This window comes from Rhizobium sp. FG96 (assembly GCF_057808655.1).
The window spans coordinates 1-55,903 of the sequence record NZ_JBMDIL010000023.1 but is presented as its reverse complement, the minus strand read 5'-3'; the positions used below and the strand labels follow the sequence as shown (position 1 = coordinate 55,903).

Below are 55,903 nucleotides of genomic sequence, written 5' to 3'. Positions count from 1 at the left end.
ACCGGTTCTGTTCGTCATCGGCGGAGACCTGAAGAAGATGGAGCTGCAGGTCGATGTCGATGAGGCCGATGTCGGCCAGATCGCCGTCGGCCAGAAGGCGACCTTCACCGTCGACGCCTATCCGGACCGCACGTTCCCCGCCGAGATCGAGCAGATCCGCTTTGCCTCGGAGACGACCAACAACGTCGTTACCTACAAGGCCGTCCTTTCTGTCGATAACGCGGACCTGCTGCTGCGCCCGGGCATGACGGCGACAGCCGACGTCACCGTCGAGGCCGTCAAGGACACGCTGATGGTGCCGAATGCGGCGCTGCGCTATGCGCCGCCAGAAACGGGCGCCGGCCGCAACCGCGGTATTTTCGGTCTCTTCCGTCCGCCCCGCATGGGACCGCGATCGGGCGCCGGTGGCGAAGCACTGACCGGCAACAAGCGCCGTGTCTGGGTACTGCGCGGCGAACGCCAGGTTCCGCTCGTCATCCAGGTGGGCTCGTCGGATGGCCAGTTCACGCAGGTGACGTTGGGTGAGATCAAGGACGGCGATGCGCTCGTGACCGACGCCACCGCCAGGACACGATAGGCGGGCGGATGATGAGCACTCCGCCGCTTCTGGAATTCCGGCAGGTGTCGAAGATCTACGGCGAGGGCGAGGCGGCGATCCGTGCCCTCGATCACGTCGATATGGCGATCGCCACGCATGAATTCGTCGCGATCATGGGTCCCTCGGGTTCCGGCAAGTCGACGGCGATGAACATTCTCGGCTGCCTCGATGTGCCGACTTCGGGCGACTATGTCTTCCAGGGCATCTCGACGCACGGGTTCGATCGCAGCCAGCTGACGCTGCTGCGCCGCCACATGCTGGGCTTCGTCTTCCAGGGCTTCAATCTTCTGTCGCGCACCTCGGCGCTCGAAAATGTCGAGCTGCCGCTGATCTATCGCGGCATGCATGCCGCAGAGCGCCACAAGCGCGCCCGCGAAGCGTTGAAGCTCGTCGGCCTGTCGGGCCGCGAACATCACAAGACGCAGGAGCTCTCCGGTGGCCAGCAGCAGCGCGTCGCAATCGCCCGCGCCATCGTCACCGAACCGGCACTGCTGCTCGCCGACGAGCCGACGGGCAATCTCGATACCAGGACCAGCATCGAGATCATGGATCTGATGACGCGTCTGAACCGGGAGCAGGGGATCACCATCGTCATGGTCACCCACGAGCCCGATATTGCCGGGTATGCCCAGCGCCTGCTGCGCTTCGTCGATGGCAAGCTGGAAGCCGAAGTGGCGCATAGGCAGGAGGCGAGCCATGTTTCTTGAGACGCTGAAGCTCGCGCTGCGCGCCATCACCCGCAACATGCTGCGCTCGTTTCTGACCGTGCTCGGCGTCGTCATCGGCGTTGCAGCCGTCATCGCGTTGGTGACGATCGGCAATGGCACGACGGCGCAGGTATCGGCCGAGCTCTCCCGGCTCGGCACCAACATGCTCTTTGCCCGGCCAGGCCAGTTCGGCCCCGGCCGCGCCAGCACCGAGGCCCGGCGCTTCACCGTCAAGGATGTCGATGCCATCAGAGATCAGGTGAGTGGCCTGCGCGCTGTCGCGCCGCTCAACCAGACGACGGCGACGGTCATCTATGGCGGCCAGAGCCATTCGACGAGCGTGATGGGCACGACCAACGACTATTTCATCGCCCAGGATTGGGACATGGCGCTCGGCCGTACTTTCGATGCCGCCGAGGAACGGGGCAGGGCGCGCTGTATCCTCGGCGAGACCGTGCGCTCGCAGCTTTTCGGCGGCGCCGACCCGACCGGCCAGCAGATCCGCGTCGGCAAGGTTTCCTGCAGCGTCATCGGCGTTCTCGCCAAGCGCGGTCAGTCGGGCATGGGTAATGACCAGGACGACGTGGTGATCATGCCGGTGAAGGTCTATCAGCGCCGTATCGGCGGCAAGGCCAATGCGAATGTGCAGATGATCGTCATCTCGGCGCGCGATGGTGTCGAGACCTCCAAGATCCAGGACGAGACCGAAAACCTGCTGCGCGAGCGCCGCAAGATCATTCCAGGCCGCGAGGACGATTTCAACGTCAACGACATGACACAGATCGCCGAAGCGATGACCGGAACGACGACGCTGCTGACCGGCCTGCTCGGCGCCGTCGCCGCCATCAGTCTGCTCGTCGGCGGCATCGGCATCATGAACATCATGCTGGTATCGGTGACCGAGCGAACCCGCGAGATCGGTATCCGCCTGGCGATCGGCGCGCTGGAGACGCAGGTCCTCATGCAGTTCCTCGTCGAGGCGGTGGCGCTGTCCTTGTTCGGCGGCATTACCGGTATCATGCTCGGCATGGGGATCGGTTTCGTTTCGGTGACGCTGCTGAAGGTGCCCTTCGTCGTCAGCCCGCTGATGATCGGCGTCGCCTTCGCCTTCTCGGCTGCGATCGGCATGATCTTCGGCTATTTTCCGGCCCGGCGTGCTGCCCAGCTGAACCCGATCGAGGCACTGCGTCACGAGTGACCTGAAGTCACCGCTCTTTGATATGTCATCCCTACACCCAACCTTGCCATTGCGCCGGATGCGTGTAAGGGATGATATATCAGTAAGTTGCGGCGGATCACCGAATGCAGAACTCGCAAAGTCACCAATCCTACCTGGCGCTTGAGCACGCGATCGTCACGCTCGCTGTGAAGCCCGGTGCCATGGTGACGGAGCGCCAGCTGATCGACATGACCGGGCACGGCCGCACGCCGGTGCGCGAGGCGATCCAGAAGCTCGCCTGGCAGGGCCTGATCATCGTGCGCCCACGCGTCGGCCTGCAGATTGCCGAGATCGGCCCTGACGACCACGCCAGCGTCATGCAGGTGCGCCGCGAGCTGGAGCCGATTGCCGCGGCCCTCGTTGCCGAGCACGCGAACGAGGATCAGCGCGAGGCGCTGGCCGGCTGCGAGAACGCCATGCGGGCCTGCGCCGATAGCGGCGATCTTGCTGCCTTCTTCGCTGCCGACAAGGCGTTCGACGAAGTGCTGGAGGAGGCCTGTCCCAACCAGTTCATCACCGCGGCGCTCGGCCCGGTGCAGACCCATTCGCGCCGCATCTGGTACTCGACCGCCAACCCGTCCCGCATGGAGCGCTCGATCGCGCTGCATGTCGCAACGATCGAGGCGATCCGCGAGGGACGCACCGACGCCGCCCGTGACACGATGACCGTACTCATCGACTATCTCAGCCAGAAATGAAAACGGCCCCGTTTCCGGAGCCGTTTGCAATCAGATTGTCTGGAACGATCAGCCTACAAAGGCGCGTTCGATGACGAACTCGGCCGGCTTGCTGTTGGCGCCTTCTTCCAGGCCCGCCTTTTCGAGCAGTTCCTTGGTGTCCTTCAGCATGGCCGAGGAGCCGCAGATCATGCCGCGGTCGATCGCCGGATCGATCGGCGGGATGCCGAGATCGGTGAACAGCTTCCCGGACTCGATGAGGTCGGTAATACGGCCGGTGCGCTCGAAATCCTCGCGGGTCACGGTCGCATAGTGGCGCAGCTTGTCGCCGACGATTTCGGCGAGCAGCTCGTCGTTGCGGATTTCGTCAACGAGGTCGAAGCCGTATTTCAGTTCGGCAACGTCACGCGTCGTATGGGTGAGGATGACTTCCTCGAACTTCTCATAGGTCTCGGGATCGCGGATCAGGCTGGCGAAGGGTGCTATGCCGGTGCCGGTCGAGAACATGTAGAGGCGCTTGCCGGGGGTCAGCGCGTCGAGGACCAGCGTGCCGGTCGGCTTTTTGCGCATCAGCACCTGGTCGCCAGGCTTGATGCCCTGCAGATGTGAGGTCAGCGGGCCATCCGGAACCTTGATCGAGAAGAATTCGAGCTCTTCGGCCCAGGCCGGGCTGGCGATCGAATAGGCGCGGAATACCGGCTTGCCCTCGACCATCAGGCCGATCATCGCGAACTCGCCCGAGCGGAAACGGAAGCCCTGCGGCCGGGTCATCGTGAAGCGGAAGAGCCGGTCGGTATAATGGGTCACGCTCAGCACCGTTTCGGCATAGACGTTTGCCGGAATGGAGGAGGCGAAATCTTCGGTCTTTGCAGGGGCGTTCATTTCGGTATGGGATCCCGTATTCATCGCACGAAAGTTCTATTGCGAGGCTGATATTACAAAACCACCGCAAATTAAAGGCAATCCATTCTCTGCCGCGTGTCAGCTGCGAAATATGCATGTCATTCTCATGATTCAATGCTCTGTGGGCTCTTTTCGCTTTTGATCTGGCGGAGCGGGGCAAAGGATGCATATTAGGGCCAAAACGCGCCCGGGAGTATCAGGGGGCGGCAGGCGCTACGGGGAAACATGAAGATTTTCAATTACAAGCGCGTACCCTACGCGGAGATGCGCGCCTTTTCCGTCCATATTCTGACGGCTTCCGGCTCCTTTCTGGCCTTCCTCGGCGTTGTGGCCGCCGCAGAGCATCGTTTCATCGACATGTTCTGGTGGCTGGGCCTGGCACTCCTCGTCGACGGCATCGACGGCCCGATCGCCCGTAAGGTGCGGGTCAAGGAAGTGCTGCCGAACTGGTCGGGCGACACGCTCGACAACATCATCGACTATGTCACCTACGTGCTGCTTCCGGCCTTCGCGCTCTATCAGAGCGGCATGATCGGCGAGCCCTGGTCCTTTGCCGCGGCCGGCATGATCGTCGTCTCGAGCGCCATCTATTATGCCGATATGGGCATGAAGACCGAGGAATACTTCTTCTCGGGCTTCCCCGTCGTTTGGAACATGATCGTCTTCACGCTCTTCGTCATGGATGCGAGCGCCATGACCGCGATGATCGTCGTCACGGTCTCGGTATTCCTGACGTTCCTGCCGATCAATTTCCTGCATCCGGTCCGCGTCAAGCGCCTGCGGCCGCTCAATCTCGGCGTCTTCTTCCTCTGGTCGGCGCTCGGCATCTATTCGCTGCTGATGCATTTCGACATGCCGCATTGGGCGGTTGTCCTCTTCATCATCAGCGGTATCTATCTCTACTGCATCGGCGCCGTGCTGCAGTTCTTCCCGGCGCTTGGAAAGAGCGAATAGGACAGGCGCAATGGCAAAGACGCAGGCAGTCGCATTCACCCGCAATGGCGGCCCGGAGGTTCTTGACTATGTGGATGTCGATCTGCCGCCGCCCGGCGCCGGCGAGGTGCAGCTGAAACATGCTGCGATCGGCCTGAACTTCATCGACGTCTATTTCCGCGACGGCACCTACAAGGCGCCGCATCTGCCCTTCGTCACCGGCAAGGAAGCCTCCGGCACCATCACCGCTGTCGGCCCGGGCGTGACCGGCTTTGCCGTCGGCGACCGGGTTGCCTATGCCAGCGCCGATGGCGCCTATAGCGTCGAGCGCAACATCGACACCAAGCATCTGGTCAAGGTGCCTGACGGCATCAGTCTCGAAACCGCGGCCGCGATGATGCTGAAGGGCATGACGGCCGAGTATCTGCTGAACCGCACCTTGAAGGTCGGGCCGGAAACGGTTCTGCTGTTCCACGCCGCTGCCGGCGGCGTCGGCCTGATCGCCGGTCAGTGGGCGAGGGCGCTCGGCGCTACCGTCATCGGTACGGCGGGATCGGACGACAAGGTCAAGCTGGCGCTCGAGCACGGTTACGATCACGTCATCAACTACAGGACCGAAAACTTCGTCGAAAGGGTGAAGGAAATCACCGGCGGCAAGGGCGTCGATGTCGTCTATGACTCCATCGGCCGCGACACCTTCCCGCACTCGCTCGACTGCCTGAAACCGCGCGGTCTCTTCGCCTCCTTCGGTCAATCCTCTGGCGGCATTGAGAATTTCACGCTTGCCGCACTCGCCCAGCGCGGCTCGCTCTTCGCCACCCGGCCGACGCTCTTCAGCTATATTGCGACACCGCAAGAGCTTAAGGATTGTGCAAACGCGCTATTTGCTGTTGTGCTGAGCAACAAAGTGCGTATCAATATCAATCAAACATATCCGCTACGTGAGGTGGGACGGGCTCACACGGATCTGGAAGCAAGAAAAACGACTGGAACTACGCTGCTGATCCCATAGAGATTCCGTGAAAAAGGACGGATCGGCAGAGAGAAATGAGGGGAACGTGTCGTCATCCAATGCGCCGTCGTCGGGTGCGTTACTGTCGGTCCAGAAGCTGACCAAGCATTTCGGCAGCTTTGCTGCCTGCAATGAAATCGACCTCGATATAGCCCCCGGCGAAATCCACGCTCTGCTTGGAGAAAACGGTGCGGGAAAATCGACCCTGGTGAAAATGCTGTTCGGCGTGCTGGAGCCGACGGCTGGTCACATCCTCTGGGAAGGCAAGCCCGTCACCATCGGCTCCCCCGGCGAGGCCCGCAATCTCGGCGTCGGCATGGTCTTCCAGCACTTTTCGCTGTTCGAAGCGCTGACCGTCGCCGAAAACATCGCTCTCTCGCTCGCTGACACCATTCCGATCGGCAAGATCGCCGAAGAGGCACGCACGCTGTCGCGCGCCTACGGCCTGCCGCTCGATCCGCATGCGCATGTGGCTGACCTCTCGGTCGGCGAACGCCAGCGTATCGAGATCGTCCGCGCGCTGCTGCAGAACCCGAAGCTGATCATCCTCGACGAGCCGACCTCGGTGCTGACGCCGCAGGAAGCCGACAAGCTGTTCGAGACGTTGTTCAAGCTGAAGGCCGAGGGCCGCTCCGTTCTCTATATCAGCCACCGTCTCGAGGAAGTGCAGCGCATCTGCGATCGTGCCACCGTTCTTCGCCACGGCAAGGTGACCGGCGCCTGCGATCCGAAGCAGGAAACGCCGGCGTCGCTGGCTCGCATGATGGTCGGCAGCGATGTCGCGGCCGTCACCCATCCAGATCGCGGCAACAAGGGCGAAGTCCAGCTTGCCGTGACCGGCCTTTCCGTCTCCGCGCGCACGCCCTTCGCCATGCCGCTGAAGGACGTTTCGCTTGCTGTCCGCTCCGGCGAAATCCTGGCGATCGCCGGTGTGGCCGGTAATGGTCAGAGCGAACTTTTCGATGCGCTCTCCGGCGAATATCCGGTTACCGAGCCGAACGCGGTGATGATCCGCGCCAAGCCGGTCGGTACGCTCGGCATCACCGCTCGCCGTCTTCTCGGCGCCGGCTTCGTCCCGGAAGAACGCCACGGCCACGCCGCTGTCTCGGCCATGAAGCTGTCGGACAATCTCGTCCTGGCGCGCAGCCAGTCGGATCGCAAGTCCTTCCTCGGCGGCGGCTTCCTCGGAGTGATCAAGCACGGTGCCGTCAAGACCGCTGCGCGTCGCATCTCCGAAGCCATGGATGTCCGCAAGAGCGGCGACGATCCGGCAGCCGGATCGCTCTCGGGCGGCAACCTGCAGAAATTCATCGTCGGCCGCGAGCTCGACCGCCAGCCGGCCGTCCTCGTCGTCAACCAGCCGACCTGGGGTGTCGATGCCGGTGCGGCAAGCCGCATCCGTCAGGCGCTCGTCGATCTGGCCCGCGCCGGTTCTGCCGTCGTCGTCATCAGCCAGGATCTCGATGAGATCTTCGAAGTCGCGACCGAGATCGCCGTCATCTCCGAAGGGCGTCTGTCGCCGCCATTCCCGTCGGGCGAACTGACCCGCGAAAAGATCGGCCTGCTCATGGGCGGCCTGCATGAAAGCAAGCCCGCTGCGGAGGCCGGACATGCGCATTGAACTCGAAAAGCGTCCGCAGGTCTCGAAGCTCTACGCCTTCGTCTCGCCGCTGCTCGCACTGGCCCTGACGCTGATTGCCGGCGCCATCATGTTCGCCATTCTCGGCAAGGACCCGATCGAGGCGCTCGACGCCTTCTTCATCGAGCCGCTGCTCGAAGTCTGGTCGCTGCATGAGCTGGCGATCAAGGCCGCACCGCTGATCCTGATCGCTGTCGGCCTGTCGGTCTGTTACCGTTCCAACAACTGGAACATCGGCGCCGAAGGCCAGTTCACGGTCGGGGCCATCACAGGCTCGATCCTGCCGATCGTCTTCACCGAATGGCATTCGCCGATGGTGCTGCCGCTGATGCTGATCATGGGCGCGATCGGCGGGGCGCTGTTTGCGGCGATCCCGGCACTGCTGAAAGCGCATTTCAACACCAACGAGATCCTGACCTCGCTGATGCTGGTCTATATCGCCCAGCTCTTTCTCGACTGGCTGATCCGTGGTCGCTGGCGCAATCCGCAGGGCTTCAACTTCCCTGAAAGCGTCGGCTTTCCGCCGGAAGCGACCTTGCCCGCGATCTGGGAGGAGTCCGGCCGCGCGCATTGGGCCTTCATCTTCGCGATCGTTGCCGCGATCCTCGTCTGGTTCATGATGAAATACACGCTGAAGGGCTTCGAGATCGTCGTCCTCGGGCAGTCGGAGCGGGCAGGGCGTTTTGCAGGCTTTTCCTCGAAGCGGATGATCTGGTTCGGCTTCCTGTTCTCAGGCGCTCTGGCCGGTCTCGCAGGCATTTCCGAAGTCTCCGGTTCGATCGGCCACCTGCAGCCGGCAATCTCGCCGGGTTACGGCTTTACCGCGATCATCGTCGCCTTCCTCGGCCGCCTCAATCCGCTCGGCATCATTCTGTCGGGTCTGGTGCTGGCGCTGACCTATCTCGGCGGCGAGGCAGCGCAGCTGTCGATCGGCGTCTCCGACAAGGTCACGCGCGTCTTCCAGGGCCTGCTGCTGTTCTTCGTGCTCTCCTGCGACACGCTCATCTACTACAAGATTCGCATCATCTGGTCGCGGGTCCGGGGAGGCGCGGCATGAGCATCTTCGAAGCAATCCTGCTGACGGTCATCACCGCCTCCACGCCGCTCGTCATCGCCGCACTTGGCGAACTCGTGGCCGAGCGGTCGGGCGTGCTCAACCTCGGCGTCGAGGGCATGATGATCATGGGTGCCGTCGCCGCCTTCGCTGGCGCGCAGATGAGTGGCTCGCCCTATATCGGCCTGATCTGCGGTATCGCCGCGGGCGCGCTGTTTTCGCTGCTCTTCGGCTTCCTGACGCTGACGCTGGTCGCAAACCAGGTGGCGACGGGTCTGGCGCTGACCATTCTCGGCCTCGGCGTGTCAGGCATGCTCGGCGAATCCTTCGTCAGCGTCCCCGGCATCCGGCTGAGCCCGATCGTCTTCCCGTTCCTGTCGGATATCCCGGTGATCGGCTCGGTGCTGTTCCGCCAGGACCTGACCTTCTACCTGTCGATCGCGCTCTTGGTCGGCGTCAGCTGGTTCCTGTTCCGCAGCCGTGCCGGGCTAAAGCTGCGCGCCATCGGCGACAATCACGCTTCGGCCCATGCGCTCGGCATCAATGTCATCCGCACCCGCTATCTGGCCGTCATCTTCGGCGGCGCCTGCGCCGGTCTTGCCGGCGCGCAGCTGTCGCTCGTCTATACGCCGCAATGGGTGGAGAACATGTCGTCGGGCCGCGGCTGGATCACGCTGGCACTCGTCGTCTTTGCCTCCTGGCGTCCGCTGCGTGTCTTCGCCGGCGGCTATCTGTTCGGCGCCGTCACCATTCTGCAGCTGCATGCCCAGGCCTTCGGCATCGGCATTCCGGCACAGTTCCTGTCGATGCTGCCCTATGCGGCCACTATTGTGGTTCTCATCATCATTTCTCATAATCGGCGCACGACGTTGATCAACACGCCCGCGTCGCTTGGAAAAGCCTTCGTACCGGAGCGATAGAAGAAAAAATCAGACGGGTTTCCGGAAATCTCTTCAAAACCAACAGGGGTCACCATGAAGAAAATAGCACTCGCACTCGCCGCATCGGCTGCCGCGCTGATCAGCGTCGGTTCCGCTCAGGCGGCGGACAAGACCAAGATCTGCTTCGTCTATGTCGGTTCGCACACCGACGGCGGCTACTCGCAGGCACACGATCTCGGCCGCCAGCAGATCCAGAAGGAATTCGGCGACAAGATCGAAACGCCTTACCTCGAAAACGTTCCGGAAGGCCCGGACGCCGAGCGCGCCATTGAGCGTCTCGCCCGTTCCGGCTGCAAGCTGATCTTCACGACCTCTTTCGGTTTCATGGACGCGACCGTCAAGGTTGCCGCCAAGTTCCCGAACGTGAAGTTCGAGCATGGCACCGGCTACAAGACCGGCCCGAATCTCGCGACCTACAACTCGCGCTTCTATGAAGGCCGCTACATCCTCGGCCAGATCGCTGCCAAGACCTCGAAGAACCACGGCGCTGCCTACATCGCCTCCTTCCCGATTCCTGAAGTCGTGATGGGCATCAACTCCTTCGAGCAGGGCGCCAAGTCCGTCGACCCGAGCTTCAAGCTGAAGGTCATCTGGGTCAATACCTGGTTCGACCCGGGCAAGGAAGCCGATGCCGCCAAGGCGATGATCGACCAGGGCGTCGACGTCCTGACGCAGCACACCGACACGACCGCGCCGATGCAGGTTGCCGAAGAGCGCGGCATTCACGCTTTCGGTCAGGCCTCCGACATGATCGCGGCCGGCCCGAAGGCACAGCTGACGGCGATCGTCGACACCTGGGGCAACTACTACTCCAAGCGCGTTCACGCGCTGCTCGACGGCACCTGGAAGTCCGAGCAAAGCTGGGATGGCCTGAAGGACGGCATCTTGAAGATGGCCGACTACACCAACATGCCTGACGACGTGAAGAAGATGGCGCAGGATACCGAAGCCAAGATCAAGTCCGGCGAACTGCATCCCTTCACCGGCCCGATCAACAAGCAGGACGGTACGCCCTGGCTGAAGGCCGGCGAGAAGGCTGATGACGGCACGCTGCTCGGCATGAACTTCTACGTCGAAGGCGTCGACGACAAGCTGCCGCAATAATATCCGGCCGCAACTTTTGCGATTGCGAAAGGCGCTCCGAAGGGGGCGCCTTTTTTGCTGCACTGCATGCTAGAATTACGATTTACAAAAGTAATACTATATGATTTTTTGACTCTCGTGCCGCGAGGAGGCGGCCTTTTGGGAGAGACAATCATGAAACTGAAAACTGCACTCTTGAGTGCCACGATTCTGGCTGCCTGCATGTTCGGTTCGGCCCAGGCCGCCGGTCTCGTTGTCGGCTTTTCGCAGATCGGCTCGGAATCGGGCTGGCGCGCTGCCGAAACGACCGTGACCAAGCAGCAGGCCGAGAAGCGCGGCATCGATCTCAAGTTCTCCGATGCTCAGCAGAAGCAGGAAAACCAGATCAAGGCGATCCGCTCCTTTATCGCCCAGGGCGTCAACGCCATCCTGCTCGCACCTGTTGTCGAAACCGGCTGGGATGCCGTCCTGAAGGAAGCCAAGGAAGCCGATATCCCGGTCATCCTGCTCGACCGCACGATCAAGGCGCCTGAGGATCTCTATCTCACCGCCGTGACCTCGGATCAGGTCCATGAAGGCAAGGTTGCCGGCGACTGGCTGGTCAAGACCGTCGGCGACAAGAAGTGCAACATCGTCGAGCTTCAGGGCACGACCGGTTCCTCGCCGGCGATCGCCCGCAAGAAGGGCTTCGAGGAAGCCATCAAGGGTCATGACAACCTGAAGATCGTCCGCAGCCAGACCGGCGACTTCACCCGCGCCAAGGGCAAGGAAGTCATGGAAAGCTTCCTGAAGGCCGAGAATGGCGGCAAGGATATCTGCGCCCTCTACGCCCATAACGACGACATGGCCGTCGGCGCCATCCAGGCGATCAAGGAAGCCGGCTTGAAGCCGGGCAAGGACATCCTGACGATCTCGATCGACTCCGTTCCGGATCTCTTCAAGGCGATGGCTGACGGCGAGGCGAACGCCACGGTCGAGCTGACGCCGAACATGGCCGGTCCGGCCTTCGATGCGCTCGATGCGTATCTGAAGGACAAGAAGGCACCGCCGAAGTGGATCCAGACGGAATCCAAGCTCTACACGCAGGCCGACGATCCGATGAAGGTCTACGAGGAGAAGAAGGGCCAGGGCTACTGATTTGACGCTGGAACCGCACCGGCCCATCATGGACCGGTGCGGGACTGCCTCTGCGTGCGGGACGTCATGTCCCGCATTTGCAACGGCATGACGGGGTGCATATCAGGAAACGGCCGGACCATGATTCACGATTTCGAGAACGTCCTCGTCGCATCAGGCATATCGAAATTCTTCCCCGGCGCAGTCGCGCTGGACAAGGTGGATTTCACTCTGCGCAAGGGCGAAGTGCATGCGCTGCTCGGCGAAAACGGAGCAGGCAAATCGACACTCATCAAATGCATGACAGGCGCCTATCGCCGTGACGGCGGCGGCCTGACGCTCGATGGCGGTGACATCGATCCGGGCGATACGCTCGCCGCCCAGCGGCTTGGCATCGGCACCGTCTACCAGGAGGTCAACCTCCTTCCCAATCTCAGCGTCGCCGAGAACCTGTTCCTCGGCCGCCAGCCGCGACGCTTCGGCATGGTCGATATCCGCACCATGAACCGGCAGGCGCGCGAGCTGCTCGCCCAATATGGGCTGACGATAGACGTGACCGCACAGCTCGACCGTTTCTCGGTCGCCGTGCAGCAGGTCATCGCCATCGCCCGCGCCGTTGATCTCTCCGGCAAGGTCCTTATCCTCGACGAGCCCACCGCCAGCCTCGATACGCAGGAAGTGGCGATGCTCTTCGGCATCATCAGAAACTTGAAGGAGAGGGGATTAGGCATTGTTTTCATTACGCACTTCCTGGAGCAGGTCTATGAGGTCAGCGACCGCATAACAGTTCTGCGCAACGGCCGCCTTGTCGGCACGCGCGATACCGCCGAGCTACCGCGTCAGGGCCTGATTGCCATGATGCTCGGCCGCGAGCTCGCCCATGCCGAGGAAGAGGCCAAGGAACGCAGCACCGAGGCCGGGGCGATGAAGTACCGCTTCGAAGGCTATGGCAAGCGCGGCAAGGTGAAGCCCTTCGATCTCGATGTCCGTGTCGGTGAGGTCGTCGGTGTCGCCGGCCTCCTGGGTTCCGGGCGCACGGAGACGGCCGAGCTGCTCTTCGGCATCGAGAATGCCGATAGCGGCAAGGCGGAGATCGACGGCAAGCCCGTTGCGCTCAACAGCCCGCGGGCGGCAATCCGCCAGGGCTTCGGCTTCTGCCCGGAGGACCGCAAGACAGATGGCATCATCGGCGACCTGTCGATCCGCGAGAATATCGCGCTGGCGCTGCAGGCCCGCCGCGGCTGGGCAAGGCCGCTCTCCCGCAGCGAACAGAACGCCCTGGCCGACCAGTACATCAAGGCGCTGGATATCCGCACCACCGACCGCGAGAAGCCGATCCGGCTCTTATCGGGCGGCAATCAGCAGAAGGCCATCCTGGCCCGCTGGCTCGCCACCAATCCAGACTTCCTGATCCTCGACGAACCGACCCGCGGCATCGATGTCGGGGCGCATGCCGAGATCATCCGGCTGATCGAGGAGCTCTGTGCCAAGGGCATGTCGCTGGTGGTGATTTCGTCGGAATTAGAAGAGCTTGTCGCCTATAGTTCACGTGTCATCGTACTTCGTGACCGCGAGCATATCGCTGAGCTTTCAGGCAATAGCATTACCGCCTCGGGCATCGTCGATGCCATCGCCGCGGCCGAGAAGAAGACGGAGGATGCATGAGTTCCTCACTTAAGGCGCTCGCCATCCGCCTGGCGCCGCAATTGATTGCGCTTGTTGTCATTCTTTCATTGAATTTCATCATGTTCCCGCAATTTTTTAACGTCGTTGTTCAAAGTGACCGGCTCTACGGCAGCCTCATTGACGTGCTGAACCGCGGCGCGCCCGTGGCGCTGCTGGCGATCGGCATGACGCTCGTCATCGCCACGAAGGGGATCGACCTCTCGGTCGGCGCCGTCATTGCCATCTGCGGCGCGGTCGCGGCCTCGTCGATCGTTTCCGGCAATTCGCTGGCCTATACGCTCGTCGTCACGCTTGCGGTCGGTTTGCTCTGTGGTGTCTGGAACGGCTTCCTCGTCGCCATCCTCAACATCCAGCCGATCATCGCCACGCTGGTGCTGATGGTCGCGGGCCGCGGCATCGCGCAGCTGATCACCGAAGGCGTGATCATGACCTTCAACGATCCAGGCCTGATCTTCTTCGGCAGCGGCTCCTTCGCCTATCTGCCGATGCCGGTGGTCATCTGGCTGCTCGTCGGCGCGATCGTCATACTGCTGGTGCGCCGAACAGCGCTCGGCATGCTGGTCGAGGCCGTCGGCATCAACAGACGCGCCAGCACGCTCTCGGGGGTTCGTACCCCGGTGCTGCTGATGGCCGTCTATATGCTGAGCGCGCTCTGCGCGGCGATCGCCGGCATCATCGTCGCCGCCGACATCAAGGGCGCCGATGCCAACAATGCCGGTCTGTGGCTGGAGCTCGACGCCATCCTGGCGGTGGTCGTCGGCGGCAACTCGCTGCTCGGCGGCCGCTTCAGCATCCTGGGGTCGCTGATCGGCGCGATGATCATTCAGGCGGTCAATACAGGTATCCTGCTTTCCGGCTTTCCGCCGGAGTTCAACCTGATCATCAAGGCGATCATCATCCTCGTCATTCTCATCATCCAGTCGCCGGCGCTGCAATCGGCAGCCGCCTTCTTCAGCCGCAAGCCGGCGGAGAGTGCGGGCGTGCGCGTGGAGCAGCCGAAATGAATTCCCGTTACCTGCCTCTGCTCGCCACGATCGTCATCTTCATCCTGTCCTATGCGGCCTGCGCGCTGCAATATCCGAACATGCTGTCGACCCGTGTCGCCGGTAATCTTCTGACCGACAACGCCTTCCTCGGCATTGCCGCCGTCGGCATGACTTTCGTCATCATCTCGGGCGGCATCGATCTGTCCATCGGTTCGGTGATCGCCTTCACCGGCGTCTTCCTCGCCGTCGTCCTGCGTGACACGACCGTTCATCCGCTGGTTGCCTTCGCCATGGTGCTCGTCATCACCACCGCCTTTGGCGGCCTGATGGGCGCGGTCATCCATTACCTGAAGATGCCGCCCTTCATCGTCACGCTCGCCGGCATGTTCCTGGCCCGCGGCATGTCCTACGTCCTGTCGATCGACAGCATCCCGATCGAGCACGAATACTACACGACGCTGACGGGCATCTATTACCGTCTGCCGGGCGGCGGACGCCTGACGCTGATCGGCGCCATCATGCTGATCGTCTTTGCGGCCGGCATCTTCCTCGCCCACCGCACTCGCTTCGGTACCAACGTCTACGCGCTCGGCGGCGGGGTTCAAACGGCAGAGTTGATGGGCGTTCCGGTGGCCAAGACCACTATCCAGATCTACGCGCTTTCGGGCTTTTTGGCGGGCCTATCCGGAATCGTTTTTTCTCTCTATACGTCGGCCGGTTATTCCCTTGCAGCGGTGGGCGTCGAGCTCGACGCCATCGCAGCGGTCGTCATCGGAGGGACGCTGCTGACTGGGGGTGCAGGATTCGTAGCGGGAACCTTTATCGGTCTCCTGATACAGGGGCTCATTCAGACATACATCACCTTCGACGGAACCCTGTCGAGCTGGTGGACGAAGATCTTGATCGGGCTTCTGCTCTTTGCATTCATCTTGATGCAGAAGGCCATTCTGTTCCTTTCCAGCCTGAACAAGAGGTATGCCTGACGGAGGACGTGTTGCTTGCGCAGCAGAATGCTTGATACCCGCAAGGCGGGACGGAAAACGCGGACGAGCCACGCGCAGGTCGTGGACGAGCTTGGCAGGGCCATGGTCGCCGGAACATATCCGGTCGGCTCCATTCTGCCTGGCGACGCGGAGCTCGCCCAGCGTTTCAAGGTATCGCGCACTGTTCTTCGCGAAACGATGAAGACGCTGGCCGCCAAGGGCATGGTCGTCGCCAAGGCCCGCGTCGGTACGCGTGTGACGGAGAAGAACCTCTGGAACATGTTCGACAGCGAGATCATCGCCTGGCATTTCGACAATGGCGTCACCGAAGAGTTCCTGCTGCAGCTCTACGATATCCGTCTGGCCTTCGAGCCCTTCGCCGCAGGCCTGGTGGCGGAACGCGCCACCGGCGACGATATCGCCCACCTCCGCGAACTGGCGCTTGTCATGGCCGAGCCCGGGCACACGACCGAAAGCCTGGCGCTCGCCGACCTTCGCTTTCACCTGGCGGTCGCCGATGCCTCGCACAATCCCTTCATGCGCACGCTCGGAAGCCTGATCGAGGCCGCACTCGTCGGCATGTTCCGCATCAGCACGCCGCCATCTCAGAACGGCTTTTCCAATATCGCCGACACCCATATGCGCATCGTCGATATGATCGCCGCCGGTGATGTCGCGGCTACCCGCAAGGCGATGGAAGACGTGATCATCGATGGGCGCGATCACGTCCATGAAGCCTTTCTGACGATCAGCCGCGTCTCGGCCTAGCGGCGTAAGCCGATTTTTCATCTTTGTCGCCGCTTCGCCTTGCTGCTATGTCACAGCAAAGCGTCGAATAATGGATTCCCGGAGCCTGCACATGGAACGCACCTGCCTTGCCGTCATTCTCGCCGCCGGCGACAGCACCCGCATGAAGTCTTCGAAGTCGAAGGTTCTGCATCCGGTCGCCAACCGGCCAATGATCGCGCACGTGGTCGATGCGGTCTCGAAGGCGGGTATTTCGTCGGTTGCGCTCGTCGTCGGCCGTGATGCCGATGAGGTTGCGAAGGCGGCCGCGATCGGTAGCGTTGCTGTCGAGACGCATCTGCAGAAGGAGCGGCTTGGCACCGGCCATGCCGTGCTCGCCGCACGCGAGGCGATCGCCCGCGGCTATGACGACATCCTCGTCACCTATGGTGATGTGCCGCTGCAGACCGATGGGCCGCTGAAGGCAGCACGTCAGGGCTTGGCCGATGGCAGCGACATCGTCGTCATCGGTTTCCACACCGAAAAGCCCACCGGCTACGGCCGCCTGCTCGTCAGGGATGGCGAGTTGATCGCCATCCGCGAGGAAAAGGATGCGACGGATGCCGAGCGCGCCGTCAAGTGGTGTAACAGCGGCCTGATGGCGATCAACGGCCGCAAGGCTCTCGATCTGCTTGCCCGCATCGGCAACAGCAATGCCAAGGGCGAATATTATCTGACCGATCTCGTCGAGATCGCCCGCTCGCTCTGTGGGCGCGTTACGGCCGTTGATGCGCCGGAGGTCGAAATGACCGGCTGCAACAACCGTGCCGAGCTCGCCAATATCGAGCGCCTCTGGCAGGAGCGCCGCCGCCACGAGCTGATGATCTCAGGCGTCTCGATGGTCGCGCCAGAAACGGTTTTCCTGTCGCATGACACCGTCATCGGTCAGGATGCGCTGATCGAGCCGAATGTCGTTTTCGGCCCCGGTGTCACGATCGACAGCGGCGCCGTCATCCATGCCTTCTCGCATATCGAGGGCGCCCATGTCAGCGCCGGCGCCACCGTCGGCCCGTTCGCCCGCCTGCGCCCCGGTGCCGATCTCGGCGAGGGATCGAAGGTCGGCAATTTCTGCGAGGTAAAGAATGGCAAGATCGCCGAGGGCGCCAAGGTCAACCATCTGACCTATATCGGCGACGCCGTGGTCGGTGCGCACACCAATATCGGGGCAGGGACGATCACCTGCAATTACGACGGGGTGAACAAGCACGAGACCAGAATCGGTGCCAACGCCTTCATTGGGTCGAACAGCTCGCTGGTCGCACCTGTCCAGATTGGGGATGGCGCTTACATTGCGTCCGGCAGCGTCATCACCGATGATGTCCCCGGTGATGCTCTCGCATTCGGCCGCGCGCGACAGGAAATAAAGCCTGACCGTGCCAAGCTGCTGCGCGAGCGCGCCCTGGCAATCAAGGCTCAGAAGAAGGCCAAGGGCTGAGTTACGGCCCGAAATCCAAAGTGACCGCCTGACCGATTGAGAAATAAGAATAAATTGCTAGGAGTGGCGTCACTATTTCGAAGCGGTTGGGGATTATTTCATGTGTGGTATCGTTGGGATCGTCGGTAGCAAGCCGGTTGCCGGGCGTTTGGTCGATGCGCTGAAGCGCCTGGAGTACCGGGGTTACGATTCCGCCGGTGTCGCGACAGTCCATGACGGCGTCATGGATCGCCGCCGCGCCGAGGGGAAGCTCTTCAATCTCGAAAAGCGCCTTGATTCGGAGCCGCTGCCGGGCACGACCGGTATCGCCCACACCCGCTGGGCAACGCATGGCGTTCCGAACGAAACCAACGCCCACCCGCATTTCGTCGAAGGCGTCGCCGTCGTCCATAACGGCATCATCGAAAACTTCTCGGAAATCCGCGATCACCTGACCGCCGAAGGCTCGGTCTTCGAAAGCCAGACGGATACCGAAGTCATCGCCCACCTGATGGCGAAGTATCTGCGCGAGGGTCTGCAGCCGCAGGCGGCGATGCTGAAGATGCTGAACCGCGTCACCGGCGCCTATGCGCTGGCGGTGATGCTGAAGGATCATCCGGGCACGATCATGGCCGCGCGTTCCGGCCCGCCGCTCGCCATCGGCTACGGCAAGCACGAGATGTTCCTCGGCTCGGATGCCATCGCACTCTCGCCCTTCACCAACGAAATCACCTATCTCGTCGACGGTGACTGCGCGATCATCACCCGCGAAGGCGCGACGATCGTCGATTTCAACGGCAATGTCGTGAAGCGCCAGAAGCAGATTTCCCAGGCAACGGCCTATGTCGTCGACAAGGGCAATCACCGGCACTTCATGGAAAAGGAAATCTACGAGCAGCCGGAAGTCATCTCCCACGCGCTCAGCCACTATGTGAATTTCGCCGAGAATACGATCGGCGCCAATGCCGCCGGGATCGATTTCAAGTCGGTCAGCAGCCTGGCGATTTCGGCCTGCGGTACGGCCTATCTTGCCGGTCTCGTCGGCAAGTACTGGTTCGAGCGCTATGCGCGCCTGCCTGTCGAGATCGACGTCGCCTCCGAGTTCCGCTACCGCGAAATGCCGCTGCAGCCAACGCAGGCCGCGCTCTTCATCTCTCAATCAGGCGAAACCGCCGACACGCTCGCCTCGCTGCGCTACTGCAAGGACAATGGCCTGAAGATCGGCGCCGTCGTCAATGTGCGCGAGTCGACCATCGCCCGCGAATCCGATGCCGTTTTCCCGATCATGGCCGGTCCCGAGATCGGCGTTGCCTCCACCAAGGCCTTCACCTGCCAGCTCGCCGTGCTGGCTTCTCTGGCGCTCGGCGCCGCCAAGGCTCGCGGCGTGCTGAGCGCCAAGGACGAGAAGGTTCTGGTCAAGCATCTCTCGGAGATGCCGCGCATCATGAGCCGCGTGCTGAACCTCATCCAGCCGCAGATGGAAAGCCTGTCGCGCGAGCTGTCCAAGTGCCGTGACGTGCTCTATCTCGGCCGCGGCACCAGCTTCCCGCTCGCCATGGAAGGCGCTCTGAAGCTCAAGGAAATCTCCTATATCCACGCCGAAGGCTATGCCGCCGGTGAGCTCAAGCACGGCCCGATCGCGCTGATCGACGAGAACATGCCCGTCATCGTCATCGCGCCCTATGACCGTTTTTTCGAGAAGACCGTCTCCAACATGCAGGAAGTCGCGGCCCGCGGCGGCCGCATCATCTTCATCACCGACGAAGCGGGTGCGGGTGCCTCCAAGCTGCCGACCATGGCGACGATCACGCTGCCGAATGTCGATGAAATCATCGCTCCAATGATCTTCTCGCTGCCGATCCAGCTGCTCGCCTATCACACGGCCGTCTTCATGGGCACCGACGTCGACCAGCCGCGCAATCTCGCCAAGTCGGTCACGGTGGAGTGAAGCCTGAAATCCCCGGACGAGGCTTGTCCGGGGAACCGAATTCTGGCAGCTTCGTTACGAAGGTACGGGGGAGCGCCTGATCACGAAAGCTGATAGACTCAAGGGAGTTCATCGCGAGCGATGACCAACAAGCTTCCCCGCCTGCCGATTGCCACGCGCATCAGAAACAACTTCCTTGCGGGCCTCATCATCTGCGCCCCGATCGCTATTACGCTCTGGCTGACATGGTCGGTCGTTCGCTGGGCGGACAGCTGGGTGAAGCCCTATATCCCTGCGCGCTACGATCCCGACAGTTACCTGAATTTCGCCGTTCCCGGCTCCGGCCTGCTGATCGCGATGATCTTCATCACCATCATCGGCTTCCTCGGCAAGAACCTCATCGGCCAGACGATCGTGCAGTTCAGCGAGTCGCTGGTGCGCCGGGTTCCGTTGGTGCGCAGCATCTACAAGAGCCTGAAGCAGATCTTCGAGACGGTGCTCAAGGAGCGCAGCGATTCCTTCAAGAAGGTCGGTCTGATCGAATATCCGAGCGCCGGCCTCTGGTCTCTGGTCTTCATCGCCACGGACGCCAAGGGTGAGATCGCCTCGAAGTTCAATGCGATGGGCAAGGACATGGTCAGCGTCTTCCTGCCGCCGACCCCGGTGCCGACCGCGGGCTTCCTGATCTTCGTGCCGCGCGAGAAGATCGTCGTGCTCGACATGACGGCTGAGGACGGTGCCAAGCTTCTCGTTTCCGGCGGTCTCGTCACCCCGGAATATCTGCCGGTCGTACCGGGCGCCGAGCCTGCGGCGCTGAAGCCGAAGGCCTCAGCCCGCATGAAGAAAGCGGATCGCCTCATCGCGCCGGAATAGGTAGAGCAGGGTGCGCACGGCCTCTCCGCGCTCGCTCCTCAGATCGGGATCGCGCTCGATCAGATAGGCGGCATCCTTGCGGGCGATCTCCAGGAGATCGGCATGATCCTCAAGGCTGGCGATCCTGAAACCTGGCGTGCCCGATTGGCGGGTGCCGAGAAGCTCGCCTTCGCCGCGCAGCTTCAGGTCCTCTTCCGCAATCCGGAAGCCATCCTCGGTCTCGCGCATGATCGAAAGCCGCGCATGACCGGTTTCGCCGAGTGGTCCCTTGTAGAGCAGGATGCAGGTGGAAGCCTCGTCGCCACGGCCGACACGGCCGCGGAGCTGATGGAGCTGCGCAAGACCGAAACGCTCGGCATGCTCGATCACCATGATCGTCGCGTCCGGTACGTCGACACCGACTTCGACCACGGTCGTCGCGACCAGTAGCCGGAGCTCACCGCTCTTGAAGGCAAGCATCACTGCGTCTTTCTCCGGTCCGCTCATGCGGCCGTGGATCAGGCCTATGCCGGGCCCGAGCGCGGAGGTCAGCGTGGCGTGGCGCTCCTCCGCCGACATCAGGTCGCTCTCTTCGGACTCTTCGACCAGCGGGCAGATCCAATAGGCCTTCTTGCCTTCGGCAAGCGCACCCTTCAGCCGCTGGACGATCTCGCCGGTGCGCTCGTTCGGGATCGTGATCGTCTGGATCGGCTTGCGCCCTGCGGGCTTCTCGGTGAGCTTGGAGACGTCCATGTCGCCGAAAGCGGCGAGAACCAGCGTGCGTGGGATCGGTGTCGCGGTCATGACCAGCATATGCGGCGAGATGCCCTTCGCCGTCAGCCGCAGGCGCTGGTGGACGCCGAAGCGATGCTGCTCGTCAACGACCGCGAGCATCAGGTTCTTGTAGCTGACGCTGTCCTGAAAGAGCGCGTGCGTGCCGATGATGATCTGCGCTTGGCCTGAGGCGATGCGTTCGAGGATATCCTCGCGCTCCCGTCCCTTCGTCCGCCCGGTCAGCACCTCGATCCCCAGCCCGGCGGATGCTGCGAATTTCGAGATCGTCGCATAGTGCTGGCGCGCCAGAATTTCGGTCGGCGCCATCAGCACCGCCTGACCACCGCTTTCGATGACGGCCGCCATGGTCATCAGCGCCACCAGCGTCTTGCCGGAGCCGACGTCGCCCTGCAGCAACCGCAGCATCCGGTCTTCGTCAGCCATGTCGGCAAGCGCCTCGCGGATCGCTTCCGTCTGGCTGTTGGTTGGCGAAAAGGGAAGGGATTGCAATATTTTGGAGCTGATTTCTCCAGTAGCATGTACGGGCTGACCAGCGACCTTGCGCAGCCTCTGACGCACAAGGCTGAGCGACAGCTGACCGGCCAGAAACTCATCATAGGCAAGGCGGCGGCGCGCCGGCGTCTGCGGATCGATATCTTCAGGGTCGCGCGGCTCGTGCAGCATCATGAAGCTGTCGCGGATCGACGGCAGGCCTTGCTTCTGGACCACCGGGAAGTCGATCCACTCAGGCAGCTCGGGCATCCGCGGCAGTGCCGCGTCGATGATCTTGCGCAGCGTCTTCGGCGAGAGGCCGGCCGTCAACGGATAGATCGGCTCCACCAGCGGCAGGTTCTCCGCCTCGCTGGCCTTCACGATGTAATCGGGATGCACCATCGTCGCACGGCCGTTGAACCAGTCGACCTTGCCACTGACGGTGACTTCCTCGTCGAGCGGCAGCTGCTTTTCCAGCCAGGCCGCCTGGCCGCGGAAGAAGACGAGGCTGAGCTCACCGGTCTCATCATGGAGGAAGACGCGGTAGGGAATGTTGCTCTTGCCGCGTGGTGGCGCCTGATGCCGGTCGACGCGTGCGGTGATCGTCACGATCGCGCCCTGCGGCGCCCGCGCGATCCCCGGCTGGTTGCGGCGGTCCACTAACGAATGAGGCGCGTGAAAGAGGAGGTCGATGATGCGGGTGTCATCGGGCGTCTCGCGGTCGAGCAGCTTGACGAGCAACTCGGCGATCTTCGGGCCGACGCCTGCGAGAGCCGAAACGGGGGAAAACAGCGGATCGAGAATGGTCGGGCGCATGGCCGCAAAATGCGATGAAGAATGGGGCCTTGGCAAGGCTGACAAGCCGCTTTCCAGGGTCTATAGAGGCGCATCAACAGGAAGGTATTGCCATGACAGGTGTAACGCTCTCGAGTGCCGGGCTGGACCCGCGCCGCCGCCGGATCTTGTTCCGTTGCTGGCACCGAGGCCTGCGCGAGATGGATCTGGTTTTCGGGCAGTTTGCCGAATCCGAGCTTCCGACCCTTTCGGAAGCCGAACTCGACGAGCTCGAAACCATCATGAACGAAGAGGACAACGATCTTCTGCGCTGGGTGATGGGAACATGGCCGGTGCCGGAGCGTTTTCAGACGCCGATGTTCGAACGGATCGTGTCTTTCAGGCCAGACTTTCCCTATCCGGCCGATGATCTTCCCAGGAAACCGGAATGATTTCAGGATTTGATGCAAAGAAGCTCGCAGCCGCTTCCGAGCCGCTGACGATCGGCAACGTGCCCGCGGGCATGGAGCCGCTGCTGCTCGCCGAACTGGCGCGCGCCGGAAAGCCGGTCGCCTATATTCTCTCCGACGGTCAGCGAATGGCCGATCTGGAGCAGATGCTTGCTTTCGTCGCTCCCGAAATCCCGGTCCTGACGCTGCCCGCCTGGGACTGTCTGCCCTATGACCGCGTCTCGCCGAGCGCGGATACCTCGGCACGCCGTCTGGCAGCGCTGAGCGGCCTGATCGCCCACCAGAAGAAGCCGCATGCGGCGATCGTTCTGGTGACGGTCAATGCTATGCTGCAGAAGGTGGCGCCGCAGGAGGTCATCGAAAGCCTGGCCTTCTCCGCCCGTCCCGGCAATCAGGTGCGCATGGACGACATTGCCGGGCGCCTGGAGCGCAACGGCTTCGACCGCGTCGCGACGGTGCGCGAAGTCGGCGAATATGCGGTGCGTGGCGGCATTCTCGATGTCTTCGTGCCGGGCTCGGAAGAGCCGGTGCGCCTCGATTTCTTCGGCGACACGCTGGAAAGCATCCGCAGCTTCGATCCGGCCAGCCAGCGCACGACGGGGCAGGTCCGCTCGCTCGATCTGAACCCGATGAGCGAAGTGACGCTGACGCCGGATACGATCAGCCGCTTCCGCAAGAATTACCTCTCGGCCTTCGGCGCGGCGACCCGCGACGATGCGCTCTATCTCGCGGTTTCCGAGGGCCGCCGCTACGCCGGCATGGAACACTGGCTGCCGCTCTTCTACGAGCGGCTGGAAACGGTCTTCGACTATCTCAGGGGCTTCCAGCTGGTCACCGATCACACGGTCCGCGAAGCCGCCGAGGAACGCTCCAAGCTGGTGCTCGACTATTACGACGCCCGCCTGAGCTCCGGCCAGCCCACCAAGGGCCAGATGGCACAGGGCACGCCCTACAAGCCGGTGACACCGGGCCAGCTCTATCTCGACAGCAAGACCTTCGCCAGTATGCTGGATGCCTTCAGCGCCATCCGCATGACGCCGTTCAACGAGCACGAAGGCGAGGCGCGCCGCGTCGTCAATATCGATGCCCGCCAAGGCGAGCGCTGGGCGCGGTCGAATGCCGAAGGCGGCGGCAATGCCGAGCGCGTCAATGTCTTCGACGCCGTCGTCAAGTTCATCGCCGACAAGCGGGCAGGCGGCGCCAAGGTGCTGATCACCGCCTGGACCGAAGGTTCGCTCGACCGCCTGCTGCAGGTCTTGAACGAACACGGCCTCGAGCGCGTCAAGCCGGTCGCGGCCCTAAAGGATATTTCCTCGCTTGCAAAGGGCGAGGCGGCTTCGGCCGTTTTCAGCCTCGAATCCGGTTTCGAGACCGGCGATCTCATCGTCATCGGCGAGCAGGATATCCTCGGCGACCGCATGGTGCGCCGTTCGAAGCGCCGCAAGCGCGCCGCCGACTTCATCTCCGAAGTCGCTGGCCTCGACGAAGGCTCGATCGTCGTTCACGCCGAACACGGTATCGGCCGTTTCATCGGCCTGCGGACCATCGAGGCCGCGGGCGCCCCGCATGCCTGCCTCGAGCTGCAATATGCCGATGAGGCCAAGCTCTTCCTGCCGGTCGAAAATATCGATCTGCTCTCGCGTTATGGCGGCGAGGGCACCGAGGCGATGCTCGACAAGCTGGGCGGCGGCGCATGGCAAATGCGCAAGGCCAAGCTCAAGAAGCGCCTGCTCGAGATGGCCGATGCGCTGATCCGCATCGCCGCCGAGCGCCTGACGCGTCACGCGCCAGTGCTGACGACGCCCGAAGGCCTCTACGACGAATTCGCCGCCCGCTTCCCCTATGACGAGACCGAGGATCAGGACACGGCCATCGAGGCCGTCCGCGACGATCTTGCCGCCGGCCGTCCGATGGATCGCCTCGTCTGCGGCGACGTCGGTTTCGGCAAGACCGAGGTGGCGCTGCGCGCCGCCTTCGTCGCCGCCATGAACGGTGTCCAGGTTGCCGTCGTCGTTCCGACGACCCTTCTGTCGCGCCAGCATTTCAAGACTTTTTCCGAGCGTTTCCGCGGCCTGCCGGTTCGCGTCCAGCAGGCCTCGCGTCTCGTCGGCTCCAAGGATCTGGCGCTGACCAAGAAGGAAGTCGCCGACGGCAAGACCGACATCGTCGTCGGCACGCATGCGCTGCTCGGCGCCGGCATCAATTTCGCCAATCTCGGCCTGCTGATCATCGACGAAGAGCAGCATTTCGGCGTCAAGCACAAGGAACGCCTGAAGGAGCTGAAGAGCGACGTCCATGTCCTGACGCTCTCCGCAACGCCGATCCCGCGCACGCTGCAGCTGGCGATGACCGGCGTGCGCGAGCTGTCGCTGATCACCACGCCGCCTGTTGACCGCATGGCCGTGCGCACCTTCATCTCGCCCTTCGACAGCCTCGTTATCCGCGAGACGCTGATGCGCGAGCACTATCGCGGCGGCCAGAGCTTCTACGTCTGCCCGCGCCTCGCCGATCTCGAAGACGTCCACGCCTTCCTGCAGTCCGATGTGCCCGAGCTGAAGGTCGCCGTCGCCCATGGCCAGATGCCGGCAGGCGAGCTCGAAGACATCATGAATGCCTTCTATGAAGGCCGCTACGACGTGCTGCTGTCGACGACCATCGTCGAATCCGGTCTCGACGTGCCGACCGCCAATACGCTGATCGTCCACCGCGCCGATATGTTCGGCCTCGCCCAGCTCTACCAGCTGCGCGGCCGCGTCGGCCGATCGAAGGTGCGCGCCTTCGCGCTCTTCACGCTGCCGGTCAACAAGGTGCTGACGGCGACCGCCGAGCGCCGCCTGAAGGTACTGCAGTCGCTGGATACGCTGGGCGCCGGCTTCCAGCTCGCCAGCCACGACCTCGACATCCGAGGCGCCGGCAATCTTCTCGGCGAGGAACAGTCAGGCCATATCAAGGAAGTCGGCTTCGAGCTCTATCAGCAGATGCTCGAGGAAGCCGTTGCCGAAGTGAAGGGCGTCGACGAGATCGCCGATACCGGCTGGTCGCCGCAGATCTCCGTCGGCACGCCGGTGATGATCCCCGACAATTACGTCCCGGATTTGCACCTGCGCATGGCGCTCTACCGCCGCCTCGGCGAAATCACCGAGCTGAAGGAGATCGACGGTTTCGGCGCCGAGATGATCGACCGCTTCGGCCCGATGCCGATCGAGGTCCAGCATCTGCTGAAGATCGTCTACGTGAAGTCGCTCTGCCGCATCGCCAATGTCGAGAAGCTGGACGCCGGCCCGAAGGGCATCGTCGTACAGTTCAGGAACAAGGAATTCCCGAACCCGGCAAATCTCGTCGGCTATATCGGCAAGCAGGGCGCGATGGCAAAGATCCGCCCGGATCACAGCCTGTTCCTGACCCGCGATCTCCCGACGCCGGAAAAACGGCTGCAGGGCGCAGCCGTTATCATGACGCAATTGGCGGAATTGGCGAAGGGTTAGTTCATTCCTGCGCGGGCTTCGGCCTTCGCCTTGGCGATATCGCGCAGCGCGCCGGCAAGGATGTCGGGCGTCTGTGCGCCGCTGACGGCATATTGCTGGTCGAAGATGAAGAACGGCACGCCGTTGACGCCCATCTTCTGCGCCGATTCGATTTCTTCGACGACGAGAACCTTGTCGGCATCCGATGCCAGAAGCGAAGCGGTCACGGCGCGGTCGAGACCGGCCTTCTCGGCGACATCGAGCAGGACAGCGTGATCGCCGACATTGCGGCCTTCTTCGAAATTCGCCTTGAACAACCCGTTGACGACCTTGTCGGCCTTCTCACGGTCCTCGATCATCGCCCAGTGGATCAGCCGGTGGGCATCGAGCGTGTTCGGGCCGATCTTGATCGCCTCGAAATTGAAGTTGATGCCGACTTCCTTGCCAAAATCGGTGAGCATCTTGTGGGCCTGCGCCACGCGCTCGGCGCCGCCGAGCTTTTCTTCCAGGCTCTTCTTCTGGTCGACGCCTTCAGGCGGGTAATCGGGGTTCAGCCGGTAGGGGCGCCAGTTGATGTCGACGCCGACCTCGTCCTGCACTTCGGCAATGGCGAGCTCCAGCCGCGCCTTGCCGAGATAGCACCACGGGCAGACGACATCCGAGACGACGTCGATGGTAATGCGTTCCATGGTGTTTTCCTTTTCTGGCTTGGCTGCTTAACGCCATCTATGCGCTCACGCCGCCGACTTCAACCAGGCAGGAAAAAGGAACCGCCTACTGGGCGCTTTGGTCCCACCATGCCGGCAGCTGGTATCCGTAGAGCGGAACGTTGTCCGGATGACCGATGCGCTTGCTTCGGGCGATCCATTGCTGGTCGATATGATAGAGCGGCAGCACGTAATGGCCGGACAGCAGCAGCCGGTCGTGCGAGCGCACGGCCGCGGTGAAATCCTCGTCGGAGCGGGCCGTTAGAAGATGCTTGATCGCGGTGTCGACATCGGGATCGGCAACGCCGGCAAAATTAGAGCTGCCCTCGCGGTCGCGGCTTGCCGATGCCCAATAGGAGAGCTGCTCGTTTCCGGGTGAGAGCGACGAGACATAGGATTTGACGATGACGTCATAGTCGAAGCTGTTGGTCCGGCTCTGATACTGCGAATCATCGACCGTGCGGATCGAAGTGGTAATGCCGAGCGTCTGCAGCGAACGCTGATAGGCAATCGCCAGTTTTTCCTGATCGGCATTCTGCGTCATGATCTCGAAGGCCAGCGCCTTGCCCTTGGCATCGGTCATCTTGCCGTTCTTGATCGAATAACCGGCTTCCTTGAGAACATCGACGGCCTGCTTCAGCACCTTGCGGTCGCGGCCAGACCCGTCGGTAACCGGCAGCTTGTAGGTGCCGTCGAGGATTTCAGGATCGATCTTGTCCTTCAGCGGTCCAAGCATCGCAAGCTCATGCGCGTCGGCCGGAACGCCGAAGCTTGAGAGCTCGGAATTCTGCCAGAAGCTTTCGGTGCGCTTGTAGGCGCCGGAGAACAGGTTCCTGTTCGCCCATTCGAAATCGAAGACCAGCGACAGGCCCTCGCGCAGCTTGACGTTCTTGAACATCGGCCGGCGGGTATTGAAGACGAAGCCGAACATGCCGCTCGGCAGCTGCGGCTGGAACGTATCCTTGATGACGGCGCCGGAACTGACCGCCGGGAAATTGTAGGCGGTCGCCCAATGACCGGGGCTTCCATCCGGATAGACGTCGACATCGCCCTTCTTGAAGGCTTCGAACAGCGTCGTGTCCTGCAGGAAATACTGAACGGTGATCCGGTCGTAGTTGTCCATCCCGACCTTGGAGGGGATATCCTTGCCCCAATAGTTCGGATCGCGCTCGAAAGTGATGCTCTCGCCGGGCTTCACCGTCTTGATCTTGTACGGACCGGAACCGACGGGGGGCGTCAGCGAGCTGCGGTCGAAGGTCTCCGGATCGATCAGGTGCTTCGGCAGGACAGGCATCAGCCCGAAGACCATCGGTGTTTCGCGGTCGGCCTTGTCGTTGAAGGTAAAGCGCACGCCGCGCTCGCCGACTTTCTCCATCTTCGAGACCAGGCTGAGGCGCGACGCGAAGGGAATTCGGCCCTTGTCGCGCAAGAGCTCGAAGGTGAACATCACGTCCTCGGCCGTCACTGGCTGGCCGTCCGCCCATTTCGCCTTGGGATTGAGGTTGAACTGGATGAAGGTCCGGTTGTCGTCCCACTCGACGCTTTCGGCGAGCAAACCATAGAGCGTGAAGGGCTCGTCGCGCGAGCGCTGCAGCAGCGATTCGTAGACGAGATTACCGTAGTCAGGGTCCCACATGCCGCGCGCCGTCGTACGCATGCTCTTCAGGATGAAGGGATTGAGATTGTCGAAGGTGCCGACCACGCCATAGGTGATATGGCCGCCCTTCTTCACATCCGGATTGACGTAAGGGAAGCTCTTGTAATCAGCAGGCAGCGCCGGCTGGCCATGCATTGCAATGCCGTGAAGCGGCTCGGCGGCGGCGGCAGTGCAGATGAGGGCGAAGACGGCGGGCAGGGTGATCCGGAGCATCTCTGAATTTCCTTTCCGGCAGGGCTCGATTCGCGCGAAGACTATCACGGAGCGCGAAAAATCGAACATTCACGCCCTCAAATCTTTACGAGCATCCAGAAATTGCCAAAGAAATACTGGATATCTGAAGCGCCTCAATGTAACAGGTGTTCCCGAAGTTCGGGGTCATGCATTTGCCTCATTGTTTTATGAGGTGGAGTGCCGAATGACCCGGTTGGAGAGGGCTGCAGGTCGCGGTCCCGAATGGGTATCAGGAGACGGAATCCGTTATGATCTTCAAGTCTGAAAAGAAAATGCGGGCAGCCCTGTCCGTTCTCGCAGTTGCCTTCGGCGCCGCCTCGGCACCGGTGTCCTCCTTCGCTCAGGACGCCGCCAATGCCCCGCAGCAGGCAGCCGGCGCTCCGCGGCTCGGCTGGTACAAGACCTGCAGCAAGCAGGAAGACAACGACATCTGCGTCGTCCAGAACCTGATCCTCGCCAATGGCGGCCAGCTGGTCACGGCTGTCGGCCTCATCAGCGTTTCCGGCAAGGTCAACCGCAAGATCCTCCAGGTCTCGGTTCCGACCGCCCGCCTGATCCCGCCCGGCATCATGATGCAGATCGACAACAACAAGGGCCAGAAGCTCGACTACGCAGTCTGCCTGCCCGATAAGTGCACGGCCGAACTGCCGCTGACCGACGCGATGATCGCCAGCCTCAAGAAGGGTAGCGACGTGATCTTCACCTCGATCAACTTCCGCCGCGCTCCGAACCCGATCAAGATTTCGCTCGAAGGCTTCACCGGCGCTTATGACGGCGAAGCAGTTTCCGAATCGAAGCTTGCCGAAAGCCAGAAGAGCCTGCAGGACAGCATGCAGAAGAAGGCTGAAGAAGCCCGCAAGAAGCTGGAAGACGCGCAGAACGCTGCAAAGACCGCTCAGTAAGCGTCTTGCATATCGTTTCAGAAAACCCGGCCTCCGCGCCGGGTTTTTTTATTGCTGCCAGCAAAGAAAAACCCCGCCGGAGCGGGGTTTCCTCAGATTGGTATTTGATGCGCTTAGTTGGCCAGGCTCATCTTGGGCTTGAACTGGCCGGTCGGCGCCATGTCGAAGATCTGGTAGACCTGCTCATTGCGAAGCGGCACACCGCTTTCGTCATTCACCAGGTTCTGCTCCGAGACGTAGGCGACGTATTCGTTCTCGTCATTTTCGGCGAGCAGATGATAGAACGGCTGGTCCTTGCTGGGGCGAACTTCGGCGGGAATGGAGTTCCACCACTCCTCCGTATTCGCGAATTCCGGATCGACGTCGAAGATCACGCCGCGAAACGGAAATACCTTGTGCCGGACCACTTCACCGATACCGAACTTTGCAACTCTTTCTTTCATGGTACGACTTCCTTTCATCACCAGATTTGGTGATTGGGCCTGCTCAAATCAAGATTTGTGCAGGATTTCGTCACATGAGTGTCATGTCGCCATCAGCCTCAGTGACATCGAGAAAAGCCCCGGCTTTCGCCAGGGCTTTCCGGTATTCGCTTATGCCGAGTAGTACATGTCGTATTCGACAGGATGCGGCGTCATTTCGAAGCGCATCACTTCGGCCATTTTCAGCTCGATGAACGAGTCGATCTGGTCGTCGTCGAAAACGCCGCCGGCAGTCAGGAACTTGCGGTCCTTGTCGAGGCTTTCGAGCGCTTCGCGCAGCGAGCCGCAGACCGTCGGGATCTTCTTCAGTTCCTTCGGCGGCAGGTCGTACAGATCCTTGTCCATGGCCTTGCCCGGATGAATCTTGTTCTTGATGCCGTCGAGGCCGGCCATCAGCATCGCTGCGAAGGCGAGGTAGGGGTTCGCCATCGGGTCCGGGAAGCGGACTTCGACGCGCTTTGCCTTCGGGTTGCTGCCGAACGGAATACGGCAGGAAGCGGAGCGGTTGCGGGCCGAGTAGGCGAGCAGAACCGGCGCTTCATAACCCGGGACGAGACGCTTATAGGAGTTCGTCGACGGGTTGGTGAAGGCGTTCAGCGCCTTGGCATGCTTGATGATGCCGCCGATGAAGTAGAGGCAGGATTCGGACAGGCCTGCATATTCGTCGCCTGCGAAGCCCGGCTTGCCGCCCTTCCAGATCGAAAGGTGCACGTGCATGCCCGAGCCGTTGTCGCCGAAGATCGGCTTCGGCATGAAGGTTGCCGTCTTGCCATAGGCATTGGCGACCTGGTGCACGACATACTTGTAGATCTGCATCTTGTCGGCGTTGCGAACCAGCGTGTCGAACTTGATGCCGAGCTCGTGCTGGGCGGCAGCCACTTCGTGGTGGTGCTTTTCGACGACGACGCCCATTTCGCTGAGAACCGTCAGCATCTCGGAACGCATGTCCTGGGCGCTGTCGATCGGCGGAACCGGGAAGTAGCCGCCCTTGACGCGCGGGCGGTGGCCGAGGTTGCCGGTTTCATATTCGGTGTCGTCGTTCGACGGCAGTTCGGTCGAGTCGAGCTTGAAGCCGGTATTGTATGGGTCGGCCTTGTACTTGACGTCGTCGAAGACGAAGAATTCGGCTTCCGGGCCGACGAATACGGTGTCGCCGATGCCGGATGCCTTCAGATAGGCTTCGGCCTTCTTGGCGGTGCCGCGCGGGTCGCGGTTATAGGCTTCGCCCGAGACCGGATCGAGAATGTCGCAGATGATGACCATCGTCGACTGCGCGAAGAACGGGTCCATGTGAACCGTGTCGGTATCCGGCATGAGAACCATGTCGGACTCGTTGATGGCCTTCCAGCCGCCGATCGAGGAACCGTCGAACATGACGCCGTCGGCAAACATGTCTTCGTCCACACAGACGACGTCCATCGTCACATGCTGCAGCTTGCCCTTGGGGTCGGTGAAGCGCAGATCCACGAACTTGACGTCGTTCTCCTTGATCTGCTTCAGAATTTCGCTTGCACTCGCCATGAAACACTCCCTTTGATTTGCTATGACGACTTGGCTTTGCCTCTTGGGGGCAAGGCCTGCTTAAATAGCGTCGATACCGGTTTCGCCAGTACGAATGCGGATGACTTCCTCGACATTCGACACGAAAATTTTGCCATCGCCGATGCGGCCGGTCTGGGCGGCCTTGCGGATCGCGTCGATGACGGCTTCGGCGTTCTCGTCGGCGAGAACCACTTCGACCTTCACCTTCGGCAGGAAATCGACAACATATTCGGCGCCACGGTAAAGCTCCGTGTGGCCCTTCTGGCGACCGAAGCCCTTTGCTTCCGTAACCGTAATGCCCTGCAGGCCGACTTCCTGAAGGGCTTCCTTCACTTCGTCGAGCTTGAAAGGCTTAATGATCGCTTCGATCTTTTTCATGAGAAAATGACTCTCCGCTTCTCCCGTTAAAGCGTGCGTATGCCGCTCGCGAAACATGATGCAGGTATCATGCCAGTTCGCAACGGGCCAGATCGAAAAAATGCGGCAAATGCACCCAAAACCGCGCCAAGGCTCCTGTTTAGTTGCGATTTTTCGTAAAAAGATGACAATTTCGATCGGAAAAAATCGAAAATACCACGGAAATCGCAGATTTTTCTGTGGAGGCGAGTTTCGGTTTACCGAGTGCGTATGGGCTAAAAATAGGCAATTGCACAAATAATGATCTCGCCTGTATCGCCCGAAACCGGTTGTTTTTTAGGCGTTTTTTGACTTCAATGGGGTCATGACCGATCGATTGAGTGAATTGCTCCTGACGCCCGCCGAAATGGCGGCTGTCGACAAGGCGGCGGCCGAAAGCGGCATCGACAGCTTTGCGCTGATGACCAGCGCAGGCGCGGCTGTGGCTGCGGCCGCGATACGGCTTTATCCCGGCGCACTTCGCTTCGCCGTCCTCTGCGGACCCGGCAACAATGGCGGCGACGGCTATGTGGCAGCCCGCTTCCTGGCCGAGAGCGGCGCAGCGGTCGCTCTCTTCCAGCTCGGCGATCCCGAACGGCTGAAGGGCGACGCCGGGCGGGCCCATTCGGAATGGACCGGCGATGTCGAGCCGCTTGAAGAATACCAGCCACAAGACGGCGACCTCGTCATCGATGCGCTGTTCGGCGCCGGACTGAGCCGCGATGTGTCCGGCGAGGTCGAGGACGTCATCTCGGCCGTGCGCTGGGCGGATTTGCCCGTGATCGCCGTCGATCTGCCATCGGGCATCGACGGTGCGACGGGCGAGGTGCTCGGCGCAGCCTTTTCAGCGACGCAGACGATCACTTTCATGACCCGCAAGCCGGGCCATCTCTTGATGCCGGGCAGGGAGCTTTGCGGGGCGCTCGATGTCATCGATATCGGCATTCCCGCCCGGATCGTCCGTGCACATGCCGGCTCTGATATCGCCGAGAATACCCCGGCCCAATGGGCGCATCTGACGCCGTCGGCGAGGCTGGAGACCCATAAATACAAGCGCGGCCATCTCGTTGTCTTCTCCGGTTCGGCGGGAAAGACCGGCGCGGCGCGGATGTCGGCCATATCGGGCCTGAAGGCCGGCGCAGGTCTGGTGACGATCGCCGCACCGGCGGAAGCGCTTGCGGAAAACAGCGCGCATCTGACGGCGGTCATGCTGCGCGAGATCGGCGACACGGAACAGCTGGAAGAATGGCTGGAGGACGACCGGCTGCAGACTTTCGTGCTCGGTCCGGGCTTCGGGATCGGCGAGCAGGCGAGGGACTATGCCGCGACACTGAGCGACCGCCGCCTGGTGCTCGATGCTGACGGCATCACTTCGTTCCGCCAGGAGCCGAAGCGCCTGTTCGACCTGTTCGCCGGTGGCGAACCGCGTCTGGTCCTGACGCCGCATGACGGCGAATTCGCCCGCCTCTTCCCCGATATCGCCGCCGATACCGGGCTCGGCAAGACCGCCAAGGCACAGATGGCGGCGAAGCGCGCCAATGCGGCGATCGTCTTCAAGGGTGCCGATACCGTTATTGCCGCACCCGATGGCCGCGCGCTGATCAACACCAATGCGCCGGTCTGGCTGGCAACGGCAGGGTCCGGCGACGTGCTTGCCGGCATCATCGGCGCCTATCTGGCGCAGGGCCTTCCGGCCTTCGAGGCGGCAGCGATCGGCGTCTACCTGCACAGCCTCGCCGGGCAGCGCGCCGGCAAGGGGTTGACGGCGGAAGATCTCGCCGCCCACGTCCTGCCGTTCTGACTGCCGGCCGGCTGATTACTTGCCGACCTCTTCCTGCAGCGCGATGGCGCCGAAGGGGGCGTTCACCTTGCCCTCATGGATCATGAAGGCGAAGACGTCGCGCGGCTCGGCCTTCACCTTGCGATCCGCGTCGATGAGAGGCAGATCGTCGGGCACCTTGCCTTCGGCCCAGGTCTCCAGCCGCTTTGCCCAGGCCTTCAGGTCCTTGGGCGGATAGCAGGTCCGGATCTCGTCCGAACCCTTCTGCAGCCGCGCATAGACGAAATCGGCGGTGACGTCTGATATCATCGGATAATCGAAATGCTCGGCGACGACAGGCGCCACGCCGTACTTGGCCAGCAGCGCGACGAAATCCTGCACCTTGAAACTGTCATGACGGACCTCGACGACATGGCGCAACGGTAGGCCATCCTGCTTGTCCGGCAGCAGCTTCAGGAACGCTTCGAAATCGTCGGGCTCGAACTTCTTGGTCGGCGCGAACTGCCAGAGGATCGGCCCGAGACGGTCGCCGAGTTCCGTCAGTCCCTGCGTCAGGAACCGCTGCATGGATTCGCCGGCTTCGCCCAAAACCTTGCGGTTGGTGACGAAGCGGCTGGCCTTCAGCGAGAAGATGAAACCATCGGGCACATCCGCGCCCCATTTCGCGAAGGTCTCCGGCTTCTGCGAGCTGTAATAGGTGCCGTTGACTTCGATGACCTTCAGCTGGCGGCTGGCATAATTGAGCTCGTCCTTCTGCTTCAGGTCGGAGGGGAAGAAATGATTGCGCCAAGGCTCGAATGTCCAGCCGCCGATACCGACGCGGATAGTGCCGGATTTGCTCATTCTCTTCCTCCCTTTGCCCGTTCAGGCGATTTGCTTTGCCATGTCGACGATCACCCATCCTGGCCGGTAGGGGTTCGGCCGTCGACCCGTTTCCTGAAAGCCGAAGGCGCGGTAGATCGCGATATTCCTCTCCATCCGCGCATTGGTGTAGAGCCTGACTTCCGGCAGCTCCCATTCGCGCGTCTTGTCTTCCACCCAGCCGAGAATCGTACGGCCGATCCCGCGGCTATGATGATCAGGCGACACGGCGATGCTGAACAGCATCGTGTGATCCGCATGGCGTTCAAGAACGGCGAGCCCGCCAGGCTCGCCATCGATATCGAGCAGCCACACCTCGCCATTGGCGATCCGCGGCGCGTAATCTTCGCGCATCGGCAGCGGCTCGCCGCCGAATTCCGCGACATAGGGGCCGTAAGCCGCCATGGTCAGGCGGCGCACGGTCTCAAGATCGTCAGCGGCCGCCTGTCTCAGCATCTCACTCGGCCGCTGCGACCGTCTTCTTCACCGGGCGCCGCTCCAGCAGCTCCTTCAGGAAGTGGCCGGTATAGGAGCGCTTCTCCTTGACGATCGCCTCAGGCGTGCCGGTCGCAACGATCTCGCCGCCGCCATCGCCGCCTTCGGGGCCGAAATCGAGTACCCAGTCGGCTGTCTTGATGACTTCGAGATTGTGCTCGATGACGACGACGGAGTTGCCCTGGTTGACCAGCTCGTGCAGCATTTCCAGCAGCTTGGCGACGTCGTGGAAGTGCAGGCCGGTCGTCGGCTCGTCGAGAATGTAGAGCGTGCGGCCGGTCGAGCGCTTCGACAGTTCCTTGGCGAGCTTGACGCGCTGCGCCTCGCCGCCCGACAGCGTGTTCGCCTGCTGGCCGACTTTGATATAGCCAAGGCCGACATCGAACAGCGACTGCAGCTTGTCGCGCACCGCGGGGACGGCAGCGAAGAACTCGACGCCTTCCTCGACCGTCATGTCGAGCACGTCGGAGATCGACTTGCCCTTGAAGGTGACGTCGAGCGTCTCGCGATTGTAGCGCTTGCCGTGGCAGACGTCGCAGGTGACGTAGACATCCGGCAGGAAGTGCATCTCGATCTTGATGACGCCGTCGCCCTGGCAGGCCTCGCAGCGGCCGCCTTTGACGTTGAACGAGAAGCGGCCCGGCTGATAGCCGCGCGCCTTGGCTTCCGGCAGGCCGGCGAACCAATCGCGGATCGGCGTGAAGGCGCCGGTATAGGTCGCCGGGTTCGAGCGCGGCGTGCGCCCGATCGGCGATTGGTCGATATCGATCACCTTGTCGATATGCTCGAAGCCGTCGATGCGGTCGTGATCGGCCGGGATTTCGCGCGCGCCCATGACGCGGCGCGCTGCCGACTTGTAGAGCGTCTCGATCAGGAAGGTGGACTTGCCGCCGCCGGAAACGCCGGTCACTGCCGTGAAGACACCGAGCGGGATCGAGGCGGTGACGTTCTTGAGGTTGTTGCCCCGGGCGCCGACGACCTTGATCTCTTTGCCCTTCTTCGGCTTGCGCCGCTCATCGGGGACGGGAACGCCGAGTTCGCCGGAGAGATATTTGCCGGTCAGCGACTTCGGGTTCGCCATGATGTCCTGTGGCGTGCCGTGGGCGATAACCTGGCCGCCGTGAATGCCGGCGGCCGGGCCGATATCGACCACGTCGTCGGCCGTTAGGATCGCGTCCTCGTCATGCTCGACGACGATCACGGTATTGCCGATGTCGCGCAGGTGCTTCAGCGTGTCGAGCAGGCGGGCATTGTCGCGCTGGTGGAGGCCGATCGAGGGTTCGTCGAGAACATAGAGCACGCCCGTCAAGCCCGAGCCGATCTGCGATGCCAGGCGAATGCGCTGGCTCTCGCCACCCGACAGCGTCCCTGAATTGCGAGACAGGCTGAGATATTCGAGGCCGACATCGTTCAGGAACCGCAGGCGGTCGCGGATTTCCTTGAGAATGCGCACGGCAATCTCGTTCTGCTTCGCCGTGAAATGCGACGGCAGCACTTCGAACCAGTCGCGGGCGACGCGGATCGACATCTGCGTGACTTCGCCGATATGCAGCTTGTCGATCTTGACGGCCAGCGCTTCGGGCTTCAGGCGGTAACCGGCGCAGGACGGGCAGGGAGCCGCCGACATGAAACGCTCGATCTCCTCGCGCGCCCAGGCGGAATCCGTCTCCTTCCAGCGGCGCTCAAGATTGGTGATGATGCCTTCGAAGGTCTTGTGCGTCGTGTAGGAGCGCGCGCCATCGGCATAGTGGAATTCGATCTTCTCTTCGGTGCCGTTCAGGATCACATCCTGGGCCTTGGCGGAAAGATCGCTCCATCGATTGCCGAGCTTGAAGCCGAAATGCTTGCCGAGCGCTTCTAGCGTCTGATTGTAATAAGGAGAAGACGACTTGGCCCAGGGTGCGATCGCGCCGTCGCGCAGCGTCCGTTCCGGTTCCGGGATAATCAGGTTGGCGTCGATCTTCTGCTGCGCGCCGAGACCGTCGCAGGTCGGGCAGGCGCCGGCCGGGTTGTTGAACGAGAAGAGACGCGGCTCGATCTCCGGAATGGTGAAGCCGGAAACCGGGCAGGCGAATTTTTCAGAAAAGAGCACGCGCTCATGCGTCTCGTTCAGCGACTTGTTGGCCGAACCGCCGGCAGCGGTTTCCTCCGGCGGCAGCGGCTTGTCGGCGAATTCGGCGACCGCCAGGCCATCGGCGAGCTTCAGCGAGGTCTCCAGGCTGTCCGCCAAACGAGAGGACATGTCGGCGCGCACGACGATACGGTCGACGACGACGTCGATGTCATGCTTGTACTTCTTGTCGAGGGCCGGAACGTCGGCGATCTCGTAGAACTGGCCGTCCACCTTGACGCGCTGGAAGCCCTTTTTCATGAGCTCGGCGAGTTCCTTCTTGTACTCGCCCTTGCGGCCGCGCACGAGCGGCGCCAGAATATAAAGACGCGTGCCCTCTTCGAAGGCGAGCACGCGGTCCACCATCTGGCTGACCGTCTGGCTCTCGATCGGCAGGCCGGTGGCCGGCGAATAGGGAACGCCGACGCGCGCAAAGAGCAGACGCATATAGTCGTAGATCTCGGTGACCGTGCCGACCGTCGAGCGCGGATTGCGCGACGTCGTCTTCTGCTCAATCGAGATGGCAGGCGAGAGGCCGTCGATCTGGTCGACGTCAGGCTTCTGCATCATTTCCAGGAACTGGCGCGCATAGGCCGAGAGGCTTTCGACATAACGCCGCTGCCCCTCGGCATAGATCGTATCGAATGCCAGCGAGGATTTGCCGGACCCTGAAAGGCCCGTCATCACGATAAGCTTGTTGCGCGGCAGATCGAGGTCGATGCCCTTCAAATTATGCTCACGCGCGCCGCGGATGGAAATCGTCTTCAGTTCGCTCATCGTCTTCTGCTTTGGTCTCTTGGATGAAGCCCCTTATTTAGTGATGCTCGCGGGCGAGTCGAGGCTCAAATCCGGGGTAGGAGAAGGTTTTCGATTCTGTTGACAGGATCATAGTGAATAAGTAGAACAAAGAAAGAACAAAATTCCTTGTGGATGACGGCCCGATGGACGCGCCTCGCAAGGGCTCTATAGTTTAAGGTGCACCGATTGTTTCAAGCGCCGCCGGGCAGGGCGGCAGGTAAGGTGAAAAGCATGGCTGGTAGCGTAAACAAGGTAATTCTGATCGGAAACGTGGGCGCCGACCCCGAAATCCGCAGGACCCAGGACGGCCGTCCGATCGCCAACCTGCGTATCGCGACCTCTGAGCAGTGGCGCGACCGCAATTCCGGCGAACGCCGCGAAAAGACCGAATGGCACACTGTCGTCGTCTTCAACGAAGGCCTCTGCAAGGTTGTCGAGCAATACGTCAAGAAGGGCGCCAAGCTCTATATCGAAGGCGCGCTGCAGACCCGCAAGTGGCAGGACCAGCAGGGTCAGGACCGCTACTCGACGGAAGTCGTGCTGCAGGGCTTCAACTCGACGCTGACGATGCTCGATGGCCGTGGCGACGGCGGCGGCGCAAGCTCCGGCTTCGGCGGTGGCGGCGGCCGTGGCAACAACAACGATTATGGTGGCGGCGGTGGCGGCTACGGCGACGACTACGGCGCGCCCTCCCAGTCTTCCGGCGGCGGCCGTGGCGGCAGCAGCAGTGGCGGCGGTAGCGGCGGCAACTTCTCGCGGGATCTCGACGACGACATCCCATTCTGAGAACCGGACGGATCAAATGAAAACGGCGCCCCTTGAGGCGCCGTTTTTGTTAGGCCGGTGTGGCGCTGATCAGATTGAGCGCCGCCTTGGCGCCATCGACAACGAACTGCACCGCCAGGGCCGCCAGGATGACGCCGAGAAGCCGCGTCAGGATCGCCCGGCCGGTGGCGCCGAGGAAACGGTCGAGCCTGTCGGCGACCAGCAGGGCGCCTAGCGTGATCAGCAGGTTGGCGGCGATGACGATGATCAGCTGCGCCCGCTCGATCGACGAGGCGAAGGCACCAGAGAGCAGGATCGTCGCCGAGATCGCTCCCGGACCGGCAACCAGCGGGATCGCCAGCGGGAAGACGGCGATATTCTGGATGTGGTCCTTGGTGATGGCGACTTCGCTGGTCTTCTCCTTGCGGTCCTGACGCTTCTCGAAGACCATTTCAAAGGCGATCCAGAAGAGCAGCAGGCCACCAGCGAGGCGGAAGGCTCCCATGGATATGCCGAGCACGCCGAGCACACCGGCACCAAACAGCGCGAAGACCGCGAGGATGATGAAGGCGATCATCGAGCCGCGCAGCGCCACCTGCTTGCGCTGGGGCCGGCTCATGCCAGCGGTCAGCCCCAGAAAGATTGGCGCCAGCCCCGGCGGATCGATAGTCACGAGCAGGGTGGTGAAGGCATTGATCAGTTGGTCGGTGCTTGCCATTCGGTCTCCAAAACACCATATGAGGGCGAGGTTTTCGCGATTGTGGAGCGACTGCCCGCGTTTGGCAAACCGCCTGTTTTCGCGTAGGCCTCCTCCCGGCGCAAAAACGCCAGAATTGCCGCCTTTCCGCCGTAAAAGCCTGTTCAAAACTCCCGCTCAAATTGGCGCGGAACGGGGCTTTCCGCTATAAATCTTTCAGTGATTCTACAAAGAGATCGTGATCTGTTTTGACTGAACAAACACCCCCAGGCGGCGGGAAGCTCCCGCCAGGCATCGAGCCCATCTCCATCATGGAGGAAATGCAGCGGTCCTATCTCGATTACGCGATGAGCGTTATCGTCAGCCGCGCGCTTCCTGACGTGCGCGACGGCCTGAAGCCCGTCCACCGGCGCATCCTTTACGGTATGTCCGAGCTCGGCATCGACTGGAACAAGAAATACGTCAAATGCGCCCGCGTAACCGGTGACGTGATGGGTAAATACCATCCGCACGGCAACTCGGCGATCTACGATGCGCTCGCCCGTATGGCGCAGGACTGGTCTCTTCGCCTGCCGCTGATCGACGGCCAGGGCAATTTCGGCTCCGTCGACGGTGACCCGCCGGCGGCCGAACGCTACACCGAATGCCGCCTGGAAAAGGCCGCGCATTCGCTGCTCGACGACCTCGACAAGGAAACGGTCGATTTCCGCGACAACTACGACGGCACGCTTTCCGAGCCGTCGGTGGTGCCCGCGAAATTCCCGAACCTGCTGGTCAACGGCGCAGGCGGCATCGCCGTCGGTATGGCGACCAACATCCCGCCGCACAATCTCGTCGAAGTCATCGACGGCTGTATCGCGCTGATCGACAATCCGGCGATTGAGCTGCCGGATCTGATGCAGATCATCCCGGGCCCGGACTTCCCGACCGGCGCCAAGATCCTCGGCCGTTCCGGCATCCGCTCGGCCTATGAGACGGGCCGCGGTTCCGTCGTCATGCGCGGCGTTGCCACGATCGAGCCGATGCGCGGCGATCGCGAACAGATCATCATCACCGAAATCCCCTATCAGGTGAACAAGGCGACGATGATCGAGAAGATGGCCGAGCTGGTGCGCGAAAAGCGCATCGAGGGCATCTCCGACCTGCGCGACGAATCTGACCGCCAGGGCTACCGCGTCGTCGTCGAGCTGAAGCGCGACGCCAATGCCGACGTCATCCTGAACCAGCTTTACCGTTACACGCCGCTGCAGACCTCCTTCGGCTGCAACATGGTGGCACTGAACGGCGGCAAGCCGGAACAGCTCAACCTGCTCGACATGCTCCGCGCCTTCGTTGCCTTCCGCGAAGAAGTCGTTAGCCGGAGAACGAAATTCCTTCTCCGCAAGGCGCGTGAGCGCGCCCACGTCTTGGTCGGTCTGGCGATCTCGGTTGCCAATATCGACGAAGTCATCCGCGTCATCCGCCAGGCGCCGGATCCTGCGACCGCACGCGAACAGCTGATGACGCGCCGCTGGCCGGCAGCGGATGTCGAAAGCCTGATCCGTTTGATCGACGATCCGCGTCACCGGATCAACGAGGACATGACGTATAACCTCTCGGAAGAGCAGGCCCGCGCTATCCTCGAACTGCGTCTCGCCCGTCTGACGGCGCTCGGCCGCGACGAAATCGGCGACGAACTCAACAAAATCGGCGAAGAAATCAAGGATTACCTCGATATTCTGTCGTCTCGCATTCGCATCATGACCATCGTCAAGGAAGAGCTGGGCGCCGTTCGCGACGAGTTCGGCACACCGCGCCGCACCGAGATCATCGATGGCGGTCTCGAAATGGACGATGAAGACCTCATCGCCCGTGAAGACATGGTCGTGACCGTCTCGCATCTCGGTTATATCAAGCGCGTGCCGCTGACGACCTACCGTGCGCAGCGCCGCGGCGGCAAGGGCCGCTCCGGCATGACCACCCGCGACGAAGATTTCGTTAGCCGGCTATTTGTGGTCAACACACATACGCCCGTTCTGTTCTTCTCGTCGCGCGGTATCGTCTACAAGGAAAAGGTCTGGCGCCTGCCGATCGGCACGCCGACCTCGCGCGGCAAGGCGCTCATCAACATGCTGCCGCTGGCACCCGGCGAACGCATCACGACGATCCTGCCGCTGCCCGAGGATGAGGACAGCTGGGAAAGCCTCGACGTGATGTTCTCGACGACGCGCGGCACCGTTCGCCGCAACAAGTTGTCGGATTTCGTCCAGGTGAACCGCAACGGCAAGATCGCCATGAAGCTGGAAGAGGAGGGCGATGAAATCCTCTCCGTCGAGACCTGCACCGAGCACGACGACGTGCTTCTGACCACGGCGCTCGGCCAGTGCATCCGCTTCCCGGTCGATGACGTCCGTGTCTTTGCCGGCCGCAACTCGATCGGTGTTCGCGGTATCAACCTCGGCGATGGCGACAGCATCATCTCGATGACGATCGTCGGCCATGTCGATGCTGAGCCGTGGGAACGTGCTGCCTATCTGAAGCGTTCCGCTGCAGAGCGTCGCGCAACCGGCGTCGATGAGGAGGATATCGCTCTCGTCGGTGAAGAAGTCACCGAAGAGGGACAGCTCAACGACGAGCGCTACGAAGAGCTGAAGGCACGTGAACAGTTCGTGCTGACGGTCTCCGAAAAGGGCTACGGCAAGCGTTCCTCGTCTTACGACTTCCGCATCTCCGGCCGCGGCGGCAAGGGTATCCGCGCCACCGACACGTCGAAGACGGGCGAAATCGGCGCACTCGTCGCTGCCTTCCCGGTTGATGACGGCGACCAGATCATGCTCGTCTCCGATGGTGGCCAGTTGATCCGTGTTCCGGTCGGCGGCATCCGCATCGCCAGCCGTGCGACGAAGGGCGTCACGATCTTCTCGACCGCCAAGGATGAGAAGGTGGTTTCGGTCGAGCGCATCAGCGAACCGGAAGACGACAGCGAAGACGTTGGTGAGATCACCAACGAAACGCCGATCGAAGCCGGCGCAGTGCCTCCGGCAACCGAAGGCGACGAACCTTCATCTTCCACGGAAGAATAATTTAACCGGCTTTGGCTGGAAAACCGGGCGGCCCCTGCCGCCCGGTTTTTTTATGCGCTAAAGAGATTCCTGCTAGTCTGAGTTGATTTTAGGGCGAGGGAATCATGGGGAATTGGACGCGGCGCGGCGTTCTCGTTGCGGGCTCGGCGATCGCCGGCGCCGTTGCAGGGCAGTATCTTCTGACGCCGGTGAGCGATCCTGGTCCGGCTTTCCCGCCAGAAGACGATGTTTCCTCAAGCGCCACCATCCTCAACGACGCGGGCGAGCTTTCACCGACCCCGGTCGCCCAGCATCTGACCTTTAACGAGCCGCCACAGGACGTGTTGATCGGCAAGCTCCGTGCCGCGCTTGCCGACGCCCGCAGCAACGGTCAATCGTTCGCCGCCAGCGCCGCGCGTCATTCCATGGGCGGCCATAGCCTGCCGCTGAACGGCACGGCCCTGACCCTCGATCAGGATTGGCTGGAGGCCGACACCTCGGCCAAGACCTATCGCGTCGCAGCCGGTGCCCGCTGGTCGACGATCATCCGCAAGCTCGATGCAATCGGCTTTTCGCCCGCCGTCATGCAGTCGAATAACGATTTCGGCGTCGCCAGCACCTTTTCCGTCAATGCGCATGGCTGGCCGGTACCCTTCAGCGGCTGCGGCAGCACTGTGCACTCGATGAAGATAATGACGGCTGACGGCAATCTGCTGACCTGCTCGCGCACTGAGAATACCGAGCTCTTCAATCACGCGATGGGTGGCTACGGCCTGTTCGGCGTCATTACCGAACTTGAGCTCGACATGGTGCCGAATACCCTGCTGGACCCGAGTTTCGAGCATCTGGCCGGCGAGGATATCGGCCGCCGCTTTGCCGAGGTCCTTGCGTCCGATCCCACGATCCAGATGGCCTATGGCCGCATGGATATCTCGCTCGACCGCTTCTTCGAAGATGCGCTGCTGATCACCTACCGCCCCTCCGCCGATCAGTCGAATATCCCGGCGGCGACCGGCTCCGGTCTCATCAGCCACGTCTCGCGCGAAATCTTCCGCCGCCAGCTCGGCTCCGACGGCGTCAAGCATATGCGCTGGTGGACGGAGGCGGTGCTGAACCCGCAGATCGCCGCCGCATCGACGCGCAACAGCCTGATGAACGAACCCGTCATCACCCTCGACGACCGCGATCCCACGCGCACCGATATCCTGCACGAATATTTCGTCTCGCCGTCGCGCTTTGCCGATTTTGTCACGGCTTGCCAGGAGGTTATCCCGGCCTCTTATCAGCAGCTGCTGAATATCACGCTACGTTATGTGAACACCGATAGCGACAGTGTCCTGGCCTATGCAACAGAGCCGCGCATTGCCGCGGTCATGCTGTTTTCGCAGGAGAAGACCGTGCGCGGCGAGGCCGATATGGCGCGGATGACGGAGGCGCTGATCGAGCGCGTCATTGCCATCGGCGGCAGCTATTATCTGCCGTACCGGCCGCATGCGCGCCTCGACCAGCTGCAGCGGGCCTATGTCCGGGCAGGTGATTTCGCTGCGGCAAAACGCAAGGCTGATCCCGGCCTGCTGTTCCGCAACCGCTTCTGGGATAATTATCTGGGCAAGATCTGAGGGGGAATGATGAGCAAGCTTCGACTGATTGCCGGGCTTTATACCGTGGCGCTGCTGTTTGCCGCGGCGCTGAATTACATTCCCGGCCTGACGGACGCCGAGGGCAGGGCCTTCGGCATCTTCGCGCTCGATATTTATGACGACAGCCTGCATCTGGCTTCGGCGCTCTGGGCTGCGATCGCTGCCTATCTCTCGGTGCGAGCCTCGCGCTTCTTCCTCTTCTATTTCGGCCTGCTCTATTTCACCGATGGCCTGCTCGGCCTGATCACCGGCTCCGGCTATCTTGATCTCGGCATCGTCAATTACGGCATCCAGGACCTGCCGTTCGGCTTCAAGATCCTCGCAAACCTGCCGCATCTCTTCCTTGGCGGCGCAGCGATCGCATCGAGCTACATCTTCCGCAGCGAGGCGCGCTGATGCGCCGGGCTTTCAAGATCCTCGCATTGTTCGTCGCCGCCGTCGTCGTGGTTGTGCTCCTCCTTCTGAGTCCTGCCGCCTATGTGGAGACCTTCTGCCATGCCGATCCGCAGGCAGATAGCTACAGCCCACTGATCCGCGATCCCGCCATGCGCCGCGAGGAGGCCAATACATTCCTGACCTATCCCGAGTGGCATATCGTCTATGCCTATGACGGTCTGGCCGAGGTCCTGAAGACGGGCGATGAATACCGCTTCGATTATCTCGCCAGCGTCAAGGATTTCTGGAAGGCCGATTGTGCACTGACGGCGATCGCCGACCGCCACGGCGGCGCCGACACGCAGACGCGCATGATGGTCGCGACGATCGGCGTCAGTTTCACCCTCGAAATGGGCCTGAAGGCTGCCTATGAAGAAACGCTGGGACGGCTGACCGCTTATTGGCGTGGCGATCAGAAGACGCCGCAGGATAGTGTCGCCCGCGACATGGCGATCGATTACGCCGCCTTTCTGCGCCAGACGCCCTGGTACAAATATCCCTTCCAGCCACAGATCGACAAGCTCTGGGCGGCATCCGTCGATGAGCCCCTGCGCGGTTGGGAACGCCGCCTGGCGCTCGGCGGTGAATGGAAGGCGAAGATCGCCTATGCCGGAATGATCGCCGATGCGGTGGCAGCCACCGGCGAGGCCAAGCTGACGATCTTCTCCGTTGTTTCCGGTATGCCGGCCGAGGCGCTGTCGGCAATGCCCGATGTCCGCGTCGTCTCCGAAAGTGCCAATGGCATCCTTATCGAAACACCTCGCTACGACCGCTTCACCCATATTCTCTCCGACATCGCCAAGGCGGGCGGAAATGTCCGGGAGATTGCCGGAAATGACCAGATCATGGTGTCGCTGACTGCACCGGCGAGCGATCAGGCGCCACCGCCCGGTGAGCTGATCGCCCGTTTCCCGCGCGCCGGCTTCGATAACGACCGGCTGCTGGTTCTGGTCAGGATCACCGATCTGGCGCAGCTGCTGCGCGATCGGCCGATTGCCGATCCCGGCATCGAGCATATATTCGACTTCTGAAAGGGAGTGCGGTGATGGCATGGACGCGGCGGATCGCAAAAACGGGTGTGACGGCTCTCGTCATCCTCTGCGCCGTCTTCATGCTGTTTGCCGGCATTTTCGCCGCAACCGGGGAGGCGCCTGCCGCCATGGTCTTCCGCCCGCCCGGCAGCCCGGCGAGCCTCCCTGATGGCGTCAAGCTGCTGCGCTGGGGATCGGTCTTTGCTGTGGTGCGCGGTGAAAGCCCCGATTACGTCCGCAAGCTCTATGCATCGGGAGCAATCCTCGTGCTGCCCTACCGCAAGAGCGGCTGCCTCGCCTATCGCCCGGCATAACGACAAAGAAAAAGCCGGCCGCGGGGAAGGCGTCCGGCTTTTTGAATTGCCCGAGCACGGAGGGGAATGCGCTCAGGGCAGGGGAACTGGCTTTAGAAAGTGATGCGCTTTTCGTTGTAAGCCTTCACCTCTTCGCTTTCACGGCGAAGAGCGGAAATCGTTGACGCCACGGACACGATGAACATTACGCTGATGAGGGCGGTCAGAACGGTCAAAATCGTGAACATGGGCAATCCTTTCCGAAGTTGCGTTCACGTTCCTCAGTACTGGCTTACGATTGCCGTGCGGGCAGCGGCGTAAGGGCCATATACCTTGGACGTATCAGGCTTCTGGTCATAGAGTGCGACAGTTGCAGTAAGCATTCCCGTAATCATTGCCATCCAGAAAACGTTAATGACGGTAATCTTATCGGGCATCTTCTTTTCCTTCTTGCGCGTATCGCATCTACGCTTCGGTGTTTAAATGCATCCGCCTGGAAATGGTTCCGTGGGATGTTGACGTGTCGTTTACTAAGCTTGGTCTGAAGCGACCTTGAATGCCTCGTTCATCTGGCGTTCAGATTCGAGGCCCGTTTTCACCGCAGCCGGCCGAGCTGGCGCATCAGTGCATAATGCTCGTTGACCTCCGGGCGCACCCAGCGTACCTCGTACTTCTCCTTGAGAAGCCCATAGGCCACTTCGCCGATAAGGGAGATGATGACGGCAAGGGCGATCAGGAGCATGAGCATCGAAGTGACTTCCGGGGAGAGCCGGATGCCGGAATGGCATCGGCTGCGTTGACGATTTTGATTATGCAGATCGCATCTGAAACGGCCTTGAACGACCCATTCATCAGCCGTTCACGCATCCGGCACCGGCATGCCAAATGACTTGCGGTAAAGGGGCATCCGTGACAAAAGGCAACGAACGAAACGGCCGGGTCCCATGACGCTTGCTTTTTATCCGGGGTCCTTCGACCCGATCACCAACGGACATATGGATGTGCTTGTTCAGGCGCTGAACGTCGCCGAAAAAGTCATCGTTGCGATCGGCATTCATCCGGGTAAGGCGCCGCTGTTTTCCTTCGAGGAGCGTGCCGATCTCATCCGCAAGTCGCTCGCCGAAATCCTGCCGCAGAAGGCTGCTGGCATCGAGGTCGTCTCCTTCGACAATCTCGTCGTCGATGCGGCGCGCGAGCATAAGGCCTCGCTGCTGATCCGCGGCCTGCGCGACGGCACCGATCTCGACTATGAAATGCAGATGGCCGGCATGAACCGGCAGATGGCGCCGGATATCCAGACCATCTTTCTGCCGGCCGGAACGGCATCGCGGCCCATAACCGCCACATTGGTCCGCCAAATCGCCGCCATGGGTGGAGATGTCAGCGCCTTCGTACCGGCCGCAGTTCTTAAAGCCCTTCAATCCAAGCGCAAATCTTGAGGCGGTCGTCCGCCGCACCGGAGCTACAATGAAACTCTTTTATGTCGCCTTTGCCGCCGTGCTTTATATTGCCTCTTTCGCCGGCGACGCCCTTGCTGCCGATACGCTGACCATCCAGCTGAAGGATGGTCCGGTCGTGATCCAGCTTGCGCCTGACGTTGCGCCCAAGCACGTCGCGCAGATCGAAGCGCTTGCCAAGAAGGGCGCCTATGACAACGTCGCCTTCCACCGCGTCATCGACGGCTTCATGGCCCAGACCGGCGACGTCCAGTACGGCAACATGTCGAAGGGCTTCGACCCGAGCCTCGCAGGCACCGGCGGTTCCGATCTTCCGAACATCCCCGCCGAGTTCTCCAAGACGCCTTTCGTGCGCGGCACGGTTGGCATGGCGCGCTCGCAGGATCCGGATTCGGCCAATTCGCAGTTTTTCATCATGTTCGCTGAAGGCTCCTTCCTGAACGGCCAGTACACGGTCGTCGGCAAGGTCGTTTCCGGCATGGAATTCGTCGACAAGATCAAGAAGGGCGAAGGCCAGAACGGCGAAGTCAGCAATCCCGACCGCATGGTCAAGGTAACTGTCGGCAAGTGACCGGCAGCCACATCATTCCACAAGAAGAACGAGGAGAATAACAATGGCCGAGATCAAGGATCCCGAAAACACCATCATCCTGGAAACCACCAAGGGCAAGGTCGTTATCGCGCTCCTGCCGCAGGTGGCACCTGAGCATGTTGCCCGCATCAAGGAACTCGCTCGCGAGAAGGCCTATGACGGCGTCGTCTTCCACCGCGTCATCAACGACTTCATGGCCCAGACCGGCGACGTCAAGTTCGGCAAGAAGGGCAGCGAGAGCTTCAACCCGGGCCGTGCAGGCATGGGCGGCTCCGAGAAGCCGGACCTGAAGGCAGAATTCTCCGCCACTCCGCATATTCGCGGCGTTTGCTCCATGGCCCGCTCGCAGAACCCGAACTCGGCCAACAGCCAGTTCTTCATCTGCCTTGCGGATTCTCCGTGGCTCAACAAGCAGTATTCCGTCTGGGGCCAGGTCATCGAAGGCATGGACAACGTCGACAAGATCAAGAAGGGCGAGCCGGTCGTAGACCCGGATTCGATAGTCTCGATGCGGGTTGCCGCCGACGTCTGATTGTGATTTCTGACGGAACCCGCCCTTGCGTGAGAACGTGGGGCGGGTTTCGCTTTGCCTGAAAGTACCCCGATGCGCGTAGACCTTTTCGATTTCGACCTGCCGGATGAGCGGATTGCCCTGAGGCCCGCCGAGCCGCGCGACAGCGCGCGCCTGCTGGTCGTCGATGCGTCCGCCGGCGAGGTGCTGAGCGACCATATTGTTCGCGATCTCCCGAATTTCCTGAAGCCCGGCGACGCGCTGGTTTTCAACGACACCAAGGTCATTCCCGCGCAGCTCGAGGGCATCCGCCATCGCGAAGGGGCGGGCGGCCAGCAGGTTTCGGCGACGCTGCACATGCGTGTCGGCGCCAACCGCTGGAAGGCCTTCGCAAAGCCCGGCAAGCGCATCAAGGAAGGCGATCGCATTGCCTTTGGCCATAGCGGCGAAAGCTGCTCTCTCGGCCAGCTCGATTGCACCGTCGTCGAGAAAGGCGATGCCGGCGAGGTAACACTCGCATTCGATCTCTCGGGTCCGGCGCTTGACGAAGCGATCGCTTCGGTCGGCCATATCCCGCTTCCACCCTATATCGCTGCCAAGCGCCCGGAAGACGAGCGCGACCGCGCCGACTACCAGACGATCTACGCCCGCGAGGAGGGCGCTGTCGCCGCACCAACGGCCGGCCTGCATTTCACGCCGGAGCTCTTTGCCGCTCTCGACAAGGCCGGCATCGAACGCCATTTCGTGACGCTGCATGTCGGTGCCGGAACCTTCCTGCCGGTGAAGGCCGATGATACCGACGATCACAAGATGCATCTCGAAAGCGGTTATGTGACCGAGGAGATTGCCGCCAAGCTCAACGCCGTCAGGGCGAGGGGCGGGCGCATCGTCTGCGTCGGAACCACGTCGCTGCGGTTGATCGAGAGTGCGGCGGCCGACAGCGGCGAAATCCTGCCCTGGGCCGGTGCCACCGGCATCTTCATCACGCCGGGCTACCGCTTCAAGGCGGTCGATATGCTGATGACCAATTTTCACCTGCCGCGTTCGACGCTGTTCATGCTTGTCTCCGCCTTTGCCGGTTTCGAGACCATGCACGCGGCCTACGAACACGCCATTTCGACAGGCTACCGCTTCTATTCCTACGGCGATTCGAGCCTTCTTTTCCGGAACGACAGATGACCGAGAACTTCCAGTTCACCCTCAAGAAGACCGATGGCGGCGCCCGCCTTGGTGAAATCTCCATGCCGCGCGGCACGATCCGCACGCCGGCCTTCATGCCCGTCGGTACCGTCGGCACCGTCAAGGCGATGTATCTCGACCAGGTGCGTGACACCGGCGCTGATATCATTCTCGGCAATACCTATCACCTGATGCTGCGCCCTGGCGCCGAGCGCGTCGCCCGCCTCGGCGGCCTGCACAAGCTGATCCGCTGGGAACACCCGATCCTGACGGATTCAGGCGGTTTCCAGGTCATGTCGCTTTCCGGTCTGCGCAAGCTCGACGAGCAGGGCGTGACCTTCAAGTCGCATGTCGACGGCAGCCTGCATCACATGTCGCCGGAGCGTTCGATTGAGATCCAGGGCCTGCTCGGCTCCGATATCCAGATGCAGCTCGACGAATGCGTGGCGCTTCCCGCCGAACCGCGCGAGATCGAGCGCGCCATGGAGCTCTCGCTGCGCTGGGCCGAGCGCTGCAAGGTGGCCTTCGGCAACCAGCCGGGCAAGGCGATGTTCGGCATCGTCCAGGGCGGTGACCAGCCGAACCTGCGTATCCGCTCAGCCGAAGCGCTGGCCCAGCTCGACCTCAAGGGATATGCCGTCGGTGGCCTCGCCGTCGGCGAGCCGCAGGACGTCATGCTGCGCATGCTCGACACGACGCTCCCCGTTCTGCCGACCGAAAAGCCGCGCTATCTGATGGGCGTCGGCACGCCGGATGACATGCTGAAGTCGGTCGCCCGCGGCATCGACATGTTCGACTGCGTGATGCCGACCCGCTCCGGCCGTCATGGTCTGGCCTTCACCCGCCGCGGCAAGGTCAATATCCGCAATGCCCGCCACGCCGAGGACATGCGCCCGCTCGACGACCAGTCGAACTGCCCGGCAACCCGCGATTACTCCCGCGCCTACCTGCACCACCTCGTCCGCGCCAACGAGGCGCTCGGCGGCATGCTGCTTTCCTGGCATAACCTGAACTACTATCAGGAACTGATGCAGGGCATCCGCAAGGCAATCGCCGAAGACCGCTTCGCCGATTTCATGGCCGAGACGATGGAAGAATGGGCGAGGGGCGATCTCGATCCGGTTTGAGATCAGATACCCTTGCTGTCGGTGTTCGGAACGATCTGGACACCATTGATCTTGTATTGCCCGTCAGGCTGGCGCGCCATCTGATAGATGGCCGTCCAGTCCTTGCCGTCGCGGCCAGAAATCAGCACTTCCTGATAGATCATCGCGCCGTCATCGACCGACTTGCTGCGGCCGAAGGCGTAATTGCCGGGATGATAGACCGGCTCATAGCTCTTCTTCACCATCGCGAAGAACACGTTCTTGTCCGGAAACAGCGCCTTGATGCCAGGTGCGGCATAGGAATAGGCCGTATCCGGATCATCCTTCAGGAAGGCACTGATCTGCCGTTCGATAACCTGCTGCGTCGTCTCCAGCGGGTCTTCCGCTCGCGCAGGCAGAGATGCGGTGATGAATGCGGCACACAGGACGAGAATTGCGGATAGAGCACGCATGCGGGAGCCTCCAGCCATATAGACAGGAGTGTAGGGCATCTGCGGGGATTTGAAAGTGGCGGGCTCAGCGCCCGCCATCGCGTTTAATGCCAGCGGCGGAAGAGGGCGCTCGCATTGACGCCGCCAAAGCCGAAGCCGTTGCTGATCGCATATTCCATCTCGACCTTGCGCGCCGTCTTGCCGACGATATCGAGGCCTTCTGCCACCGGATCGGCTTCCTCGAGATTGCGCGTCGGCGGGACGATCTGATCGCGCAGCGCCAGGATCGTGAAGATCGCCTCCAGCCCGCCTGCCGCACCCAGCAGATGGCCGGTCGCCGATTTCGTCGAGCTGATGGCGATCTCGCCATTGCGGCCGAAAACCGTCGCGATCGCCGCCATCTCGCCGCGGTCGCCGACCGGGGTGGAGGTCGCGTGAGCGTTGAGATGCTTGATCTCGGAGGGAGCGATCTTCGCCTGACGGATGGCGGCTTCCATCGCCCGGCGCGCGCCGTCGCCATCCTCTGGTCCGGCCGTCATGTGATAGGCGTCAGCCGCCGTGCCGTAGCCGACGAGTTCGGCAAGCGGCGTCGCGCCGCGCGCCAGCGCATGTTCGAGCGTCTCGATGACCAGAATGCCCGCACCTTCGCCCATGACGAAACCGTCGCGCTGGGTGTCGAACGGCCGCGAAGCGAGTTCCGGTGTCTCGTTGAACCCCGTCGACAGCGCTCGCGCCGCCGCAAAGCCGCCGAGGCTGACGCGATCGATACAGGCTTCCGCACCGCCGCAGATTGCCACATCGGCCTCGCCGGAGCGGATCAGCCGCGCTGCGTCGCCGATCGCTTGGACGCTGGCGGCACAGGCCGTGACAGGCGCACCGAGCGGCCCCTTGAAGCCGTATTTGATGCTGACCTGACCGGCTGCCAGATTGACCAGGAAGGAGGGGACGATGAAGGGCGACAGACGCCGCGGCCCACGCGTCTCGACCGTCCGCACGGCATCGGTGATGGCGGGAAAGCCGCCGACGCCGGAGGCGATGATCGTTGCCGTGCGCTCCCGCGAAGCGGTATCCTCCGGCATCCATCCAGCCTGGCGGACAGCCTCGTCGGCAGCTCCCATCGCGAAATGGATGAAGCGGTCCATCTTCTTCTGGTCTTTCGGCACGATATAGCGGTCGGGATCGAAGCCGCCTTCGGCATCCTCGGCAATGTCGGGTACGACACCGCCGACCTTGGCCGGCAGATCGCCGACGACATCCTCTCCCAGCACGCGCAGCCCCGAGCCGCCCGCAAGCAGGCGCTTCCAGGCAGTCTCGACGCCCGTTCCAAGCGGCGAGACGAGGCCCATGCCGGTAACGACGATCCGATCCATATTCTTGTCCTTTCTAGGCATCAAAGCCCAGATACCAGGCCTTCATCCGCGCGATGCGCTCATGCGCCGCCTCATCGGCCGCAGGGCCGGGCAGCAGGCAGGTATTCCGGGGGGTGAGTTCTTCGCCGTTCCTGGCATCGACCAGCTTGGCATCAAGCTTTTCGCCGGACGCATTGCCGAGAAGATAGGCGAGATCTTCCTGCGGCGCGTGGCGTCCGCCCCATGTCGAGAGCGCCATCAGCACCGGGAAGAAATCCTGTCCCTTTGCGGTCAGCACATATTCGTAGCGGGCAGGGCGCTCGCTATAGAGCCGCTTCTCGAAAATGCCTTCCTCGACCAGGTGGGCGAGGCGCCGCGTCAGGATATTGGGTGCGATCCCAAGGCTCTTCTGGAAATCGTCGAAGCGCGTCAGGCCCTGAAAGGCGTCGCGCAGGATCATGATGCTCCAGGAATCGCCGACGCTGTTCAGCGCGCGGGCGGCAGGGCATGGAAAGATGGCAAAGCTGGTCCGTTGCATGAAGCAAGTCACTATCGTAATTACTTGCTTTTAGCAAGTCACTCTTCAGCGTGCGTCGGAACTGAAGACCCGGGCGAGAATGACGCCCATCACCAGCATGCCCGCAGCAACGAAGATCGTATCTCCGGGCGTGCCGATATAGAGCGGCCCGATATTGGCGAAGAGCAGGAAGGCGATGAGGAAATTCAGCCAGCCCCAGATGACGTTGACCTCGGGCGAGCTCAGCTTGCTGCCGCTCATCCTCACGAAAGGCGTCCTGAAAGCGCGGCCGCTGACGCCGTTGACGAAATGCGGAATGCCGTTGGTCAGAAACGCGGCGGCGATGAAATGAACGATATAGGCAATCCAGGGCAAGGGAACCTCCAGCTGAAACAGGATACCTCATGAGATTGGCATCATCGGCGGGAAGGCAAGGGCAGGCGCTGCCCTCCAGCACAGTTCAGCCTCCCGAAATTTGCTCCCATTATCAGCAGATTAGCATATAATCGTTTATATCCTGGACGAAGGCCCGTACGAGGATTGACCTTCCGGCCCGATTGCAATTTCTATGCGCGCGAGGTGGAGTGACGGGTGGATAATGCGAGTTTTCTCTGACATCGGCGAACTGCGCGCGGCACTCGAGGCCCTGCGCCGGCAATCGCGAACCATCGGCCTTGTTCCGACCATGGGCTATCTGCATGCCGGCCATATGGAGCTGGTGGCGCGGGCGAGGGTGGAGAACGACATCGTCGTCGCCTCGATCTTCGTCAATCCGCTGCAGTTCAGTGCCAACGAAGACCTCAGCAAATATCCACGCGATCTCGACCGCGACACGGTCATGCTCCGCCAGGGCGGCGTCAACATCCTGTTCGCGCCCGGTGTCGCCGACATGTATCCGAAGCCGATGATGACGGTTGTCGATGTGCCCGAGATCGGCCGCGAACTCGAAGGCGCGGTGAGGCCCGGGCATTTCGCCGGCGTCGCCACCGTCGTCTGCAAGCTCTTCAATATCGTCCAGCCGCAGCGCGCCTATTTCGGCGAGAAGGACTATCAGCAGGTCGTTGTCATCAGGCGCATGGTCGATGATCTCGCGCTGCCGGTGCGCATCGTACCCGTGCCGACAGTGCGTGATCACGACGGCCTCGCGCTGTCGTCGCGCAATGTTTATCTGAGCGCCGGCGAGCGCAAGGCGGCGGTCATCGTGCCGCAGACGCTCGCCGAGGCTGAGCGGCTGGTCGCCGCCGGCTTGACCGATCCGGCCGAGCTCGAACATCTGCTGAAAGCATTCCTTGGCCGCGAGCCGCTCGCCAATCCCGAAGTCGTCGCCGTGCGCGACGCCGAGACGCTGAAGCCGGTCGAAGTCATCAGCAATCCCGTTGTCGTCGCGCTCTTCGTCAGGATCGGCACGACGCGGCTGCTGGATAACAGGGTTATCGGCGGGCAGGGCGTGGCAAGGATAGGAGCGGCGCGATGAGTGCATCCGGAACAAGTAAGCGCCTGACCCCATCCCGCATCACCGCGATGAAGGGCGGCACGCCGATCGTCTGCCTGACAGCCTATACGACGCCGATGGCGCGTCTCCTCGATGCCCATTGCGATCTTCTCCTCGTCGGGGATTCGCTCGGCATGGTGCTCTACGGCATGGAGACCACGACGGCCGTGACGCTCGACATGATGGTCGCCCATGGCAAGGCCGTGATGCGCGGCGTCGAGAAGGCCTGCGTCGTCGTCGACATGCCGTTCGGCACCTACCAGGAATCGAAGGAAGTGGCCTTCCGCAACGCCGTCCGCATCCTGCAGGAAACCGGCTGCGACGCCGTCAAGCTCGAGGGCGGCGAGGAGATGGTGGAGACGATCGCGTTCCTGACGGCTCGCGGCATTCCGGTCCTTGGCCATATCGGCCTGATGCCGCAGCTCGTCCATACCGCCGGCGGCTACCGCTCGGTCGGCCATACGGAACACGAGACGTCGAAGATCCGCCGCGATGCGCATGCGATCGGCGGTTCCGGCGCCTTTGCCGTCGTCGTCGAAGGCACGGTCGAGCCGCTGGCCCGCGAAATGACATCGGCCATCCATATCCCGACAATCGGCATCGGCGCATCCTCGGCCTGCGACGGCCAGATCCTCGTCTCCGACGACATGCTCGGTCTCTTCAACGATTTCACGCCACGCTTCGTCAAACGCTACGACGAACTCGGCAAACGCGCCGCGTCCGCTGCAGAGGGATATGCGAAGGACGTCCGGTCGCGAACGTTTCCGGCAGTGGAGCACACGTTCAAGCGCAGGACGTGACCGCAGCCAAATGAGGGAAGCGGGCGGCTTTATCAGACACTCGGAAACGCCTATGCAATGTGGCGGGAGAGTTGGAATGTCCGGCGGTTTGCAAGGTAGAAATGTCCGCGTGG

52 protein-coding genes and 1 pseudogene (1 of these 53 cut by a window edge) are annotated in these 55,903 nt (G+C 62.0%); 35 read left to right on the top strand and 18 right to left on the bottom strand.

Going from position 1 to position 55,903, the window contains the following annotated elements:
• From ACODR6_RS31210 to ACODR6_RS31195, 4 genes are all read left to right on the top strand, one after another.
• Positions 1 to 577: the final stretch of an efflux RND transporter periplasmic adaptor subunit gene (locus ACODR6_RS31210; protein WP_489026363.1), read on the top strand. The gene continues 731 nt to the left of window position 1, outside the view; only the last 577 of its 1,308 coding nucleotides appear in the window; its start codon lies off the left edge, out of view; the stop codon is at positions 575 to 577.
• 11 nt (positions 578 to 588) lie between these two features.
• Positions 589 to 1,305 carry an ABC transporter ATP-binding protein gene (locus ACODR6_RS31205; RefSeq protein WP_489026361.1) on the top strand — a complete coding sequence of 239 codons (717 nt, stop codon included), beginning with the start codon at positions 589 to 591 and terminating at the stop codon, positions 1,303 to 1,305.
• On the top strand, positions 1,295 to 2,503 hold the full coding sequence (locus ACODR6_RS31200) for an ABC transporter permease (RefSeq protein WP_489026359.1): 1,209 nt from the start codon (positions 1,295 to 1,297) through the stop codon (positions 2,501 to 2,503). Before ACODR6_RS31205 ends, ACODR6_RS31200 begins: the two co-directional genes overlap by 11 nt.
• Before the next feature lie 104 nt (positions 2,504 to 2,607).
• Positions 2,608 to 3,222 (top strand): GntR family transcriptional regulator, encoded by a 615-nt coding sequence (locus ACODR6_RS31195; protein WP_112711831.1) that lies wholly within the window; start codon positions 2,608 to 2,610, stop codon positions 3,220 to 3,222.
• A 48-nt stretch (positions 3,223 to 3,270) separates the two neighbouring features.
• Here ACODR6_RS31195 and ACODR6_RS31190 read toward each other — a convergent pair whose 3' ends face one another.
• Positions 3,271 to 4,083, bottom strand: coding sequence for a ferredoxin--NADP reductase (locus ACODR6_RS31190; protein ID WP_203429983.1), 813 nt, complete (start codon positions 4,081 to 4,083; stop codon positions 3,271 to 3,273).
• A gap of 246 nt (positions 4,084 to 4,329) precedes the next feature.
• Between ACODR6_RS31190 and pcsA the strand changes: the two genes are divergently transcribed.
• From pcsA to ACODR6_RS31120, 14 genes are all read left to right on the top strand, one after another.
• A complete protein-coding gene (gene pcsA / locus ACODR6_RS31185) occupies positions 4,330 to 5,058 on the top strand; it encodes a phosphatidylcholine synthase (RefSeq protein WP_112711833.1) in 729 nt (242 codons plus the stop codon).
• Positions 5,059 to 5,068: 10 nt separating this feature from the next.
• The gene (locus ACODR6_RS31180) at positions 5,069 to 6,049 is read left to right on the top strand and encodes a quinone oxidoreductase family protein (protein ID WP_489026356.1); all 981 of its coding nucleotides are present in this window, start codon (positions 5,069 to 5,071) and stop codon (positions 6,047 to 6,049) included.
• 46 nt (positions 6,050 to 6,095) lie between these two features.
• Entirely contained in the window at positions 6,096 to 7,670 is a 1,575-nt protein-coding gene (locus ACODR6_RS31175) for an ABC transporter ATP-binding protein (protein ID WP_489026354.1), read from the top strand.
• Positions 7,660 to 8,745, top strand: a complete 1,086-nt coding sequence (locus ACODR6_RS31170; protein ID WP_203428908.1) for an ABC transporter permease — start codon at positions 7,660 to 7,662, stop codon at positions 8,743 to 8,745. Before ACODR6_RS31175 ends, ACODR6_RS31170 begins: the two co-directional genes overlap by 11 nt.
• The gene (locus ACODR6_RS31165) at positions 8,742 to 9,662 is read left to right on the top strand and encodes an ABC transporter permease (RefSeq protein ID WP_112711841.1); all 921 of its coding nucleotides are present in this window, start codon (positions 8,742 to 8,744) and stop codon (positions 9,660 to 9,662) included. The genes ACODR6_RS31170 and ACODR6_RS31165 overlap by 4 nt, the downstream gene beginning before the upstream one ends.
• 54 nt (positions 9,663 to 9,716) lie before the next feature.
• Positions 9,717 to 10,787: a BMP family ABC transporter substrate-binding protein gene (locus ACODR6_RS31160; protein WP_112711843.1), complete on the top strand. Its 1,071-nt coding sequence runs from the start codon at positions 9,717 to 9,719 to the stop codon at positions 10,785 to 10,787.
• Positions 10,788 to 10,940: 153 nt separating this feature from the next.
• On the top strand, positions 10,941 to 11,903 hold the full coding sequence (ytfQ, locus tag ACODR6_RS31155) for a galactofuranose ABC transporter, galactofuranose-binding protein YtfQ (protein WP_112711845.1): 963 nt from the start codon (positions 10,941 to 10,943) through the stop codon (positions 11,901 to 11,903).
• 120 nt (positions 11,904 to 12,023) lie between these two features.
• Positions 12,024 to 13,547, top strand: a complete 1,524-nt coding sequence (gene ytfR / locus ACODR6_RS31150) for a galactofuranose ABC transporter, ATP-binding protein YtfR (RefSeq protein ID WP_489026351.1) — start codon at positions 12,024 to 12,026, stop codon at positions 13,545 to 13,547.
• Positions 13,544 to 14,572, top strand: a complete 1,029-nt coding sequence (locus tag ACODR6_RS31145) for an ABC transporter permease (RefSeq protein ID WP_489026350.1) — start codon at positions 13,544 to 13,546, stop codon at positions 14,570 to 14,572. The genes ytfR and ACODR6_RS31145 overlap by 4 nt, the downstream gene beginning before the upstream one ends.
• Positions 14,569 to 15,537 carry a galactofuranose ABC transporter, permease protein YjfF gene (gene yjfF, locus ACODR6_RS31140; protein WP_199629298.1) on the top strand — a complete coding sequence of 323 codons (969 nt, stop codon included), beginning with the start codon at positions 14,569 to 14,571 and terminating at the stop codon, positions 15,535 to 15,537. The genes ACODR6_RS31145 and yjfF overlap by 4 nt, the downstream gene beginning before the upstream one ends.
• Positions 15,538 to 15,564: 27 nt before the next feature.
• Positions 15,565 to 16,305 (top strand): FadR/GntR family transcriptional regulator, encoded by a 741-nt coding sequence (locus tag ACODR6_RS31135; RefSeq protein WP_489026419.1) that lies wholly within the window; start codon positions 15,565 to 15,567, stop codon positions 16,303 to 16,305.
• Positions 16,306 to 16,396: 91 nt separating this feature from the next.
• On the top strand, positions 16,397 to 17,758 hold the full coding sequence (gene glmU / locus ACODR6_RS31130) for a bifunctional UDP-N-acetylglucosamine diphosphorylase/glucosamine-1-phosphate N-acetyltransferase GlmU (RefSeq protein WP_489026348.1): 1,362 nt from the start codon (positions 16,397 to 16,399) through the stop codon (positions 17,756 to 17,758).
• 100 nt (positions 17,759 to 17,858) lie between these two features.
• Positions 17,859 to 19,685 (top strand): glutamine--fructose-6-phosphate transaminase (isomerizing), encoded by a 1,827-nt coding sequence (gene glmS / locus ACODR6_RS31125; RefSeq protein WP_112711857.1) that lies wholly within the window; start codon positions 17,859 to 17,861, stop codon positions 19,683 to 19,685.
• 120 nt (positions 19,686 to 19,805) lie between these two features.
• Positions 19,806 to 20,537 (top strand): DUF502 domain-containing protein, encoded by a 732-nt coding sequence (locus ACODR6_RS31120; protein WP_130278345.1) that lies wholly within the window; start codon positions 19,806 to 19,808, stop codon positions 20,535 to 20,537.
• On the opposite strand, the gene recG is transcribed toward ACODR6_RS31120, so the two are convergent.
• Positions 20,493 to 22,598, bottom strand: a complete 2,106-nt coding sequence (gene recG, locus ACODR6_RS31115) for an ATP-dependent DNA helicase RecG (protein ID WP_489026346.1) — start codon at positions 22,596 to 22,598, stop codon at positions 20,493 to 20,495. The two genes, ACODR6_RS31120 and recG, sit on opposite strands and share 45 nt — an antisense overlap.
• Before the next feature lie 92 nt (positions 22,599 to 22,690).
• Between recG and ACODR6_RS31110 the strand changes: the two genes are divergently transcribed.
• Both ACODR6_RS31110 and mfd read left to right on the top strand, forming a co-directional pair.
• A complete protein-coding gene (locus tag ACODR6_RS31110; RefSeq protein WP_449097022.1) occupies positions 22,691 to 23,008 on the top strand; it encodes an FAD assembly factor SdhE in 318 nt (105 codons plus the stop codon).
• Complete coding sequence (gene mfd / locus ACODR6_RS31105) at positions 23,005 to 26,511, top strand: transcription-repair coupling factor (RefSeq protein ID WP_489026344.1); 3,507 nt, start codon at positions 23,005 to 23,007, stop codon at positions 26,509 to 26,511. Before ACODR6_RS31110 ends, mfd begins: the two co-directional genes overlap by 4 nt.
• On the opposite strand, the gene ACODR6_RS31100 is transcribed toward mfd, so the two are convergent.
• Positions 26,508 to 27,179 (bottom strand): DsbA family oxidoreductase, encoded by a 672-nt coding sequence (locus tag ACODR6_RS31100; protein ID WP_489026342.1) that lies wholly within the window; start codon positions 27,177 to 27,179, stop codon positions 26,508 to 26,510. The genes mfd and ACODR6_RS31100 overlap by 4 nt on opposite strands.
• 85 nt (positions 27,180 to 27,264) lie before the next feature.
• Complete coding sequence (locus ACODR6_RS31095) at positions 27,265 to 29,067, bottom strand: extracellular solute-binding protein (protein ID WP_489026340.1); 1,803 nt, start codon at positions 29,065 to 29,067, stop codon at positions 27,265 to 27,267.
• Positions 29,068 to 29,336: 269 nt separating this feature from the next.
• On the opposite strand from ACODR6_RS31095, the gene ACODR6_RS31090 reads away from it, so the two are divergent.
• Positions 29,337 to 29,990: an invasion associated locus B family protein gene (locus tag ACODR6_RS31090; RefSeq protein WP_112711869.1), complete on the top strand. Its 654-nt coding sequence runs from the start codon at positions 29,337 to 29,339 to the stop codon at positions 29,988 to 29,990.
• Between the two features lie 113 nt (positions 29,991 to 30,103).
• On the opposite strand, the gene hspQ is transcribed toward ACODR6_RS31090, so the two are convergent.
• The 3 genes from hspQ to ACODR6_RS31075 form a co-directional block, all read right to left on the bottom strand.
• Complete coding sequence (gene hspQ, locus ACODR6_RS31085) at positions 30,104 to 30,433, bottom strand: heat shock protein HspQ (protein WP_130278340.1); 330 nt, start codon at positions 30,431 to 30,433, stop codon at positions 30,104 to 30,106.
• A gap of 150 nt (positions 30,434 to 30,583) precedes the next feature.
• Positions 30,584 to 31,993, bottom strand: a complete 1,410-nt coding sequence (gene glnA / locus ACODR6_RS31080; protein ID WP_203428899.1) for a type I glutamate--ammonia ligase — start codon at positions 31,991 to 31,993, stop codon at positions 30,584 to 30,586.
• Positions 31,994 to 32,053: 60 nt separating this feature from the next.
• Positions 32,054 to 32,392 (bottom strand): P-II family nitrogen regulator, encoded by a 339-nt coding sequence (locus ACODR6_RS31075; RefSeq protein ID WP_003539626.1) that lies wholly within the window; start codon positions 32,390 to 32,392, stop codon positions 32,054 to 32,056.
• A 343-nt stretch (positions 32,393 to 32,735) separates the two neighbouring features.
• On the opposite strand from ACODR6_RS31075, the gene ACODR6_RS31070 reads away from it, so the two are divergent.
• Positions 32,736 to 34,211: an NAD(P)H-hydrate dehydratase gene (locus ACODR6_RS31070; protein WP_489026337.1), complete on the top strand. Its 1,476-nt coding sequence runs from the start codon at positions 32,736 to 32,738 to the stop codon at positions 34,209 to 34,211.
• A gap of 15 nt (positions 34,212 to 34,226) precedes the next feature.
• Here the strand turns inward: ACODR6_RS31070 and ACODR6_RS31065 are convergent, their stop codons facing one another.
• From ACODR6_RS31065 to uvrA, 3 genes are read right to left on the bottom strand one after another with little or no spacing between them, the layout of a single operon-like run.
• Complete coding sequence (locus ACODR6_RS31065; RefSeq protein WP_489026335.1) at positions 34,227 to 35,033, bottom strand: DUF72 domain-containing protein; 807 nt, start codon at positions 35,031 to 35,033, stop codon at positions 34,227 to 34,229.
• A 21-nt stretch (positions 35,034 to 35,054) separates the two neighbouring features.
• Positions 35,055 to 35,507 carry a GNAT family N-acetyltransferase gene (locus tag ACODR6_RS31060; RefSeq protein WP_112711879.1) on the bottom strand — a complete coding sequence of 151 codons (453 nt, stop codon included), beginning with the start codon at positions 35,505 to 35,507 and terminating at the stop codon, positions 35,055 to 35,057.
• A 1-nt stretch (position 35,508) separates the two neighbouring features.
• Positions 35,509 to 38,433, bottom strand: coding sequence for an excinuclease ABC subunit UvrA (gene uvrA / locus ACODR6_RS31055; RefSeq protein WP_112711881.1), 2,925 nt, complete (start codon positions 38,431 to 38,433; stop codon positions 35,509 to 35,511).
• A gap of 252 nt (positions 38,434 to 38,685) precedes the next feature.
• Between uvrA and ACODR6_RS31050 the strand changes: the two genes are divergently transcribed.
• Complete coding sequence (locus ACODR6_RS31050) at positions 38,686 to 39,240, top strand: single-stranded DNA-binding protein (protein WP_112711883.1); 555 nt, start codon at positions 38,686 to 38,688, stop codon at positions 39,238 to 39,240.
• Between the two features lie 49 nt (positions 39,241 to 39,289).
• Here ACODR6_RS31050 and ACODR6_RS31045 read toward each other — a convergent pair whose 3' ends face one another.
• Positions 39,290 to 39,937 (bottom strand): MarC family protein, encoded by a 648-nt coding sequence (locus ACODR6_RS31045; protein ID WP_112711885.1) that lies wholly within the window; start codon positions 39,935 to 39,937, stop codon positions 39,290 to 39,292.
• 227 nt (positions 39,938 to 40,164) lie between these two features.
• On the opposite strand from ACODR6_RS31045, the gene gyrA reads away from it, so the two are divergent.
• The 5 genes from gyrA to ACODR6_RS31020 all read left to right on the top strand — a co-directional run bounded on the left by gyrA (position 40,165) and on the right by ACODR6_RS31020 (position 46,377).
• Positions 40,165 to 42,978: a DNA gyrase subunit A gene (gyrA, locus tag ACODR6_RS31040; protein WP_130278335.1), complete on the top strand. Its 2,814-nt coding sequence runs from the start codon at positions 40,165 to 40,167 to the stop codon at positions 42,976 to 42,978.
• 104 nt (positions 42,979 to 43,082) lie between these two features.
• Positions 43,083 to 44,576 carry an FAD-binding oxidoreductase gene (locus ACODR6_RS31035; protein WP_489026334.1) on the top strand — a complete coding sequence of 498 codons (1,494 nt, stop codon included), beginning with the start codon at positions 43,083 to 43,085 and terminating at the stop codon, positions 44,574 to 44,576.
• 9 nt (positions 44,577 to 44,585) lie between these two features.
• On the top strand, positions 44,586 to 44,993 hold the full coding sequence (locus ACODR6_RS31030) for a hypothetical protein (RefSeq protein ID WP_112711953.1): 408 nt from the start codon (positions 44,586 to 44,588) through the stop codon (positions 44,991 to 44,993).
• On the top strand, positions 44,993 to 46,063 hold the full coding sequence (locus ACODR6_RS31025) for a hypothetical protein (RefSeq protein ID WP_203428893.1): 1,071 nt from the start codon (positions 44,993 to 44,995) through the stop codon (positions 46,061 to 46,063). The genes ACODR6_RS31030 and ACODR6_RS31025 overlap by 1 nt, the downstream gene beginning before the upstream one ends.
• Positions 46,064 to 46,077: 14 nt before the next feature.
• A complete protein-coding gene (locus ACODR6_RS31020; protein ID WP_246777487.1) occupies positions 46,078 to 46,377 on the top strand; it encodes a hypothetical protein in 300 nt (99 codons plus the stop codon).
• Between the two features lie 92 nt (positions 46,378 to 46,469).
• On the opposite strand, the gene ACODR6_RS31015 is transcribed toward ACODR6_RS31020, so the two are convergent.
• The 3 genes and pseudogenes from ACODR6_RS31015 to ACODR6_RS31005 form a co-directional block, all read right to left on the bottom strand.
• The gene (locus ACODR6_RS31015; protein ID WP_281438207.1) at positions 46,470 to 46,604 is read right to left on the bottom strand and encodes a hypothetical protein; all 135 of its coding nucleotides are present in this window, start codon (positions 46,602 to 46,604) and stop codon (positions 46,470 to 46,472) included.
• Between the two features lie 33 nt (positions 46,605 to 46,637).
• Positions 46,638 to 46,793, bottom strand: a complete 156-nt coding sequence (locus ACODR6_RS31010; protein ID WP_165402599.1) for a hypothetical protein — start codon at positions 46,791 to 46,793, stop codon at positions 46,638 to 46,640.
• 139 nt (positions 46,794 to 46,932) lie between these two features.
• Positions 46,933 to 47,208, bottom strand: a pseudogene (locus ACODR6_RS31005) (hypothetical protein).
• Between the two features lie 92 nt (positions 47,209 to 47,300).
• Here ACODR6_RS31005 and coaD point away from each other — a divergent pair.
• The 5 genes from coaD (at position 47,301) to tgt (ending at position 51,222) form a co-directional block, all read left to right on the top strand.
• Positions 47,301 to 47,795 carry a pantetheine-phosphate adenylyltransferase gene (gene coaD, locus ACODR6_RS31000; protein WP_489026330.1) on the top strand — a complete coding sequence of 165 codons (495 nt, stop codon included), beginning with the start codon at positions 47,301 to 47,303 and terminating at the stop codon, positions 47,793 to 47,795.
• Positions 47,796 to 47,823: 28 nt separating this feature from the next.
• Complete coding sequence (locus ACODR6_RS30995; RefSeq protein WP_489026328.1) at positions 47,824 to 48,384, top strand: peptidylprolyl isomerase; 561 nt, start codon at positions 47,824 to 47,826, stop codon at positions 48,382 to 48,384.
• A 43-nt stretch (positions 48,385 to 48,427) separates the two neighbouring features.
• Entirely contained in the window at positions 48,428 to 48,937 is a 510-nt protein-coding gene (locus ACODR6_RS30990) for a peptidylprolyl isomerase (RefSeq protein WP_199629284.1), read from the top strand.
• 72 nt (positions 48,938 to 49,009) lie between these two features.
• A complete protein-coding gene (gene queA / locus ACODR6_RS30985) occupies positions 49,010 to 50,095 on the top strand; it encodes a tRNA preQ1(34) S-adenosylmethionine ribosyltransferase-isomerase QueA (protein WP_130278330.1) in 1,086 nt (361 codons plus the stop codon).
• On the top strand, positions 50,092 to 51,222 hold the full coding sequence (tgt, locus tag ACODR6_RS30980) for a tRNA guanosine(34) transglycosylase Tgt (protein WP_489026325.1): 1,131 nt from the start codon (positions 50,092 to 50,094) through the stop codon (positions 51,220 to 51,222). Before queA ends, tgt begins: the two co-directional genes overlap by 4 nt.
• A gap of 2 nt (positions 51,223 to 51,224) precedes the next feature.
• On the opposite strand, the gene ACODR6_RS30975 is transcribed toward tgt, so the two are convergent.
• From ACODR6_RS30975 to ACODR6_RS30960, 4 genes are all read right to left on the bottom strand, one after another.
• Positions 51,225 to 51,653, bottom strand: coding sequence for a DUF4864 domain-containing protein (locus tag ACODR6_RS30975; RefSeq protein WP_112711903.1), 429 nt, complete (start codon positions 51,651 to 51,653; stop codon positions 51,225 to 51,227).
• 83 nt (positions 51,654 to 51,736) lie between these two features.
• Positions 51,737 to 53,002, bottom strand: coding sequence for a beta-ketoacyl-ACP synthase II (gene fabF / locus ACODR6_RS30970; RefSeq protein WP_489026323.1), 1,266 nt, complete (start codon positions 53,000 to 53,002; stop codon positions 51,737 to 51,739).
• 13 nt (positions 53,003 to 53,015) lie between these two features.
• On the bottom strand, positions 53,016 to 53,519 hold the full coding sequence (locus ACODR6_RS30965; RefSeq protein ID WP_203428888.1) for a winged helix-turn-helix transcriptional regulator: 504 nt from the start codon (positions 53,517 to 53,519) through the stop codon (positions 53,016 to 53,018).
• A 45-nt stretch (positions 53,520 to 53,564) separates the two neighbouring features.
• Positions 53,565 to 53,873 (bottom strand): hypothetical protein, encoded by a 309-nt coding sequence (locus tag ACODR6_RS30960; protein ID WP_449096993.1) that lies wholly within the window; start codon positions 53,871 to 53,873, stop codon positions 53,565 to 53,567.
• Between the two features lie 223 nt (positions 53,874 to 54,096).
• Between ACODR6_RS30960 and panC the strand changes: the two genes are divergently transcribed.
• Positions 54,097 to 54,972, top strand: coding sequence for a pantoate--beta-alanine ligase (gene panC, locus ACODR6_RS30955; RefSeq protein WP_489026321.1), 876 nt, complete (start codon positions 54,097 to 54,099; stop codon positions 54,970 to 54,972).
• Positions 54,969 to 55,790: a 3-methyl-2-oxobutanoate hydroxymethyltransferase gene (gene panB / locus ACODR6_RS30950; RefSeq protein ID WP_489026320.1), complete on the top strand. Its 822-nt coding sequence runs from the start codon at positions 54,969 to 54,971 to the stop codon at positions 55,788 to 55,790. Before panC ends, panB begins: the two co-directional genes overlap by 4 nt.
• The last annotated feature ends 113 nt before the right edge of the window (positions 55,791 to 55,903 follow it).

What these genes read in the sequence shown, in the direction of transcription:
- panB (WP_489026320.1), top strand. Translation starts at nt 54,969, where the DNA reads ATGAGTGCATCCGGAACAAGTAAGCGCCTGACCCCATCCCGCATCACC.
- ACODR6_RS30995 (WP_489026328.1), top strand. Translation starts at nt 47,824, where the DNA reads ATGAAACTCTTTTATGTCGCCTTTGCCGCCGTGCTTTATATTGCCTCT.
- hspQ (WP_130278340.1), bottom strand. Translation starts at nt 30,433, where the DNA reads ATGAAAGAAAGAGTTGCAAAGTTCGGTATCGGTGAAGTGGTCCGGCAC.
- glmS (WP_112711857.1), top strand. Translation starts at nt 17,859, where the DNA reads ATGTGTGGTATCGTTGGGATCGTCGGTAGCAAGCCGGTTGCCGGGCGT.
- ACODR6_RS31120 (WP_130278345.1), top strand. Translation starts at nt 19,806, where the DNA reads ATGACCAACAAGCTTCCCCGCCTGCCGATTGCCACGCGCATCAGAAAC.
- ACODR6_RS30965 (WP_203428888.1), bottom strand. Translation starts at nt 53,519, where the DNA reads ATGCAACGGACCAGCTTTGCCATCTTTCCATGCCCTGCCGCCCGCGCG.
- yjfF (WP_199629298.1), top strand. Translation starts at nt 14,569, where the DNA reads ATGAATTCCCGTTACCTGCCTCTGCTCGCCACGATCGTCATCTTCATC.
- ACODR6_RS31065 (WP_489026335.1), bottom strand. Translation starts at nt 35,033, where the DNA reads ATGAGCAAATCCGGCACTATCCGCGTCGGTATCGGCGGCTGGACATTC.
- coaD (WP_489026330.1), top strand. Translation starts at nt 47,301, where the DNA reads ATGACGCTTGCTTTTTATCCGGGGTCCTTCGACCCGATCACCAACGGA.
- uvrA (WP_112711881.1), bottom strand. Translation starts at nt 38,433, where the DNA reads ATGAGCGAACTGAAGACGATTTCCATCCGCGGCGCGCGTGAGCATAAT.
- ACODR6_RS31165 (WP_112711841.1), top strand. Translation starts at nt 8,742, where the DNA reads ATGAGCATCTTCGAAGCAATCCTGCTGACGGTCATCACCGCCTCCACG.
- ACODR6_RS31060 (WP_112711879.1), bottom strand. Translation starts at nt 35,507, where the DNA reads ATGCTGAGACAGGCGGCCGCTGACGATCTTGAGACCGTGCGCCGCCTG.
- ACODR6_RS31045 (WP_112711885.1), bottom strand. Translation starts at nt 39,937, where the DNA reads ATGGCAAGCACCGACCAACTGATCAATGCCTTCACCACCCTGCTCGTG.
- ACODR6_RS31195 (WP_112711831.1), top strand. Translation starts at nt 2,608, where the DNA reads ATGCAGAACTCGCAAAGTCACCAATCCTACCTGGCGCTTGAGCACGCG.
- glmU (WP_489026348.1), top strand. Translation starts at nt 16,397, where the DNA reads ATGGAACGCACCTGCCTTGCCGTCATTCTCGCCGCCGGCGACAGCACC.
- ytfR (WP_489026351.1), top strand. Translation starts at nt 12,024, where the DNA reads ATGATTCACGATTTCGAGAACGTCCTCGTCGCATCAGGCATATCGAAA.
- ACODR6_RS31100 (WP_489026342.1), bottom strand. Translation starts at nt 27,179, where the DNA reads ATGGAACGCATTACCATCGACGTCGTCTCGGATGTCGTCTGCCCGTGG.
- queA (WP_130278330.1), top strand. Translation starts at nt 49,010, where the DNA reads ATGCGCGTAGACCTTTTCGATTTCGACCTGCCGGATGAGCGGATTGCC.
- ACODR6_RS31070 (WP_489026337.1), top strand. Translation starts at nt 32,736, where the DNA reads ATGACCGATCGATTGAGTGAATTGCTCCTGACGCCCGCCGAAATGGCG.
- ACODR6_RS31025 (WP_203428893.1), top strand. Translation starts at nt 44,993, where the DNA reads ATGCGCCGGGCTTTCAAGATCCTCGCATTGTTCGTCGCCGCCGTCGTC.
- ytfQ (WP_112711845.1), top strand. Translation starts at nt 10,941, where the DNA reads ATGAAACTGAAAACTGCACTCTTGAGTGCCACGATTCTGGCTGCCTGC.
- ACODR6_RS31020 (WP_246777487.1), top strand. Translation starts at nt 46,078, where the DNA reads ATGGCATGGACGCGGCGGATCGCAAAAACGGGTGTGACGGCTCTCGTC.
- ACODR6_RS31135 (WP_489026419.1), top strand. Translation starts at nt 15,565, where the DNA reads ATGCTTGATACCCGCAAGGCGGGACGGAAAACGCGGACGAGCCACGCG.
- pcsA (WP_112711833.1), top strand. Translation starts at nt 4,330, where the DNA reads ATGAAGATTTTCAATTACAAGCGCGTACCCTACGCGGAGATGCGCGCC.
- ACODR6_RS31030 (WP_112711953.1), top strand. Translation starts at nt 44,586, where the DNA reads ATGAGCAAGCTTCGACTGATTGCCGGGCTTTATACCGTGGCGCTGCTG.
- glnA (WP_203428899.1), bottom strand. Translation starts at nt 31,993, where the DNA reads ATGGCGAGTGCAAGCGAAATTCTGAAGCAGATCAAGGAGAACGACGTC.
- ACODR6_RS30975 (WP_112711903.1), bottom strand. Translation starts at nt 51,653, where the DNA reads ATGCGTGCTCTATCCGCAATTCTCGTCCTGTGTGCCGCATTCATCACC.
- panC (WP_489026321.1), top strand. Translation starts at nt 54,097, where the DNA reads ATGCGAGTTTTCTCTGACATCGGCGAACTGCGCGCGGCACTCGAGGCC.
- ACODR6_RS31200 (WP_489026359.1), top strand. Translation starts at nt 1,295, where the DNA reads ATGTTTCTTGAGACGCTGAAGCTCGCGCTGCGCGCCATCACCCGCAAC.
- ACODR6_RS31190 (WP_203429983.1), bottom strand. Translation starts at nt 4,083, where the DNA reads ATGAACGCCCCTGCAAAGACCGAAGATTTCGCCTCCTCCATTCCGGCA.
- ACODR6_RS31050 (WP_112711883.1), top strand. Translation starts at nt 38,686, where the DNA reads ATGGCTGGTAGCGTAAACAAGGTAATTCTGATCGGAAACGTGGGCGCC.
- ACODR6_RS31160 (WP_112711843.1), top strand. Translation starts at nt 9,717, where the DNA reads ATGAAGAAAATAGCACTCGCACTCGCCGCATCGGCTGCCGCGCTGATC.
- tgt (WP_489026325.1), top strand. Translation starts at nt 50,092, where the DNA reads ATGACCGAGAACTTCCAGTTCACCCTCAAGAAGACCGATGGCGGCGCC.
- recG (WP_489026346.1), bottom strand. Translation starts at nt 22,598, where the DNA reads ATGCGCCCGACCATTCTCGATCCGCTGTTTTCCCCCGTTTCGGCTCTC.
- ACODR6_RS31010 (WP_165402599.1), bottom strand. Translation starts at nt 46,793, where the DNA reads ATGCCCGATAAGATTACCGTCATTAACGTTTTCTGGATGGCAATGATT.
- ACODR6_RS31095 (WP_489026340.1), bottom strand. Translation starts at nt 29,067, where the DNA reads ATGCTCCGGATCACCCTGCCCGCCGTCTTCGCCCTCATCTGCACTGCC.
- ACODR6_RS30990 (WP_199629284.1), top strand. Translation starts at nt 48,428, where the DNA reads ATGGCCGAGATCAAGGATCCCGAAAACACCATCATCCTGGAAACCACC.
- ACODR6_RS31180 (WP_489026356.1), top strand. Translation starts at nt 5,069, where the DNA reads ATGGCAAAGACGCAGGCAGTCGCATTCACCCGCAATGGCGGCCCGGAG.
- mfd (WP_489026344.1), top strand. Translation starts at nt 23,005, where the DNA reads ATGATTTCAGGATTTGATGCAAAGAAGCTCGCAGCCGCTTCCGAGCCG.
- ACODR6_RS31075 (WP_003539626.1), bottom strand. Translation starts at nt 32,392, where the DNA reads ATGAAAAAGATCGAAGCGATCATTAAGCCTTTCAAGCTCGACGAAGTG.
- ACODR6_RS31110 (WP_449097022.1), top strand. Translation starts at nt 22,691, where the DNA reads ATGACAGGTGTAACGCTCTCGAGTGCCGGGCTGGACCCGCGCCGCCGC.
- fabF (WP_489026323.1), bottom strand. Translation starts at nt 53,002, where the DNA reads ATGGATCGGATCGTCGTTACCGGCATGGGCCTCGTCTCGCCGCTTGGA.
- ACODR6_RS31170 (WP_203428908.1), top strand. Translation starts at nt 7,660, where the DNA reads ATGCGCATTGAACTCGAAAAGCGTCCGCAGGTCTCGAAGCTCTACGCC.
- ACODR6_RS31090 (WP_112711869.1), top strand. Translation starts at nt 29,337, where the DNA reads ATGATCTTCAAGTCTGAAAAGAAAATGCGGGCAGCCCTGTCCGTTCTC.
- ACODR6_RS31205 (WP_489026361.1), top strand. Translation starts at nt 589, where the DNA reads ATGAGCACTCCGCCGCTTCTGGAATTCCGGCAGGTGTCGAAGATCTAC.
- ACODR6_RS31145 (WP_489026350.1), top strand. Translation starts at nt 13,544, where the DNA reads ATGAGTTCCTCACTTAAGGCGCTCGCCATCCGCCTGGCGCCGCAATTG.
- ACODR6_RS31015 (WP_281438207.1), bottom strand. Translation starts at nt 46,604, where the DNA reads ATGTTCACGATTTTGACCGTTCTGACCGCCCTCATCAGCGTAATGTTC.
- ACODR6_RS31035 (WP_489026334.1), top strand. Translation starts at nt 43,083, where the DNA reads ATGGGGAATTGGACGCGGCGCGGCGTTCTCGTTGCGGGCTCGGCGATC.